Source organism: Campylobacter sp. JMF_14 EL1 (assembly GCF_027737585.1).
GTDB lineage: Bacteria > Campylobacterota > Campylobacteria > Campylobacterales > Campylobacteraceae > Campylobacter_B.
In genome coordinates, this window is record NZ_JAOVTW010000002.1 from 1 (window position 1) to 55,964 (window position 55,964).

Sequence of the window (55,964 nt, forward strand, 5' to 3'; positions counted from 1 at the left end):
CCTTGCTCCATACCGAACCAAGAAGCTAAGCTCATCATGGCTGATGATACTCTCCGTTACTCGGATGTCGGGAAAGTAGGTCGTTGCGGACTTTGTTTTATTCTTTATGCTTTTTTAAATCAATTAAAATTTTATGTCAATCAAATTTTAAATCAATTACAATGAAATTTTTAAAATTTTACTTGTAGTTTTTAAATTTTAAAATTCCAAATTCTATAAATTTTATCTTTAAATTTAAAATTTCACTTTGCAAATTTAACTTTATCGCTAAATTTTAAATTATTCTTATCGAAATTTAAAAAAATTATTAAATTTTAAGTGGCTTAAATTTAGAATTATTTCTCAAATCAATTAAAGGAGAAAAAATGAAAATCTTTAAAATCCTATCATCAACCGCAATCTTTGCAAGCCTAGCTTTCGCTGGGATTAACCTAAACACCGCCACAAAAGATGAGCTAATGGCGCTTCCTGGCATTGGCGAGGCTAAGGCTGAGGCTATCATAGAATATAGAAAAAACAACAAATTTAACTCAATCGACGAGATTAAAAACATCAAAGGCATCGGCGAAAAGCGCTTCGAGGCTATCAAAGACGACCTAACTCTTACTGGCAAGACAGATACTAGCGACCTAAAATCAACCGCGAAAAAAGAAAAAGAAAAAGCCACAAAAAAAGCCGATAAAAAGGTCAAAAAAGAGATTGTGGATTTAAAAGATAAAGCCAAAAATACAGATACAGCTAAAAAAGCCAAAAAAGCAAAAGATACGGCAGATGAAGTCAAAAAAATCAAAAAAGCTGTGAGCGAGTAGGGAATTTAGAATTTATAAATTCTGCAAAATTATCAAATTTCCAAATTTAGACTATGGGTTAAATTTTAAATTTAGCCCGTAGCTTGAAATTCAAATTTAAGGCAAATTCATCGAAATAAAATCCTAGTAAATTTTTCCATTTAAAAACATATAGTTTTAAAAATTTAAAATTTTGCAATGTTATGGATATTGTGATTTTAATCTGTTTTATTTTTAGTATTGCATCTGTTTATATGAAATAAAAAATATAAAAATGTATAAAAAATTTAAAATTAAATTTTAGTTTCATATTAATAAAATTTTAATAATAAATAAATTTTTCAACCTAAATTTAGACGAATTTTGATAAATTTACATGTCAATTATCAGATTTCTTTGAAAAGGCTGTCGTGTGAGTAAAATTCATCAAATTGTAATCACGAATCCGGAGCTTTGCATAGGTTGTAAGGCGTGCGAGAAGGCTTGTGTTAAAGAATCTATAAAACGCGGCAAACTAGGAATTACACGCATTAGAGTATTCAAAGTAGAAAAAACCTCTTCTACAAACCAATGTCGCCAATGCGACGATGCTCCATGTGCCGTAGTTTGCCCAAGCGGTGCTTTGCAAAATTTAACAGATTTTGTCCATCTCAATGAGCATTTATGCGTCGGCTGTGGGCTTTGCACCGTAGCCTGTCCGTATGGCGCCGTCTCATTAGATAGCACTGGTGTTTTTGGAGTCGAAAAAGACGCGAACTATCTTAGCCAACCGGGATTTCCAAGTCTCGCTGTCAAATGCGATATTTGTGATGGTAGAGAAGAGGGCTCGGCCTGTGTCGAAGCCTGTCCAAAAGGTGCGATTATAATGCTAGATTCAAATTTAGAGCATAAAATCGGAAAAAAACTCAAAAATACGGAAAATATGCAAAATTTCATCAAGGTTATCAGCGATAGAGATGTTGATCTAAGCGAGTTCGTGGCTCCACCTGCGCCAAAACCTGCGCCAGAAGCGAGCGCGGCTGAAAAACCAGTTGAAAAAGTGGCTGAAAAAGCGGCTTTTGACACGGCTTTTGCACCACAGAGTGCACCAGTCCAAAAACCAGCTGAAAAACTAGCCCCACAAACAGCTCCTACCCTAACTCCTGCGCCAGCTGAGAAAGTAGCCCAAAAACCGGCTCCTCAAAAGGTCGAAGCAAAAACTGAGCCAAAAGCGGAAGCCAAAGCTGAGCCAAAAGTAGAACCTAAGCCTAGTGATGAGATAAAACCGCAAAAAGTAGCCTCTAAACCGAAAAAAGAGAGCAAAGGGGCAAAAAATCCGAATTTGAAATCTAACGATAATAAGGATGACAATGCTTGAATTTATTTTTATTTCATACTTATTAATAGGCGTTATCAGCTTAGCTCTTTATAATTCGCAAAAGACTGCTTTGTATTTTGGATTTATTTCAAATGCCGCTATTTCAGTAGTGGGCGCGCTGTATTTCCTGTCGCAACTGCATGGAAGTAGCGAATTTGTGCTTAGGGGATTTTTGTTTGAACCAAGCTTTTTGCTAACGCCTTTGGGTGCGTTTTTTAGTTTTATAGTATGTTTTATAGGCGCGATGAGTGCGATTTATTCGCTTGGATATTTGCAAAATTTCAAGCTGAATTTCGCTGTAAAATCTGCGCTTTTTAGCTTTTTTATGCTAAGCATGCTAATGGTTATTAGTAGTAACGATGTCTTTGGATTCGTGGTTTTATGGGAGTTAATGACGCTAGTTTCTGCGCTAATGCTCAAATTCAACGACACTCCAAGTTCGAATTTCACAGTTATGCTATATCTTGGCGTGGCGCAAGTGGGCGCGTTTTGTATCGTTATAGCGTTTTTGATTATGGCGCATAGTGCTGGAAGTTTGCATTTTAGCGACTGGAATTTCAATGCTTCATCTTTATTTATTTGCATTTTGCTTTTTATCGGATTTGGCACGAAGGCTGGTCTTGCGCCGTTTCATGTGTGGAGCCCACTAGCATATCCTCTTGCAAATTCAAATGTCTCAGCATTATTTAGTTCCGCGATGAGTAAGGTCGCGATTTTTGGTTTGATTAAATTTATGTTGATTGCCAAAATTCCTGCCTCTTTTGCCTTAGCTATGATGATTTTGGGCGCATTTGGTGCTGTTTGGGGTATCATTTTTGCTGCGCTTCAAAACGAGTATAAAAAACTAATCGCATATAGTTCTGTCGAAAATATGGGAATTATTTTGCTAGCACTCGGTGCTGGACTTTACGGGCTTGCTACCGGAAATAATATTTTGGCAGCCTTTGGTTTGGCTGGTGCGATTTTACATAGCTTAAATCACAGCGTGTTTAAGGCTGTTTTGTTCTTTGCTGCTGGAAATATCTACAATGCAAGCAAAAAGCTAAAAATCAACTCTTTGGGCGGTTTGGCAAAATTTATGCCAATCACTGCGTTTTGTTCGCTAATAGCTGTGTTAAGCATAGTCGCAATTCCGCTATTTAACGGCTTTGCGAGCGAGTGGCTGATATATAAAGCGCTTTTGTCAAAAACAGATCCTGGAATTTCAAGATTAGTTTTTGCGCTTTCAACTATCGGTTTGACGCTAGCTGGCGTGCTTTGTGCGTTTGCCTTTGTTAAATTTTACGGATTAATATTTAGTGGCAAAGCCAAAGGCGAGTATAGGGAGGCTTCGATTTTCTCACTCGTGCCTATGGTGATTTTGGCGCTTTTCTGTGTGATTTTGGCTCTTTCATCACCTATGTTTGTAAGCAAAATTTGGTCATTTATGCCAGTATCAGATAGTGGAGCGACACTATCGTTTTCATTGCTTTGGCTATGTTTGATTGCTATGTTAATTTTGCCATTTGTGATTTTGCTAGTTTTCAAATCGCCTTTTGATAAACCAAAATTAAGCGATCCGTGGGCGAACGGATTTAAATTCAGCAATGATTTCTTGCCAAATTCAAACACAGCTGTGGGTGATTTAAGGCGAGTTTTGGCTAAATTTATGTGCATAAAAATGCGCAAAAAAGGCAGTTCTTACAGCGTTTGCGTAAAAGACGCCTTTATGGAGTATATCTATAAGCCAATAATTGATATAAATATGAAAATAGCCGATAAAATCGCCATTATGCAAAACGGCAAGAGTGCGACTTACGCATTTTATATGGTGCTTTATCTTGGCGTTATGGGCGTGGGAATATTTTACTTTTTTGGAGGCAAACTATGATATTACAACTACTTTTAGCTCTTGCCTTGATGCCACTATTTGACGGTATTTGTCGAAGTTTGCGTGCAAAAATCCAGTCTCGCCAAGGACCGCCGATTTGGCAAACTTATTATGATTTGTTAAAACTTTTGCGCAGAAAGCGAACAGCTCCAAATTCAGCCCATTTTGTCTTTAAATGGACGCCGTATTTGCTCGTGGCAATCGGAGCGTTTTTGGTAATGCTAACGGCTGCTAGGTGCGAGGCAGTTTCGGATTTGATCGTCATCGTGTATCTGCTGGTCGCATTTAGAGTTATTCTAAATTTAGCAGCATTTGATAGCCTAAACCCATTTGCGGCAATCGGCGCAAACAGAGAAAATATGTTGGCTTTGTATGCTGAGCCTATTATGATTTGCGGTGTAATCGTGGTTTGTGCGATGTTTGGCGATACAAATTTGGTCAAAATTCACCAAGCTGTGATAAATGGCGAAATCGGCGCAAAAGCATCGTTTATAGTCGCTGGGATTGTGTTTTTGTGGGCTGTTTATATCGAAATGTCAAGAAAGCCTTTTGATATAGCAGAAGCAGAACAAGAGGTTCAAGAAGGCGTCGTGGCTGAATTTAGCGGTAGAGATTTAGCTCTTATCGACATTGGCGCTATGCTAAAACAATTTGCCGTAATTTGCCTATTTGTTAAAATTTTTATCCCATTTGGGTTTAACAATTTGCTTTTAGATTGCATTTTTACGATAATCTTGGTCGAATTAGCCACAACGCTTGCCGTGCTAATTGATAACTTCGGTCCTAGGTATGCAATGCTTTCGACTTTGAAATTAAACGCTTCGTGGATGCTAGGACTTGGCATTTTAAGCGTGATTTTGTTTGCTGCGGGGGTTTGATATGGAAGTGTTTGCAATACTTTTGATGATGATTTCTTTGGCGGTATTTTCGTTTAGGGATTATAGAGTTTCTATCGGTCTTTATGCGCTAAATACCCTTTGTTTGGTGACGCTATTTTTTATCATGGCGGCCAAATTTGGAGCTGGCGAGCTGTATTCGTGGGCGATAATCGCGGTCATTACTAAGGTGATTTTGGTGCCTGCGATACTTTTCTTTACCCTTATTAGAATCGATGAAAAGCACGAAAACGACCCATACACTGGCTTTTTCTTATCGCCTGTGATAGCTTTTGCTTTTTCGATTGGGCTAGCTTATCTTTTGACGCCAATCTTTATGAAATTTGCAATTATCCAAAATGAATTTGTCATTTGCGCTGCGATTTTTACATTTTGGATTGGGGTTTGCGGATTTATTTTAAGAAGGTCGTTTTTAAAACAAATTTTGGCTTATTGTTTGATAGAAAACGCGGTTCATCTAAATTTAGCCACAAACGCTTGTAATGCTAGTTCGCTAGTCGAACTTGGAATTTTAAGCGACGCTGTGTTTGGAATCGCGATTATGGCTATTTTGGCGGTTAGATATAAAGAGGTCTTTGGTAGCCAAAATACGAATTTAGCCAGCGAGTTAAAGGGTTGAGTATGATAATATGTTTATTGCTTATTTTGCCGTTAATATTTGCGGCGTTGATTTATTTCGTGCCTGATAACAAGATAAAAGTCGCGAATTTGGTCTTTGCGCTAATTATTTGTGCGGTTATTTTTAAAGCTATTTCGCTTATAGGATATTCGCCGCTTTTCGCACTAAATAAAATGCTATTTTTAGATAGCTTGGGTGGAATTTATCTGACAATCATCGGCATTACAGGGACTTTGGTAACGCTATATTTTCCTACTTATCTTGGTTGGAGAGATGAAAGTCCTAAAAAAATCAAAAAAATGCTAGTTTTAGCCTATATCACGACATTTGCTATGATACTTTCTGCCGTGGCAAATGATATTGCTATTATGTGGGCGGCTGTCGAAGCGACAACGCTAAGTAGCGTTTTTATGGTTGTTTATAACAAGAAAAAACAAATCGTAGAAGCCGGTTATAAATATGTAATGGTCTGCTCTCTTGGTCTAGCGTTTGCTATGTTGGCTACTATTTTGCTTTATTCAAGCGGCGGGATTTTATTTACGGATTTGATTGATAAAAAAATCGATCCGCTTACGATGAAGGTTATTTTTATCTTAGCTCTTGTGGGATTTGGCACAAAAGCAGGTCTTGTTCCAACTCATACTTGGCTTCCTGATGCTCACGCACAAGGTCCATCTCCGACTTCTGCCGTGCTTAGCGGTATCGTGCTAAAAGTCGCAATGCTAGCTCTCATTAGATACTATTTTATCGCTGCAAATTCAGTCGGCATGGAATTTGTAATGGATACTATGCTTGTAAGTGGCGTGATTACGCTTTATGTGGCTGGGTATTTCTTGGTAACTCAACACGATGTAAAACGCATGCTTGCTTATCACAGCGTAGTTCATATGGGCGTTATCGCATTTGCTTTGGGAGTTGGCGGAAAAATCGGCGTAGCGGCAGCACTTTTCCATTGCCTAGCTCACAGCCTTACAAAAGCCCTAGCTTTCCTTACCACGGGAAATACTTGGAGAATTTACCAAACAAACAATATGCACAAAATGGGCGGTCTAGCCTACACTGCACCGCTTACTTGCGTGTTTTTTGGAATTTCGATTTGCTCACTTGTTGGAGTTCCAGCTTTTGCGATTTTCGTAAGCGAATTTATGACTTTTACACAAGCAATTTTGACAGAGCGATATGTCGTAGCGATTATTTTTGCGATTGCATTAGCAGTTATTTTCATAGCAGACTTTTCACACTTTTTCTTAGCTTCATTTGGCAAAAACCAAAGCGAGCTAAAATACGATAAAGAAATGAGTTTATTTGAAAATTTACCGCTTATATTTTTGGGCTTTTTTGTTATTGCTTTCGGACTTTGGAAATTTGAGTTTTTCTGGAATTTGCTTGATTTGAGCGTGAATTTAATAAAGGATTTAAGATGATAGGTGATTTATACATTAGTCAAATCGAAAGCGAATTTAACATACTTGAAACCACTAGACAAACCGATAAACAAATAACGATTTTGGTCGATAGAAACGACCTGCCTGCTGTGGTAAATAAGCTATATTATGGTATCGGCGGTTGGTTAGTGACGATGGTAGCAAACGATGAAAGGTCTATAAATAAACATTTTGCGCTTTATTATGTGCTTTCTATGGAGGGTTCTAAATTTAGCCAAGATGATGAATTAGAAGAGAAATGCTTTATAACCGTTAAAACTCTAATTCCGGCTGATGATCCTGTTTATCCCTCAGTTACACCGCTCGTTAAGGCTGCTGTTTGGTATGAAAGAGAAGCTTTTGATCTCTTTGGGCTTAGAGCAGAAGGGCTAATAGATCCAAGAAGACTTGCTATGAGTGATGATTGGCCGCTAGATTTATATCCGCTTAGAAAAGATGAGATGAATTATAAATTTCGTCCAGATCCGCTAAGCATAGAGCCTGATTATGAATTTAAAAAGCCAAAGGGAGTAAATACCCAAGCTATCCCGCTTGGACCGCTTCATATCACGGCTGATGAACCGGGACATTTTAGGCTTTATTGTGACGGCGATACGATTGTAGATGCGGATTATAGGCTGTATTATGAGCATAGAGGCATGGAAAAACTAGCTGAAAATCGCATGAACTACACTCAAATGGCATTTTTAGCCGAGAGAGTTTGCGGAATTTGCGGTTTTGCGCACTCTATCGCTATGGCAAGAGCCACAGAAAACGCTATGGGGCTAGAAATCCCTGAACGCGCGCAAGCGCTTCGTATAATGAGCGCAGAGGTCGAAAGACTTCACTCAAATTTGCTAAATATCGGTTTAGCGTGCGAGGTTACAGGAAACTATACTGCATTTATGCATGTATTTAGAGTGCGTGAATACACACTCGATTTGGCCCAAATTTTAACAGGTGGCAGGAAAACTTACGGCACGGTAACCGTAGGCGGTATGAGACGAGATATCAGAGCCAAAGAGATAAAAGAGATTTTAAATTTGCTCTCTAAAATCGAGCAAGAATTTGAAGATGTCTGGGAAGTCATCATAAATGATGAAAGGCAAATGTCTCGTTGGAAGGGAATCGGCGTTTTAGATCCGCAGGTCGGTAGGGATTATGGCTCAGTAGGACCTACAATCAGGGCTAGTGGATTTAAGCGAGATGTTCGCTACGATTACCCTGATGAATTTACGAAAAAACTCAAATTTAACATAAATACCGAAACTAGTTGCGATGTCTATGGCAGGGTCAAGGTGCGCTACCACGATACAAAAGACGCGATTAGTGTGATTAGGCAGTGTATTGATATAATGCCAGGTGGTGATATTATCGTAAATAGCGATTATAGGGTTAAACCAAACAGCTACGCAATCGGTTATATCGAAGCACCGCGCGGTGAGGATATTCACTGGATAATGCAAAGCGGAAGCCAAAAAGTATATAGATGGCGTGTCAAGGCTCCTACATTTAGCAACTGGCCAGCCCTAGCTCATCAGCTTCGTGGCTACACTGTCGCTGACGCTGCGCTTATCGTATGTAGCCTAGATCCGTGCTATTCATGCACCGAAAGGCTAACCGTGGTTGATATAAAAAGCGGAAAAAGCAAAATTTTAGCCGGAAAAGAGCTTAAAGCGATTTGCCAAAAAGGAAATTAGATGAAAATTTTTGATTTAGTGAAAAAAAAGGGAGTTGTTACAAAGCCTTATCCGTTAGCGCCGTATGAAATGAGCGAAAATTTCAGAGGTCGCCCAGAATATACCTATGCTTTGTGCATTGGCTGCGCGTCTTGTGGCGTGGCTTGCCCGCCAAACGCAATCAGCGTCAAAATCGAAGATGAAAAGTCAGTAGTGTGGCGATACGATACTGGCAGGTGCATTTTTTGTGGTCGTTGCGAGGAGGTCTGCCCTACAAAGGCTATTAAACTTAGCTCTAAATTTGAACTAGGCGTGAATTTCAATCGAGCTGATTTGCATGTGTGTGGCACTATGGAGGCGCATAACTGCTCACAGTGTGGCAAGGCTTTTACTTCGAAGCGTTTTGTCCAAACCGCGCTTAGTAGAATCGCATCTTCGAATATGAGCGATGATCGCAAAAAGCTAGCCAGAGAATATACGCAAATTTGCCCTGCTTGCAAACGCGAAAACACAGCAGCGAAAATGCGAAAAAATGATTATCAAAGGATTGTGTGATGAGCGGCGATGATAAATTAAAATTTTTAAAACAAATTAGGCGAAGTTTCAGCGTTTTTCGTGTCGATTGCGGTAGCTGTAATGGTTGCGAAATCGAGATTTTCGCCACTCTTGCTCCACAATGGGATCCAGAGAGATTTGGCTTCAAACTCGTCGCAAACCCGCGCCACGCCGATATTTTGCTCGTAACTGGACCTGTTACTAGGCAGATGTATTATCCGCTTTTGCGCGCGTATGAGGCGATCCCTGAGCCAAAAATCGTCGTAGCCTTGGGCGCGTGCGGTTCAAGTGGCGGAATCTTCCACGATAGTTACGCCGTGTGGGGCGGTGCGCAAAGCGTAATTCCGGTCGATGTCTTTATCCCTGGCTGTCCTCCGCACCCAGCTGGCATTTTATACGGGCTAGCTAGCGCGCTTGGGCTAGTAGATCAAAAGCTAAAAGAGCAGAAATTTGAAAAAAGTGAGAATTTTATTTTCACAGATAAACCTTCGTTAGTAGGCGATATGGCTTTCGAAAAATCAGCTTACCAAAAAGCAAAATTTTTGATGAGTTATGTCCATGCTGACGAGCTTTATGACAAATTTATGGACGCGCTTCGCACAAGCGGTGAGCCTAAAAACCCTGCTAGCGTCAAAACAGCTGTTTTAAACGCGATTAGCGCAGAAGAGGATCCGAGATTTAAAGAGTGCTTGGGAATTATCTACAACGATGTGTATGGCAAGTATTTTGGCGCAGAAAAAATCGATCCAAAATCTCTTGCTTGGGCGTAAATTTTCAATTTACGCCCCTTTTTAAATTTTACAAATTTTATCCAAATTTATCAAAAATATCCCAATCTGATAATTTATACAAAAATATTAAATTTTTATTCAAATTTTACTCAAATTTAAGCAAAATTAAGGGGGGGGTATAATGAAGAGTATTTTTCGGTGCCGTATTTTTCTATCAATCTCTCGACCGTTTCGAAAAGATCAGCTGGCATCAAATCAATCGAGGATTTAGAGGACAAAAGAATAGCTGTCATCGGCGAGAGCAACTCAGATGTCTGGGTGCGCAAAAACCCTAATATCACCCCAGTGCCATGCCAAAACAACAAAGACTGCTACGACAAGGTCAATCGTGGCGAGGCTGATGCGTATATGCACAATATCGTCTCAGTCGCCTCTGTGCCGGTGCTAGATCTAAATTTTGAAGTATCAATCCCAAAAATCGGCGAGACATTTTTCGACTGCGTCGTCACCCAAAAGGGCAACAGAGATATGCTACAATTGGTCGATCAAAAGATTTTCGAGCTCTCACAAGCAGGCTATTTCGATAAAAAATACGATGAGACAATCGGGCCATTTTATAACGGCAATGTCCCTAAACACTACTTTTTGTTGGACGATTTATACAACCAATTTTTAACTATGTAATCACCGCGAAATTCGCATTGATTAAAATTTTAACTTCTTAAAAATTTGGCGCGAGTGTTAGATCGCGCCAAATTTCAAATTTAGGCTTTTTGCCTACTAAAAATCCCAAAATACGCACAAAACGCAAAGCCAAGCGCCACCGCATACGGCGCGAATTCGCTAATCCCCTTAGCCGAGCTAGCTAGCGAGAAATTATGCGCGATAGCCCCGCCACACGCCATGCCAGCGATGAAAATCGCAGAGTTTAGGTTTCCGCTTCCAGCCTGGACTAGGTGTTTGCCAGGACAGCCCTCGCACAGCGAAAAGCACAGTCCCGCCAATGCCATGCCAGCGAAATTCCAGATAAATTCGTTATGCGCGATTGGCTGAGCTTCGAAGCCGAATTTATACTGCCCAAACGCCAAATTTGCGATTGAGGCACTCGCGATCACCGCCACTATGCCCCAAAACATAGAAAAATCGCCGTTAAAAGTGCGCGAAAGTGCGCCAACGGAGCAAAATTTGCTTCTTTGCATAGCCGCGCCGATGATAACGGCTACGATTAGGGAGATAAAAATCGGCGCATGTTGTGAGCCGGGACCCGAAGTCGAGCTAAAAATCGCGCCGTTTTCGCCGAATTTCACCCCGCTAATGAGTGCTAGCAAAAGTAAAATTCCGATGATAAGTGGCATTGCGCCAAGCGGTTTTGAAAGCTCGTTTTCGCGCTCTGTCTCGTATCCGCTAGCCTTAAAAAACCTGCCACAAGCCACCCCGGCAAATAGCCCCACCACGCCAGCGATTGCGCTCATATCGCCTCCGCCTAGGCGCAAAAACGCTCTCCACGGACAGCCCAAAAACACCAAGCAGCCAATCATCGCAAAAATCCCTAAGATAAATCTCGTAAATGGCGATGAGGCCGAGAGTGTGCGATACTCGCCACTAATTAGCGAGGCGATAAAACCGCCGATGATAAGGCCGATGATTTCTGGGCGTATGTATTGCACCACGGCCGCTCTGTGAAAGCCGAGCGCACCAGCTGTATCGCGCAAGAAACACGCGGCACAAACGCCCATATTCGCGGGGTTGCCATAATGCACGAGCGCGGCTCCGCCAAGGCCTAGAAGGGCACCTGAAATGATAAAAAGTATGGTTGATTTTGGCATTAAATTGCCTTTTGGATAAGTTAAGCAGACCTGCTTTTTTCGGGGCGAATTGTAGCGAAATTTGATTAGAGTTGATTGAAAAAATTTGATTAGTTTGGGATAGAAATTTGGTTTTAAATTTAGGGGTTTTGCGGGGTTTGAGTTATTGCATTAAATTTTGGGTTTGGGCTTTGCTTTCGCGTAAAAGTAGCTTTATGTGTTTTAGCAAAATCGGCGAAGCATAAGGCAAAAGCTCGCTAAATTCGGGGTCAAGCGTGGCGTAGGTTTTGGCTAAATGGTTGTAAAATCTCGCCCTGTCGTTTTCGTTGCAGATGAAAAGCTCCTGCTCGAAGACGCCTAACGCCTGAGCGATGAACGGGATTAGCTCGACTTTTAGCTCACGATTGCCGTTGAGGTAGTTGTAAAGCGTGGGTTCGCTAGGGATTTCGCCTGTGGAGTTTAGGTGCGGTTCGAGCGATAAAATCCGCCTGACAAGCTCTTTTTTGCTGATATTTTTTTCTTTTGCAATCTCGGCGATTTTTTCGTAAATTTCCATTTTCGTCCTAAATATTCAAAATGAATAACTTCTTTGAATTTTAAATATTTTTTTATTCGTATTGAATATTTATAGACTTCGAATTGAATAAATTTAGGGAAAATTGGGTAGAATAGCAGTTAAATTTTAATAAAAGGATAAAAATGGGTTGGGGTTTTGATGATAAACTAATACAAGATTTTGGAAAATTTACAAGAATTAAAAATTTTCACTCGCCAAATATTCCACAAAGAAGTGAAATTGAAAAATTAGCCAAAGATTTTAAACCAGAGCCCAAACTTAATCTTTCTGTATTAGAAAATTTTGATGAAGCCGATAAATTCTGCAAAGATTTATTTTTAAATAAATCAAAATATTATGATTTTATTCATTTAACAAAATTGACAAATTTGCCATCAATCATAAAAATGGGTGGAATTTATAGTAAAAATTATCTAAAAGATAAAAATGTAGAAATGGATTTTATAACAGAGGATTTATCGCACAGTTTAGATAAGAGACGAAATTTGGATGATTATGTCCATTTATCTATTATAGGCGATTCACCGATGTTGAGACGATTTTTAAATAGAACTTACGGATTAAGCGAACCTGACGAGCATGGATTACAAGTTGAAAAACAATCAAATTTTGCTTTGATTTTAATAAGTCCATTGATTTTATATTATCGTGCGTTTTTAATGAGTGATAAAAATGCTACTGACAATAACGCAAACATAAATAAATATAGTGTGATTAAAAATACATTAAATTTTGAAAAATTATATGCGATAGACGGATTTCCTGATTATAGCAACCAATCGGAATTTAAAATGGCTCAATCAGAAGTTATGATTTATGAAAATATTCCGTTAAAATTTGTTAGCGAAATTATTCCTTTGATTTGGTGTTAAAATGGCAAAAGCAATCAGACCATGTTTTTATGCGGTAGAAAAAGCCCCGTATGTAAAATTTGAAAATGTAGAATTTGAATATTTTTCAGGTTTTGCAAAATCTCAAAAAGAAAAATCAATTAAAAGCTTTTTAAATTCTGCAAAAGCTAAATTTAAAAGCGATAAAATTTTAGAAATTTCAAAGGCTTCACCATTAGATTTAGGGCGAAATTTAAGTGCTTTTAATTTGCAACTTACATTAAAAAACGAAAATGGCGAAAGCGTAAAAGCAAGTGTGGAGCGGTTTTTTCAAGGTTCAAAAGTTTTTGAGCGTGGTGGAGCATACCACGAAATAATTTATGATGAAAAAATTCATCCAAAAAAATATGAAAAATTAAAAAATAGTGGAAATTTTGTAGGGTTTAAGCTTTTTGGCGTAGAGTATTCGACCGAGCCGAAAACATATTTTTACGATTGGCTTTATATAAACGCACTTTTGCAAAATTCGCATTTAAGCGATAAAATTTGCGAATTTGAGTATTTTAGCGATATAGAATTTAATCCAAAAAAATCATTTTCATCGCAATCAAAAAGCGCTTCGTTATTTTATGCGATGAAAAAGTATGATTTGCTAAAAGAAAATTTCGCCAACGCCGAAGTGTTTTTGAAATTTATGAGCAAAATTTATAAATCTGATAGTTTATTTTAAAGGAAAATAGATGAAAAAAATTACAATATTTTGTATGCTTATTTCGAGCATATTTGCAAATCAGTTTGATTGTTATAATGAAATATCAAGGGCGCAAACAGCAGAGCAAATGAATATAATATCGCAAGTTCTAAATTTAGAACAAAGGCAAATTAATCAAAATTTTCAAATGTTAGAAATAAAAAGACAAGAAATCAATTCTATGCACACACCAATACATATAGATACGCCAAATTCTATTGCGCAAGATATTCTTAATCCTAATAGGCGGTTTGATAGATTAAATCAAACTGTAAATAGATTAAAGCATCTTGAAAGTTTAAATATGTCTTTAAATTTAGAAGAAACAAAACTGCAACAAAAACAAATTTGGCTTAATGGTTGCATAAATTTGTATAATCAAAAAGTTAATCAAATGAATAAGTAGGGTAATATGGGAAAATTTACAATATGGTTTTTTGTTGTAGTTTATATTGGTGGTTGTGTTGGATATAAAATTTACAATTGGAATACTCCTTATGAAATTCGTGTAGGACCGAGAGATACGCCTACTGGTAGATATTCTACACCAGCGGAAGATTTTGAGAGTTATTTGTGGATTAGTGCTATTTTAATTGTAGTTATGCTGATATTATTTCTATATCAATATGCTAAAAATAAGGATTAAAATGAAAAAATTAATATTCTCAATTTTATTTACAAATTTATTTTTTAGCTTTGCTTTCGGACAAGATATTTGCGATGAGCAGTATATGAGAGAATGGATTGACAGGCTAGATAGTATGGCGTTAAATGCAGGTAAGAAAGATTTTTGGTTTAGTAAAAGCGAGTGTCAAAATAATACAATTATATTAAATACTCATATAAATACAAACCAAACTCCATCGCAAAGAGAAAAAGATGAATTGGATAAATTTATGAAAAATGAAGTAATGTGTTCTGACTATAATATTGAGCTAGCCGCTGATATAGGACTTAATATCAAAATGAACTTCTTTAATAAAAGTGGAAATTTAGTCCATACTATCAACACAAATCCGAGAAATTGTCCAAATTTTTTAAATTCTACAAATATTTGTGATAGAAAATATATCATAAACAGTATAAATAAATTCAACGCCAGAATGCCTATGGTTTTAGATGAATACAGTGCAACATATAATCTATATTGTGCTAGTAATACTTATATTTATAGCACTATGTTTTTTGTAAATCATTTAAGTGATAATACTGTGTTGGAATTAAAAAATGAATATCAGCAAATAATGCTAAATTCTTACTGCACCAATCCAAGTGACAGATTATTGCGAAAGCTTGGCGTATCGGTTAAACATGACTACTATTTGCAAAATGGCACATTTTTATTTAGCACACACGCAAGTCCGAGTAACTGCCCGAATTTTTAAATCTCGGCGCAGTATCGCAAACAACCCGCCAAATTTATGCGAATTTTAAAATTTTGGTGCGCCAGCACCAAACCAGCGCGCCATAAATCAATTTTAAGCGTCATAAAACGCCTAAATTCGCCTATTTCATCGTATTAAACACCCTATCGCCAGCGTCTCCTAGACCTGGGACGATGTAGCCGTTTTCGTTTAGCTTCTCGTCGATCGCGGCAGTATATACAGGCACATCTGGGTAGATTTCGCTGAATTTTTTCAGTCCCTCGGGCGCAGCGATGATAGAGATAAATTTAATCTTTTTCACGCCCTTTTCTTTGAGGAATTTCACCGCGTCAATCGCCGTGCCACCGGTGGCAAACATCGGATCTATGATGATTGCGGTGCGCTCTTTGTAGTCAGTCGGGAGTTTTGCGTAGAAAAACTCAGCCTGCAAACTCTCTTCATTGCGCTGAAAGCCCAAAAACCCGACGCTCGCATCTGGAATTAGCTTAAAGACAGCGTCCAGCATACCAAGCGCAGCGCGCAAAATAGGGCATATCATAATCTTTTCGTCTAATCTTTTTGCTGTCATTTTTGCCACAGGCGTCGTAATCGGCGCGTCTTTTAGGCGCAAATCGTTGCTTGCCTCAAAAAGCATTAGGTAGCTAATCTCGTCGATTAGCATTCTAAACTGAAACGGATCTGTCTTTTTGTCTCGCAGGATTGAGAGTTTGTGCTCGATTAGGGGGTGTGAGATTTGTTTGATATTTTTCATGATTTCACCTTTCATAAAATTTGCCTATTATACAGAAAATTGGTAATGAAAGGGTAGATTTTGGGATTTTGATTGGTGGCGGACAGGGAGGGATTCGAACCCTCGAGCCCCGGTTAGAAGCTGCACCCTTAGCAGGGGTGTGGTTTCGGCCAGCTCACCCACCTGTCCAAGTAATAAGAAATCGCATTATATCGAATAAAACTAATATAACGCTTAAAATTTCGCTAAATTTTGAAATTTTGGTTGTTTTGTGGCAGGGTTGGGGAATACTGCGCCGAGAATTTTGCTTACTCAAAATTCTTACAATGACAAATCGGAAGTAAAATTTAAGTTGAAGTGTGCTGAAAATTTTACTGGATTGCTTCGCTCGTTACACTCACTCGCAATGACAGCAAATTCAGCGCAAGGAATTTTAAAGTCGTAGATTGCCACGACGGCGACAAGTCGCCTCGCAATGACAAATTTTGACAAATTTGATAAATTTTAGAGATTAAATTTTAAAAAAGCAAAAATCAGGGGGCGCGAAGCCCCCGAGCGGAAATTATTTTTTTACGATTACGGAAATTCCGTTTGGAATCACAGTTAGGCTCTTTTTGCCTAGCGCATGCGCCATTTCTAGGGCTTCTTCAAGGCTAGCAGCATATTTCATTTTCATATCTTCGACCATGGTTTTGATCTCAGGGCGTGTTACCATGATGACTGTGTGTTTGATCAAAACGCGCGCGAGAATTTGGCTCTCCCATTGATCTGGGATTGTTTTTTCTTGCGGGGTTGCCATACATTGATCGTAAAAGGCTTGCGCGCTTTCGCAATCTTTCAGCGAGCGATAAAATCCCTCGCCACCGTGTCCGTCGGCGCAGTATGAGCACTCGATGATGACGCCACCAGGGTTGCAGGTAGCCTCAGCTGCGGTCATTGATTTGACGCATTGGTATAAATTTTGATCAAGTGGCGCGCCGCCGTTTGATGTGATGACGATGTCTGCCATTTTTGGCTCGACTTTGGCGTAACTTAGCAAAAAGTCGCAACCCGCTCTGTGCGCTGTGACATAATTTCCCGCAAACGCTGCGACCGTTTTTTTATCCTCGTCGATTACGACATTTACGATGTAGGCGAGTTTGGCAAATTTCGCCGCTGCTAGCATATCTGTGTGCAATGGGTTGCCATCTAGCACGCCAGTGCGGGCAAATTCGCTATCTATGAATTTTGAGCAGTGATTTCCTAACACGGTTACTTTGTCGCAAACACCGGGCAAAACGCTCTTTCTGCCGCCGCTAAATCCAGCGAAAAAGTGCGGTTCGATGAAGCCCTCTGATACCAAAAGCTCGGTCTCTACGGCGACTTTATCGATTACACACGGTGCGCCTGATGGCAAAATGCCGATTTGTGTGTTTGAATCTGGATCAAAGCAATCATGCACCACGATTTTTGAGCTTTCGTAAATTTCATCGCCTAGTTTGGCGCGAAGCTCAGCCTCTGTGGTAGGGCGGTGAAATCCAGTGGAAACTAAAAGCGTGATTTCGATATCAGGATTTCCCTCTTTTAGCTCGGCAAACATATTTGGCAAAATATCCTTGCTTGGCACTGGGCGAGTGTGGTCTGAGATGATGATGACGCAGTTTTTCTTGCCTTTGGCAAGCTCGCACAATCGCGGGCTATCGATTGGGTTTGCCATAGCTTTTTTTACGATTTCTAGACCGCTGCCCTCGGCTTTAAGCTCGTCGATTTTAGAGCGCAAAACATTTGCGTCCCCCTCGTCAAAGTCGATAAAGGTGTTGCCATAAGGAATCTTTAACATAATTTACCCCTTAAAATGAAATGAAAATTTAACTTTTTATTATACAGCGATGGGGTGTATATTTTGCTTAAATTTCAAAATAAATTTTAAAATTTAAGTTATGAAAAATATCGGCAAAATTCCTAAAATAGGGCATATCAAGGCGCAGGTTTTAGAGCGAATAGCGCCAAGAGCGCATAAATTTGCAAGCACAAAAAGCCATAGTGGAATTTGCGCTTCAAAGCTTGGAAGCGTGAAATTTAAAAAACTAATCAAAGCCTCATCAAAAACCCCGCCTAATCCGCACAGGTGCAAAACCACGCTAAGAGGGTAAAAAATCACAAAAATATATCCGATGATAATCACGCTAAGTTGCTGAAATGAAGCCAGCGGAAAGAAAAAATACACCGCGATATTCATCGCAAACCAGACATAAAGATTAAAAAGCGCCAAATTTGCGAAAGTGCTAAATTTGCCCCAAAAATGGTGCGAATACAAAAAAATATAAAGCACGCCAAGGGAGGAAAAATAAAACCCTACGCTAAAAGCTAAATGCGGAAAAACGGCTAGCAAAAGCGCAATGCTAAGGAAGAGATTGGCGAAATTTAAAAGCTCGAAATTGCGCCACAAAAGGAAAAATCCCACCACGCACATTGCCAGCGAACGCAAAAAACTAGGCGTGAAATCCAGCACAAAAAGATAGCCAATCATCAGCAAAATCGCCGTGACGCTGAGGTCAAATTTGAGATTTCGCCACGGGAAAAATCGCCTCTGCAAAATGCGATAAATCGGCGCAAAAATCAGAAAAAACGACGAAAAAATAATGCCTAAATGAAACCCGCTAATCGAAACAATATGCGCGATCCCCCAGTGCGTGATGTTTTGGCGCAAATCATAAGGCATGGGCGTAGCGAAATACAGCGCGCTGTAAAGATCGGCTATGAGGGGGTTTGCGTGCTGGGCGCGGACGAAATTTATGGCTTTTGTTTTTGGCGAATTTTCGTAAAATGGGGCGGAAATTTTAAAATTTGGCGCATAAAATCTAGCCTTCACAAAATCCAAAAAACTCAAATTTTGCGTGATGATACCCACACTCACGCGCGCGAATCGTGGGAATTCGCGCCCAGTTTTGGTCGTGGTATAAATCGTAAAATTCCCTGATTTTAGTTTTAGCACGGTGTATGTGCGGCCTTTGGCGTTTGTTTTGTCGTAGGAATTTAAAATTTGGCTTTGTAAAAATATGCGAGAATTTGCCTTAAATTCGCAAAATTCGTGGTATTTAAACGCCAAATTTAGCGCAAAAATCAAAACGATAAAAAGCAAAAATAGGCAAAATTCTTTTTTGTTATAAAAGAGTTTGAGTTTCAAAATTTTGAAATTTGGGCGAAATCACTTTCGCCCACGCGCCCTTAGCACGAAAAATTCATCTTAAACTCATACGGAGTAGGGCGTGCTTCGTATGGCCAAACTTGGGTTTTAAATTTCATGTGTTGATAGGCTTGGATAAAATCGTCGCTCATAATGTCTTTGAGATATGCTCTATCGCGGATCAGCGCTTCTAGCGAGCCACGAAGCGTGTGCGGGAACTGCTCGATACCGCGCTCGCGAATCTCATCAAGGGTGAGTTTGAATAAGTTTTCGTCCATTGGCCCTGCTGGCTCGATTTTGTTTTTCACGCCATCAAGTCCTGCCATTAGCATTGCAGCGAAGGCTAAATATGGATTTGAAGTGCTATCTGGGAAGCGAAATTCAGCCCTAACGCTTTTTTCGCCTGCGCCATAAGGAATTCGCACGGAGGCTGAGCGGTTTTGGCTAGAATATGTCAAAATCGACGGAGCCTCAAAGCCCGGAATTAGGCGTTTGTAGCTGTTTGTGCTGGCGTTTGTAAAAGCTGCGACACTTCTTGCGTGAGAGAGCACGCCACCGATATACCAGCGTGCGAAATCGCTTAAATTCGCGTAATTTCCCTCGCCATAAAATAGGTTTTTGCCGTCTTTCCAGACTGATTGATGCACATGCATGCCGTTGCCATTGTCGCCATAAAGCGGTTTTGGCATGAAAGTCGCGGTTTTGCCGTTTAGTTGGGCTACCATTTTGATGACATATTTTAGTTTTTGCACATTGTCAGCCATTTCGACTAGATTGCCAAATTTCACGCCGATTTCGTTTTGGCCTTGGGCTACTTCGTGGTGTCCTAGCATGACATCTAAGCCCACTTGCTCCAAAACCTGCATCATCTCAGCCCTTAAATCAGTGGCTGTATCGATTGGTTGAGTCATCAAATATCCGCCTTTTTTGCGTGGGCGGTGGCCGCTATTGTATCCTGATGAGAAGTTCGTATCGTCGTTCCACTCGCCCTCTTCGGTGTCTATCTCATACATAGCGCAGTTTGTGCTATCGACGATTTTGACATTATCGAAGATAAAAAATTCATTTTCAGCCCCGAAATACGCCTCATCGCCAAGCCCGCTATCTTTTAGGTATTTCATAGCTTTTTTGGCGATTGAGCGAGGGCATTTTTCGTAAAGTTCGCCCTTGTAAATATCGAAAATATCGCTAAAAACCACAGCCGTAGGGTCTGCGGTAAATGGATCTAAAAATGCAGTTTCGACATCTGGCATCATTAGCATATCGCTTCGATCGATTGGTTGCCAGCCGTCCATCGAGCTAGCGTCCATTGGGATACCGTTTTTGAACTGATCTGGTTCGACGATTTTGATATTGTAGCTGATAGAGTGCCAAAATCCCTTCATATCCGTAAAGCGGAAATCGACAAATTTAACTTCGTTTTCTTCGCAAAATTTGAAAAATTCATCGACATTATTCACAAATTTTCCCATTTCTTCTCCTTAAAAATTCTAAATTTTGTAATTCTACCCTTTTGTTACTTAAAATACGAAGCGAAATATTTTTGTGCGAGTTAAATTTTGAAATTTGCGCAGTTTTGAAAATTTGGTGCTAAATTTAGTGATAAATTTAAAAAACCCCGCGAAATTCGCAGGGTTAGGGGAGTATGAAATTATTTTAGGAAGGCTTATTTTTTATCTTTTTTAAGCTCTTTTTGCGCCTCTCTTTTTTCCTTGCGCTCTTTTAAATTTTTAGCCAAATTTGACTTTTGCTCGCTGCTAAGCACACCAAGCAAAGCCTCGATGACACCAGCCTCGGCGGTGATTTGCTCGGTAAATTTTTTGCTATTATTTTCGATAAATTTTGCCTTGTCAAAATTAGCGATATCTTCTAGCAAATTCTCGCGTGGCTCTGATTTTTTGGCGATTCGCGCTTCGTTTGCTTCAAACATTATTCTGCGCACCTTCGCCCATTGCTCGTCGCTTAGATCAAGGCGTGGAAGCTCGCGCATAATCGCACCTGTGTAGCGGTCATTGTGCCCCATTTTGTGGAATTTTTTCATATCGTGGCCAAATTTCGCCCCTTTTGCCTGGCAGTTTTTCATATCGCCAGCGCACGGCATTGCGCCGCCTTTGAAATCCTCGTGGAAACCGCCCTTAAATCCGCCCATTTTTGGCATTAAATTTGGAGCGCATTTATGCTCTGCGTTACCGCATGGAAGCGGAGTTTGTCCGCCTTGGGGATCTTGTGCGAAAGCCCCAGTTGCCAAAACCGCGCACGCTAATGATAGAACTAACTTTTTCATTTTTTCTCCTTTGCTTTAAAGTTGGCGTGATTATACGCGCGCAAACTAACCCCAAAACCCACGCGTTGCTAACCAAAGCTAACTTTGACAAAAATTTACGCTAAATTTGATACCAAACCGCTAACATCTAACCACCACCGGTTATTTTTAAACGATTTAATTATCTCATCACTCAATCCAAGAGAGTTTAATAATCTCTCCTCTGCCTTGTTTAGCTCACTAGTAGCCTTGTTAATTCTGCTAGAATTACTCATTTTTATCTCCTTGTTAGAAAATTTTTATAGCTTCAATACCTTTTATATCTGTATCCAAATTTATATGAAAAAGTGAAAGAAAATATTCTTTTAACAAATCATGGTCTTTTTGATTAAAAAAGCAAATTGTTGCACCAGCAGTTACAATTCTCCCGCCATCAATCCAACCTATATCAATTACAAATTTCTGTGAATATTCCCAAAAATTTGTAAGATTTTTATTTGATTTTTTATAAACCAACATACGAAATGCAATGTCATACATAATCGATAAAAATAAAATAAAGGCATAAACAAACAAACCTATTATAAATTCGCTATTGAAAGTAAATAAAAAACTGATTATACAAATAGCTAAAAATGGATAACCAAATATATTTTTAAGCCTATTTATTTGATATAAAAACGATGAAAATTCTTTATTTCCAACTAAGCTGTAAATTTTGCGTATTTGTAAATCATTATCATAATATATTGCTTTCATGTCAGATGTTAGCGCAACATAGCGTTCTTTTGAATTTATAGTTATCATATAGGAGATAGTTAAAAATCCTACAAAAATAAAACATAAAATAAAAATTTTTTTTACCAATTCGTCAAATTCGTCAAATTCAATATGACTCTGCATAGCCAAAATAAAAATCAAAGAAATAAAGAAAAATATTAAATTTAAAACACCGTGTAATTTTATTTCTTTGCTATAATCACGCAAAACCAACGGCTCTTTATCGTAATCCCTCAAATTCTTATTTTTATTAAAAATATCGTTTTTAAAATTTCTGTTTTCCAAAATTTAATCCTTTTATAAAATCTCTGTCAGTATCTGCGATACTAAAATTTTTAAATTCACAAATTTAAACTTACTTCTGAATTTTGAAATTCAAGCAACTAGTAAATTTAAATTTATCAAAATTTATAATCTCTCTTCTGCCTTGTCTAGCTCACTAGTAGCCTTGTTAATTCTGTTAGAATTACTCATTTTTTCATCTCCTTATTGGAAAATTTTTTGAAATTGTTGGTTGCTTAAATTTTTATTTATATCCACACGAAATACCGCCATAATATAGTCTCGCACTTCTTTATAATCTTGCTCATTAAAGCAAAATAAGTGTATAGAATAAAGTCCTACAGTATAAAATTTTCTTGAATCATACCAGTTTATTTCTTGCGCATATTCGTTGATTAACTGAAATTTTGGGAATATTTGCCAAAAATTTTTAAGGCTTTTGTTAAAATTTTTATAAACTCTCGCAAAAACTAGAATTTCTAAGAATTCTGCTATAAGCAATATTAAAATACAAAACAATACGCCTAAAAAAGCCGTTTCAAAAGTCCCTTTGAGAAAATTTGCTATTAAAATTATCGTTAGAAAAAATTTGCAAAAACTCGTTGAAAATATTGTGCCTAAAAACCAAACTCCCCTTACGATTGTCCCATTATGGCGTAAATTTTCGCTATCTATTTCTTTAAAATTCTCATCGCAATACGCAACCTTTGAAGCATAGTAAGCAATATATTTTTTCTTTGAATTAATGATATTAAAATAATCAACTATCAAAAATCCTATCACGAAAAAAACAAATTTTATCAATGTCTGCTTCACTGAATTCATATTTAAAATTCCACTCTCAAAATCATCCAAGTAGCTAATAGAAAATACAGAAGCACTAATCCAAAATATCAAAATTCCTAAATGATGAAATCCAATCGGAAAACCAGAATAATCCCTCAAAATCAACGGCTCTTTATCATAATCTCTTTGGTTTCTATTTGAATTAGTATTTAAATTTTTATCAAATTTCTTTTTATTCCAATTTTTCAAATTCAGTCCTTTTTATAAAATTCCTTGCGCTAAATTTGCTGTCATTGCGAGCCGACACCTAACTACCAAAAGATAAATGTTAATTTTTAAATTCGCAGTTTCCAATTCGTTTCCTTCATTTGATTTTAAAGTAAATTTCTTGTTTTTTATCATAAACAAATATTTTTGACTTGATATCATTTGTCTCAAAATAATCAGGTATTTGAACGGATTTTGAAAGCATATTTTTATCAACTTTCATATATGATATTTCTTCGTCAGGATTTAAATGTTTTTGTTGCACTTCATAAGAATACATTGCAGGCATACTAAAAAACATTATATGAGCCTTTTTTTTAGTAATTAAACGATATTCATCATTGATTTTTATAGCTTTTTGCAAATCCGAATATAACTTTTTAGTCTCATCATCAAATTTACAAGTAACATAAAAATATACAGAATCAAAATGCGAAAGCGTATAGCTAACATACTTTTTACAAGTTTTATAAAATTTATCTCTTTGTTTCTCTAAAATCTTATCATACTCCTTTGTTAGCTTTTCTATCTCATCATCGCTTTTATCTAATGCTTTAAGTTTAGCATTATAATGGCTTTTTAGATAATACAACTCATAATTTATCAAATCATCTTTCATTGCTTTTATGATAAACGGCTCTCTAAAAATTAACAAAATTATCGGTAAAAAATATATCACCATCAATATAGTGATAAATTTAAAAAATTTTTTAACAAATTTACGCAAATTCTGCTTCGCTTTTTTTTATAAATTTTATAAAATTCACGCCATTTTCGTGCGAATAGGCGATTTCGTAGCCGTTTAAAATCGCTGTTTTTTGTATGATAAATAGCCCAAATCCATACCCGCTCGAACTTTTATGGCGCACGCTTTTATCCAATTTCCAGTTTAGTTCCAGCTCGCCGTTTGCGCTAGAAATGTCCTTGGCTAGGGGTTCGCCGCTGTTTTCGAAAACTATCGCGCCATGCGTGGCGTAAATTTTGATCTCGTGATTTGGCGAGTAATTCAGCGCGTTTTCGATTAAATTTTTAAGACATATCTCCCACAGCTCGGCGCTTCCGTAAATTTTAAAATCGCGTTCTAAATCAACGCAAATTTTATCATTTTCGCGTAAATTTAGCTTTTCGCGCGTGCGCTCAAAAACCTCGCCAAAGCCCATTTGCTCGCACTCTACCGCCTCGGAGCTAACCAGACTTTCAAGAAGCCTGAAATTTTCTAACTGCTCGTTTATCTGCGCAAAAAGCCTAGCCAAATTGCTCTGATTTTGCGGGCTGGGAGCGTTTTTTAGGTAAAATGCGCCCTTGGCAAGGGGTGTTTTCATCTCGTGCATAAAGATTTTGTTAAACATTTCTCTGGTGCCAAGAAGCTGTTTTATGCGCAAAATCGCGCTATTATAGGCGTTTTGGATACGAGAAATTTCTTTATAATCGCTTTTGATTTCCAAAATTTTAAACTCGCCGTTTTTTAAATTTAGCAAATTTGAATAAAGCAAATTTAATGGCGCCAAAGCCTTGTTTAAAAAGAAAAAAAGTAGTGCCAAAATGCCTAGCAAAACGCAGAAAAAAATGTCGAAAACCGCGAAATCTCGGTCATTATCCAAGGCGCGCAAAACCATATAATTAATCGGCGTGTATATGAAAAACAGCTCCTCGCGCCCTGATTTTACGATCTGATACCCGCTGTTTTTATCGCCGAAGCTCTCGATGATTTTGGCGTTTTTGGTGCCGAAATTTTCGGCTAAAACAAAGCCGTTTTGCGCCAAAATTTCATCGCTTGGTAAGCTAGCGTTTAAAAGCTCTTCTTGGAAACTTTGCAAATTTAGCCGTAAATTTAGGCGCAAAGTCTCTTTGTAGCGATAATCCTTCCAGCTATGCACGCCAAACCACAAAAAAACTATCCCCAAAAACGCTACCAAAAAAAGTATCAAAATGCGCCTGAAAATGGACTTTTGCGCGCTGTTTTGCAGACTAGGTTGCGCTGAAATTTTTGCGCCCTTTTGCGTATCTGTCTGCGCCGAATTTTGAGAATTCACCTGCGCCAAATTTTGCGCCAAATTTTGCTTGCTATTTGGCAAGGCGATACCCTCTGCCACGAAGCGAGATTATGTGATTTGCCTCGCTGTGAGGTTTGATTTTGGCTCGAATTTTGCTGATTATCATCTCCAAATTTTTCTCATTTGCCGATACAATCGAGGGCGAGGCGCGCAAAATTTGCTCCTTGCTGACAGCGGCTGGGAAGTTACGAACTAGCTCGCCAAGCACTTCAAACTCAGCCAGCGTAAGCCCCAAATTTACGCCATTAAACAACACATCGCCTAGATTTTTATCCACGCTAAACGCTAAATTTTCGCTCTCTTCTTTAAAGTCATTTGCCCTGCGCAAAAGCGAGATTATGCGCGCGTATAGCTCGTCTGGGTCGTATGGTTTGGGCAGGTAGTCATCAGCCCCGATTTGCAGGGCGCTTACCTTATCGACGGTCGAGGCGCGCGCACTCGAAACGATAACCGGGATTTTGCTTTTTTTGCGGATTTCTTTGCAAACTTCCAGTCCGTCCATGCCAGGAAGCCCCAGGTCCAATAAAACCAAATCAAACTGCGCCAAATCCGTGCTAATCGCCAAAAACGGATCCTCGCACGCCTCCACGCTAATGCCCCGCGAACCTAAAAATTCGGCTATCAATCCAGCAAACTCTGCGTCATCTTCGATCAAAAAAACTTTTACCATTTTTGCTCTTTAAATTTTGATATAAAACCTTAATTATATGTAAATTTTGTAAATTTGAGAGTTCTAAATAATAAAATTTATTAATTAGATACTTTTTATTTAAATTTATCGTTTATAATACCGCCGAATTTAAATTAAGAAAGGAGACATGAAAATGTCAAAAGTAACAAAACAACTAAACCAAATCCAAGCAGATGCACACGCGCTATTTGTCGCATTTCACGCATATCATTGGAATATCAAAGGCCTACAATTTGCGCCAATCCACTCTTACACAGAGGAAGCTTACGATGAGTTTGGCGTGCTTTTCGATGACGCAGCTGAAAGAGCATTGCAAATCGGTGGCAAACCAGTAATCAAAGCCGAAGAGCTAATCAAACTAGCCTCTGCTCCAATCGATCTAAAAGACGATTATAGCGCAGAAGAGGTGCTAAAAAATGTGAAAAAAGCCTATGAATATTTGCTAAAAGAGTTCAAAAAACTAGCCGAAATCGCAGACGAAGCAGGCGATATCGTAACATCAAATTTCGCACAAGACAAACTTGGCGGATACGAAAAACGCCTTTGGATGCTTGATGCAATGCTTGCAAAATAATCCTTGCAAACCTCAATAAAAGTCGCCAAATTCGGCGACTTTTTTAAATTTTACACTTTAAAATTCACTATTAAAATTTAACCCAAATTACCAAAAAGCAAAATTTAAAAAAATTAAAAAAGCAGAAAAGTCGCCAAATTTGGCGACTTGTGAAATTTGTGAGTTTTAGAATTTATCGTGCGTATTCGCGCCGTTTGTGTTATCCCATGGAAGTTTCGTTCCACCAAGGATATGAAAGTGCAGGTGCATGACCTCTTGGCCGCTGTTTTCGCCGCAGTTGCACACTAGGCGGTAACCTGTCTTATCTAGCCCCATTTTCACAGCGACTTCTTTAATAAAACTGCTAAGACCTACCATGACCTCTGGCGGGGTTACTTGGAAGTTTTCATAGCATTTTTTCGGAATTGCCAAAATGTGTATTGGAGCTTTTGGGCTAATATCGTGAAATGCCAGAAAATCGTCGTTTTCTAGGACTTTGTTACATGGAATTTCGCCTGCTACAATTCTTTCGAAAATATTCATAATGTATCCTTTTTTGATTAAAAATTCAGCCTAGATTATAGCTAAAAATTTCAAATTTATGAATTTTTACCTTGTTTTTATCAATTTTTAACTACAATCGCAAAATTCATTTTTTTACAAAAAGGATAAATTTTGCAAGAAATCAAAGCCAAAATCGAAGCAGCCACTAGCTTAGATGAAATTGAAAAAATCCGCCTTGAATTATTTGGCAAAAAGGGCGTTATCACCGAGCTTTTCGCTCAGTTAAAGTCCGTCCCTGCCGAGCAAAAAAAGGAATTTGCAAAAGAGGCAAACCAAAAGCGAGATATTTTTTCCGAGCTAATTGGCGCGAAAAAATCAGCCTTGGAGGCAATCGCGCAAAAAGAGGCGATGAAAAAAGAGGCGATCGATGTTACGCTATTTAACGAAAATGTAGCTAGCGGGGCGCTTCACCCTGTAATGGAGACTATGGATAAGATAATCGATTATTTTGTATCGCAAAATTTCAGCGTAGAATCTGGTCCGCTAATCGAAGATGATTTTCACAATTTCGAAGCGCTAAATTTACCGAAATACCACCCAGCGCGCGATATGCAAGATACATTTTATCTAAATTCAGGCGAGCTTTTGCGCACACACACTAGCGGCGTGCAAATCCGCACAATGGAGAAATTCAAAACACCGCCAGTGCGTATGATAGCCCCAGGTGCGGTATTTAGACGCGATATGGATTTGACACATACGCCGATGTTTCACCAAGTAGAGGGTTTGGTCGTCGAAAAGGGCGCAAATGTGAGCTTCGCAAATTTAAAATACATTTTAGAGGATTTTTTGCATTATATGTTTGGCGATGTCAAAGTCAGGTTTCGCCCTAGCTTTTTCCCATTTACTGAGCCTAGCACAGAGGTTGATATTAGCTGTATTTTTTGCGGTGGAGCGGGCTGTCGTGTTTGCAAACAAACTGGCTGGCTAGAAGTGCTAGGAAGTGGCGTGGTAGATCCAAATGTGTTTAAAGCGGTAAAATGGAGCGATGTGAGCGGATATGCCTTTGGGCTTGGGGTCGAGAGATTTGCTATGCTACTTCATAGAATTCCTGATTTGCGCTCACTTTTTGAAGGCGATATTAGATTATTGGAGCAATTTAAATGATAATAACGAAAAATTGGTTACAAGATTGGATTGATTTAAGCGAAGTTTCATCAGAAAATTTAGCCCTTACGCTAAATTCGATTGGTTTAGAGGTCGATGCGCACACTCGCATGAATATCCCAAATTTGGTCGTCGTGGGGCTTGTTAAAAGCAAAAGACGCCACGAAAATTCAGACCATTTAAATGTCTGCGAAGTCGATGTCGGCGAAAAAACGCTCCAAATCGTGTGTGGAGCCAAAAATGTCGATGCAGGGCAGTTCGTAGCAGTAGCACTCGTGGGAGCGAAGCTTCCTGGCGGATTGGAGATCAAACCAGCCAAACTTCGTGGCGAAGAGAGCTTTGGTATGATTTGCTCATCGACCGAGCTTGGGCTTCCTAAGACCTTTGACGGGATTATGATTTTAGACGAAAGTATCGGCGAGCTAATCCCTGGTAAGGCGCTAAATGAGTATGAAATTTTTAACGACGACATAATCGAGATCGAGCTTACTGCAAACAGGGGCGATTGCCTTAGTATTTTAGGTATCGCGCGAGATCTTAGCGCTGGGTTAAATTTAGCGTTGAAAGAAAAAGTCGAGTTCAAAGACCCTGAAAATGCCCCAGGAATCGGCAGAATTTTAAATGTCCATACAAACGCCGAAAGCAACGCGAGATTTTCGTTTCGCGCCTTTGAAGCAAAGAAAAATTTCGGACTTTCTTTTAAACACATTTTGCGCCTTGCGATTGCCGATTTGCTAGGCTCTTGTGCTGTGCAAAACTACTTAGCCTATGTTACGCACGCGACGGGAGTTTTGCTAAGGGCGTATGATTTCGAAAAAATCGCTAATGGGAGCGAAAAAATTTCACTTGACATTAAACAGCTACAAAACGGCGAATTTGGCGTGTATTGCGGTGAAAAACTGCTAAGTATCGCTGGAATTTGCCAAGATGAAAATTTCAAAGCCTGCGATGAGGCAAAAATTGTAATCATCGAGGCAAACTACACCAAACCCCTTGTCATCGCAAAAGCCATAAACGAAAACAAAAGCCTAAAAGGCGACGAGCAGGTTTATCGCTCATCTCGTGGTAGCGAGCCAAGCCTAGGCGTGGGCACGGAACTTTTATTTCGCATTTTGGGCGAAAATCCTTCGATTTTGCCGTATGCTGGCGCGCAGAGAATTTCGAGCGCGTATGAGCCTGTAACGATTAGATTTAGCGACAAAGAGATTAATAAAATGATTGGCGCAGATATTTCGCGCGATCAAATCGTAAAAATTCTAAAAAAACTAGGATTTGATATCAGCATAGAGGCTGATTTCATCAACGCCAAAGTTCCGCATTTTAGGCACGATGTGCTAAATGCACATGATATTTGCGAGGAAATCGTGCGAATCGTAGGCATCGATAATATCGCCTCAGCACCGATGAAATTCGAGGAAAAAACACGCATAAACGAAACTTATATAAATTTGCAAAATTCACGCAAAGTGCGCAAAAAAGCGGCTGCTTTGGGATTTTTCGAGTGCGTGCATTATGTCTTTGACGATAGCAAAATTTTAGCCTCTCTTGGATTTGTGCCGTGCAAAAAAGAGATTTTAAACCCAATCAATAGCGAGTTAGACGCGCTTCGCCCAACGCTGATAAATCATCTTTTGGCCTCTGCTGAGCGAAATTTGAAAAATTCGAAAAAAAGCGTCAAACTTTTCGAGCTTGGCACGGTTTTTGACGCTGGGGGCGTGCAATCGCAAAAACTAGGATTTGTCGCAAGCGGACTAAAAAACGAAAGCTCTATCGCAAACGGCGCGAAACCTGCGGCTGTGGATTTTCTATACTTTGCGGGATTAATTCAAAGCGTGATTGGTAAATTTAGCGTGAAAATTCCAGAGCAAAAAATCGGCTTTTTAAGCGAATTTGAACAAGCCCTAATCGAGCAAAATGGCGAAATTGTTGGCTTTATAGGGCGCGTAGATGGCGATGTGGAAAAAAGTCGTGATTTAGAAAAAACATATTTGTGCGAGATTGATTTTGAAAAACTAAAATTTGAAAGAATTATGGCAAATGCTTATTCGAAATTCCCTAGTATTTTGCGCGATTTAAGTATTTTGGTGCCAAATGACCTTAGATTTGAGAAGATTAAAGAGGTTATAAGCTCCCTTAAAATCGACGCTTTGAAGGAATTTTTGCCGACTGATTTATACAGAGACGAAAGCCTAAAAGATAGCGCGAGTTTGACAATTAAATTTAGTTTCCAAGACGATAACAAAACCCTCGAAGATGACGAAGTAGCAGGCTTTATGGATAAAATTTTACAAGCATTAAATCAAAATTTAGGATTAGAATTACGATGAGAATTTTCGCTCAAAAATCGCCATTAAATGCCGAAATTTCAAATATCGGCTCAGACAAATCGATCTCTCATAGAAGCGCAATTTTCGCGCTTTTATCGGATAGGACAAGCAAAATTTCAAATTTTTTGCTAGCCGAGGATACGCTAAATACGCTAAAAATCGTAGAGGCTCTGGGTGCAGAGGTTAAGCGAGTGGGTGCCGAAGTCGAAATCACGCCAAAAGGCGCGATAAAAGAGCCAAATATGCCATTAGAGTGCGGGAACTCAGGCACTACGATTCGCCTTTTTATGGGGCTTTTAAGCTCGGTTAAGGGATTTTTCGTCCTAAGTGGTGATAAATACCTAAACGAGCGCCCAATGCGTAGAATAGGGGGTCCCCTAAGCAAAGTAGGGGCGAAAATTTACGGTCGTGATAATGCGAACAAAGCTCCGATTGCAATCGAGGGAAACAAGCTTGAATATTTTGAATTTGATAGCAAAATTTCATCTGCTCAGGTCAAAACCGCTATGATTTTAGCCGCCCTTAATAGCAATGGTTGCAAATTTAGCGAACCTGAGCTAAGCCGTGATCACAGCGAAAAAATGCTAAAAGCTATGGGAGCGGACATTAGCACAAACGGCCTTGAACTGCGTGTAGAGCCATTACGCGCGCCACTTAAACCACTTGAAATTTTCGTGCCAAACGACCCAAGCTCGGCGTTTTATTACGCTGTGGCAGCCTCGATAATCCCGGGCTCGCATATCGTGCTAAAAAATATGCTTTTAAATAAAACTCGCATAGAAGCTTACGAAATTTTAAAGAAAATGGGTGCGAAAATCAGCTACAAAAAAACCGATGAAATTTACGAAGAAATCGGCGATATCGAAATTTCTTACGCCCCGCTTCGCGCCGTAGATGTTAGCGAAAATATCCCGTGGATGATAGATGAAGCCCCAGCCCTAGCCGTGGCGTTTGCCTGCGCGCAGGGCAAAAGCACTCTAAAAAATGCAAAAGAACTTCGCGTCAAAGAGTGCGACCGCATAGCTGTCATGGTCGAGGGATTAAAGGCGTGTGGCGTGAAAGCTAGCGAGTTAGAAGATGGCTTTGAAATCATTGGCGGTGGAGAAATGAGCCCAGCAATCATCACGCCTCATGGCGACCACAGAATTGCGATGAGCTTCGCTATTTTGGGGCTTAAATGCGGTATGATGATAGAAGATGCCAAATGTATCGCGACATCTTTTCCAAATTTCAGCGAAATTTTAAAACAAATCGGAGCTAGCGTTGAGGATTGAAATGGCCAAAAGCTATGGCTTTTGCTTCGGGGTCAAAAGAGCGATTAAAATCGCAGAAAACGCGGGCGAGGCCTCGACGATAGGCGAGCTAATCCACAACGCAGAAGAGATCAACCGCCTAAGGCAAAATTTCGGTGTAAAAACTCTAAAAGATGCTAGCGAAGTAAGCGATGAAAAAAAGCTCATAATCCGCACGCACGGTATCCAAAAAGAGGATTTGACGCGCCTAAGAGCGCAAAATAAAGAGCTCATCGACGCGACCTGCCCCTTTGTGACCAAACCGCAGCAAATCGTCGAAAAAATGAGCGATGAGGGGTATGATATCGTGATTTTTGGCGATAGCAACCACCCAGAGGTAAAAGGGGTGAAATCTTATGCTAAGGGCAGGGTTTTTGTGGTTTTAGAGCCAAGCGAATTGGACGAGATTAAGCTAAATTCAAAGGTTGCAGTAGTTTCGCAGACTACGAAAAAAATCGAAAATTTTGTCAAAATCGTGGATTATTTAATGCAAAAATCGCGCGAGGTGCGTATTTTTAATACTATCTGCAACGCGACACTAGAAAACCAAGAAGCAGCCGCCGAACTTGCCAAAAAAGCCGATATTATGATAATTGTGGGTGGCAAAAATTCATCAAATACAAAGCAACTTTTTTTGATTTCGCAAAGCTTTTGCAAGGATAGTTATTTGATCGAAAACGAAGACGAAATCGAGCAAATTTGGTTTAAAAATAAAAATTTATGCGGGATTTCAGCAGGGGCTAGCACGCCTGATTGGATTATCAAAAAAGTCGTTGAAAAAATCGAAAAAATATCAAAATTTTAAAATTTCATCTCAAATTTAACATATTAAAATTTAAAAAAATTTAGTTGATTAAAAGCAAAATTTAGGTAAGATTTAGCTTTTAGCATTTTTGTTAAAAATGTAAATAAATTTAAAGGAAGCTTTATGGCCGAGGTGAACGAGAAAGTTCAAAATCACGCAGATGAAGATTTTGCGAAATTGTTAGAAGAGTATGACAACCAAAAATCACACGATGAGGTAGTCACAGGTAAGGTTATCGCTGTTAAAGACAACGAGATTTTCGTAGATGTGGGTAGAAAGCTAGAAGGAGTTTTGGATGTATCCGAAGTGAGCGACGCCCAAGGAAACTTGTGTGTAAAAGTAGGTGATGACATTAAAGTCGCGATAATCGGAAGTAGAGGTGGTCGCCCGGTCGTATCATATAGAAAAGCTATAAAAAAAGAAAAAGTCAAAGCATTTATCGATTCTTACGATGAAAATGCAGAAAATGTATATGATGTCAAAATCGTCTCTTTTAACAAAGGCGGTTATGTTTGCGTTAGTGAAGATGATGTTGAGTTTTTTATGCCACGCTCTCAAAGTGCGCTTAAAAACCCAAATGGCGCTATCGGCAAGACTTTTAAAGTAAAAGTTCTAAAAGTAAATGAAGATGAGTTAAGTATCGTGGTTTCACGCAAAAAATTGCTTGATGAGGACCGCAAAGCTAGCAAAGAAATCATCGAAAAAATCGTAGCTACTGAGGGTGTCATTGAAGGCACTGTTAAAAAAATCACAACTTATGGTATGTTTGTCGATGTAGGTGGCGTAGATGGACTAGTTCATTACAGCGAAATTTCATATAAAGGCCCTGTAAATCCTAGCTCACTTTACAAAGACGGCGACAAAGTCCCAGTCAAAGTCGTCAAATACGATAGCGACAAAAAACACCTATCTCTTTCAATCAAAGCTGCAATGCCAGATCCTTGGAACGAGATCAAAGACAGCCTAGAAGTCGGCGACACAATCCGCGTAAAAATCAGCAATATCGAGCCTTATGGCGCATTTGTTGATTTAGGTAACGATATCGAGGGATTTTTGCACATTAGCGAAATTTCATGGGATAAAAATATCAAAAATCCAAAAGACTTCATCAGCGAGGGCGAAGAAATCGATGTAGAAGTCGTAGAAATCAACCCAGATGAAAGAAGACTAAGAGTGAGTCTTAAAAACTTGCTTCCAAAACCATTTGATGAATTTTTGGCAAAATACAAAGTCGGCGATGTGGTAAAAGGTGCAATCACAACAATCACAAATTTCGGCGCGTTCGTTAGAATCGACGGCGTAGAGGGTCTTTTGCATAATGAAGACGCTTCTTGGGATAGAAACGAAAGATGCAAAAATTTATTTAAAATCGGCGATAAACTAGAAGTCAAAATTATCAAAATCGACAACGACACACAAAAAATTTCACTAAATCGCAAAGAGCTAGGCGATAGCCCGATTAGCGATTATGCGAAATCTCACAAACAAGGTGATGTCGTAAAAGGTAAAATTCGCGATATCAAAGATTTTGGAATCTTCGTAGAGTTAGAAGGTGGCGTAGATGCGCTACTTCGCAAAGAGGATTTGGGCGATAAGAGCGCAGATGAGATCAAAATCGGCGATGAAATCGAAGCTGCGATCGCATTTATCGACGAAAAGAAAAATCGTATTCGCCTAAGTGTTCGCAGACTAGCTCACCAAAAAGAGCGCGAGCTTTTAAACGAAGTAAATAGCGATGACGAAAAAATGACTTTGGGAGATCTTATTAAAGATCAACTAAAATAACCCCGCTTGCAAGGCAGTTTTGCCTTGCAACTCCACATACAAAATAGGAGAAATTTATGAAAACTGTAATAGTTTGCGACGCAATCCACAATATAGGTTTTGAACTTCTCTCAAAAGAATCAGATATCCATGTAATCGACGCTACCGATGTCCCAAAAGACGAGCTTTACGGCATGCTTGGCGATGCAGATGTAGCAATCACTAGAAGCTCGACTGCGGTAGATGAGAAATTCTTAAATTCAGGAACTAATCTCAAAGCTATCGTGCGCGCAGGTGTGGGCGTGGATAACTGCGATATCGACGGCTGCTCTAAGCGCGGAATTATCCTTATGAATGTCCCTACGGCAAACACAATCGCCGCTGTGGAGATGACTATGTGCCACCTGCTAAATGCCGCCCGCAAATATGTAAATTCGTGTAATGATTTGAAAATCAATCGCATTTGGAAACGCGAAAAATGGTATGGTACCGAGCTATACAAAAAAAGCTTAGGTATTATCGGTTTCGGAAATATCGGCTCTCGCGTGGGTGTGCGCGCACTTGGCTTTGGTATGAGCGTCATCGCGTATGATCCATACATCGATTCAGAAAAGGCCACAAAACTAGGCGTGAAATACACTACGAATTTCGATGATATCCTAGCGTGCGATTTCATCACAATCCACACGCCAAAAAACCGCGAAACTATCAATATGATCGACGAGCCACAAATTGCGAAGATGAAAAATGGTGTGCGCCTCATAAACTGCGCGCGCGGTGGATTATACAATGAAGCAGCCTTAGTAAAAAATCTAAAATCAGGCAAAATCGCATATCTAGGCATAGATGTTTTCGACAAAGAACCAGCCACTTCGCATGATTTCTTAGATATCGAAAATTTAACCGCCACTCCGCACCTTGGCGCAAATACTTTGGAATCGCAAAGAAATATCGCAGTCGAGGCCGCTGAGCAAGCTATCAGCGCAGCACGCGGTATCAGCTACCCAAATGCGCTAAATTTGCCTATCAAATCCGAGGATTTACCAGCCTCAATCGAAGCGTATGTGGATTTGATATCAAAAATGGCTTATCTAGCCGCCCAAATCAACAAAGGTCCGATAAAATCTATCAAAATCGAGGGTAGCGGCGAGATTTCACAATACCTAAATTCAATGCTAGTTTTCGCTATCGTAGGCGCACTACACGATAGTTTGGGCGATTCGCTAAATTATGTCAATGCAAAATTCCTAGCCGATGAGAAGGGTATCGAGACCGAGTATAAAGAGTGCGTGGGCAGTATCTACAAAAATGAGATTGGCGTTACGATTATCACAGATAAGGATACTTCGAGCGTTGTGGGCACGGTCTTTGACGGCAAAGAGGGTCGCATAGTCAATGTCAATGGATTTAAAACTGACTTCAAGCCAAAAGGCAAGATGATAATCTTCAAAAACACCGATGTCCCAGGCGTCATCAAAAACATAAGCACGATTTTAGCCGATGAGAATATCAATATCGCTGACTTCCGCCTAGGCAGAGGCGAAGACGGCAACGCACTAGCCGTGATCTTAGTCGATTCTCAGGTGCAAAAATCAGTCCTCGAAAAGCTCGCTAAACTAGATACTTGCCTCATGGTGCGCTACGCATCGCTATAAATTTAGCCAAATTTAATGGGGGTTATAATAACGATTTTATTATAACCCCAAAAGAAAGAAATATGATAAAAAATTTAGAAATTTACGCAAAAAATTCAGGCAAAACCCGTGATAATATCGCTTATCGCATGGCGAAATTTTGCACCTTGGCACTTAGCGCGCAAAGCTTCACTCTTGGCGAGCTTAGCAAAGAGCTAGGCGTGGGCGCAGATACGCTCAAACGCGATATGAAAGCGCTGGAAAATCACGGATTTGAGTTCGCAAAGAGTGGTGGCGAAATCCGCGTAAACTGCGTTGGGGGGGGGGTTTCTAGATACCTGCTCGCTTAGTCTAGCGAGAAATTTAGGCGTTAGCGAGATTTTCCCTAGCTTCGGAAGCGAGGAAATCACAGACCTGCTAAACGGCGTTTATAAAATCGACGCCAAATTTGACAAATTTACCCCAAATTCCACGCTCAAAAGGGATTTTGAGGAGATTTGCTACGCTATCAAAAATCACAATATTTTAAATTTCACTTACTCTGGCAAGGAGCGCACCGCAAAGCCTTATGCCTTTATTTTTCGCCTTGGGGTGTGGTATGTGCTATGCGATGAAATGGGCGTTTTAAAGACCTTTACATTTGAGAAAATTTCAAATTTAGATGTTTTGGAGCAAACCTTTTCGCCGGAAATCAAAAAACTAGCCCAAATCAAAGAAAATAAAAATCATTGGTTCTCGCAAAGTCCCGTGAGTGCGAGACTGCGCGTGGATAATACTGCGCTTGCATACCTTGGGCGCAAAAAATTTTTCATCACGCAAAATTTTATTGATAAAAACGATAAATTCGCCACACTTGCCGTGACTGCGGCATTTGAAGATGAAATTTTAAATTTCGCAAAACTCTACCTGCCATATATCAAAATCATCGAACCAGCGAATTTGCAAAGTAAATTTGAAAAAATTTTGCAAGATTATCTAAAAAATGGCGGAAATTTATGAGAGACGACAAACCTTGTCGCAAGAATTTCGTAAAATACTATAAATTTTTTACGAAAGGATGAAAAATGTGGAAGTTTTTCTTAGGTTTAGGTGCAGGTGCGATAGCAGGTGTAGGAGGAAAAATATGTTAAATGAAAAGTATATGCATATGATGATGCGTTTATTAATAACACCAGATGATAAATTGGATGAAAATTTGAAAAAGCAAAAGAGACAATTAGTAGAAAAATTATCTAAACAACAGGAAAGTTTAGAAAAATTGCAACAAAATGAAGAAAGCAATTGTAAGAATTTAAAAAAGTAAATTTTATAAAGAAGAAAAAATGACAAATTTATTTCCTTATGAGCATTCATTTGCTAGTGCAAAACAAATTACAAGGTTGCAAAATTTAGCATTATTAGAACAACAAATAAGCGATTTAGAATTTGAAGCAGATAGCATAATCAGGCGTTATGGCAAATTAAAAAACAATGCTGATAGCTTAGATTATATGGTTGCTTTTGCTAGTGGTGCTATTGCGGGGGCTATTGATATAATTTGGGTCGGAGCGTTTGATTTTAATAGGGGTAAGCAGTGGGGTAGCGAAAAAGTCAATTACTTTGTGCAAAAAGTAGCCAAATGGCAAGGATACAAAGGCGATAAGTTAGACGGTGCTATAAAATTTTTAGAAGATAAATTTCCTATCGCCGTCGATAAAGCTACGGCTGAATTTGGTGGCGGGTTACAGCACCATTTGCGTGATTTTTCACACCACCCTACGCCTATTGGGCTAATGTTTTCTTTGCTTACGCAATTTACTGGCAATGTGTATGGCACAGGCACAACGGGAGCTTTTATGATAGTTCCGTTAAAAGATACTACGCTTATCAGAAAAGATATATATGAAAAAATTCTTTTTGGAGTAGTTTATTGGTTTTTTCACATGGTTAGCGATATGGCTGGTTCTAGTGGCACAGCAGGTGGGGGAACTGGACTTCCTGGACCTATTGTGTCGTTGTTAAAAGAAATTTCGTCTTTGCCTATTTTTCAAAATTTTAAAAATGAAAGTGGAAATTCTGAATTTTCTGTGTTTATTTCAAAATTATTTAACGGCACATTATTTTCCAAGCATGATGAAGATGGAAAAATTATAAAAGAGAGCATAAAACCTTTTGATTTAAGGGGCGAAATTGGCGTAGCTTATGAACTTTCTAGGCAAGCATTGCCCGTAATCATAAACGAGTGTGTTGTTAGGGCGTTTTATTTTATTCGCCGTTTTGCTATGGAGATAAGCGAGAAAGAAATTAAAAATTTACAAGACTTAAAACAAATAGATTGGCAAGTTGTTTTGCCGTTTAATAACGGCACGATTAAACGAATGCTGACTATTTCATCTGTAACTTTTACTGCCATAGATTTAGCTGACGCATACAAACAAGCAAATATTTTGCGTGTGAATTTTATAGGTGTTGCAAGACTTTGTTTGGCTGTGTTGGATGATTTGAAATTTCATGCCAAGTTAGCTAAACAATATAGAGCTGATATGGAGCGAATTTGTGGAAAAATCATAGAACTATTGCAAATTTATGAAAGCGAACTTAGGAGTTATATCAATGAGTATTTAAGCGACCATATAGCCGAATTTGACAAAGCATTTTCTCGTATGAGCGATATGTATAAATTAGGCGATATTGACGGCTTTATCAAAAATGCAAATTTACTTACAGAAAATTTAGGGGGTGAAACACAATTTAAAGATTTTGATGAATTTAATGCTTTGATTGAAAAAGGCGAAACTATTACAATTTAATTAAGAAAGGAAAAACATGCAAACAAAGGATAAACTTATTTTGTTATTACTAGCGATAAATATCGACGGTATCACAGATGAGGAAAAAGGGCTTTTAAGGGAAATTGCTAAACAATATGCCGTAAGCGAGAAAGATATGTTAAAAGTAAAAAGCGAAGTAAATTCGTTACTTGGAAGCGGGGAGCCGGTTGGAGAGATATTTAAAATTTGTATTCAAGAAGCTATGGAGCGTAGTTATGACAAGATGGATAATATGCAGTTTCTTTGGACGCTTGTAAATATGGGCTTTATAGACGGTGATTATTCTGATAATGAGCGAAGCTTGGTTAATCTTTACTGCGAATTTGCAAGGCTAGATAAAACATTTGCAAGAGAATTTGAAGATATAGCTAAGGCTATGGTTGCAGTAGTAGAGCAAAAGAAATTCTTACAAAACTCAAAAATAAATTCGCAAAAGTCTGAAATTTTGAGTAAAGAGTTAGACAAAAATCAAGCTGTGCTAGAAAATAACATTTCAGAGCTAATCTCGCTCTCATCAACACTAGAATAAAGGAGAAAATATGCCATTACCAATAATAATATTAGCACCAATTCCAATTTTGTTATACGGAGTAAAAAAGTGCTGTGATGCTTATCGGGATAATAAAACTGCAAACTCAGTAAATAATCGAGCAAACGAAATTATCGAAGATGCAAAAGAACTTATCGACACCCACCGAAAAGCTAGTGGAAAAGCACTTGAAAATTTAGGCGAGAAAAAATTATTCATTTTAGATAATGTTGTAAAAAGTCTAATTGATACGATAGAAAAAATTGAGTTTAAAGATAGCATAGGTTTGCAAGAGTTGAGCAAATTTAAGATAGATAAAAGCGAATTTGTCGAACTTAAAGAGATGAGTGGTTTTGCTTCATCTATACTAGGTGGAACAGTCGCTGGGACTGCGGGCGGAGCTTTAACGGCTTTTGGTGCATATAGTGCAGCTGGTTGGTTAGCTACTGCTAGCACGGGCACGGCGATTAGCACTCTTAGTGGTGTGGCTGCTACAAACGCTACTTTGGCATTTTTTGGTGGCGGAAGTTTGGCAGCTGGTGGTTTAGGAGTAGCTGGTGGAACTGCCGTGTTAGGCGGTTTGGTAGCTGCTCCTGCATTGGCAGTGATTGGGCTAATAGCTAGTTCAAAAGCCAGTGCTCTAAAAGATGAAGCTTATGCAAATTTAGACAAAGCTAGAAAATACGAACGAGAGCTAAAAACTGCAAGTGTAGCGTGTGACGGCATAAGAAGAAGAGCGGATATGTTTTATAGATTTTTTCTTCGCCTTGAATCGTTAGCTATGCCGATAAATTATGAATTATCAAAAATAGTAGAAAAATATAAAAATCCAGACACTGGCAAAGCAGACCCGACTAAATTTGATGAAAAAGAAAGAAAAATCTTTGGTGCTAGTATTTCTGTGATAAAAACTATAAAAACTTTGTTGGATACGCCATTGCTAACAGAAAGTGGAGAGCTAACAGAGCAATCAGAGCTTGTCGCAACGCAAATTGACGAGCAAGTAAATTTAGCAGAGAAACAAGTGGCTAATGAGCTTTAATTGTTCTAAATGCGGGGAGTGTTGCAGGCATATCGCAAATATTCCCCAGCTTAGCGAATTTGACAGAGGCGATGGCGTTTGTAAATATCTGCGTGGCCACGAGTGCGATATTTACGACACTCGCCCTGAAATTTGCAATGTAGAAAAAATGTATGAAAAACATTTTTCTAATTTATATTCTCGCGATGAATTTTATAAATTAAACGAAGAAGCGTGTGAAATGCTACAAAATAAAAACCTTAAAAATTTACAAATTTAGCGTTTGGCAATTTAAATTTGCAAAAATGCGCCAAACGCTAAATTTCACCTAAATTTATCTTCCAAAAATTTTGCCAAATTTGGCTTGGAGTTTGTCTAAAAATCCTTTTTTGGTGACGATTCCGTCGATAAATTCGTCATAAGTCGTATTGTTGGCGTGCAAAAACCCCTCCAAATACTCATAGCTAGCCTTTATGCCAGAGCTATTTTCGATCTCGACTAGTTTTTTGTAAATCGGCTCGATTTGCTGGATTATCTCGGCTGGTGCTGGCGTGCGAAATGCCGTATGCTCCGATATAGCCGTGTGTCCGACGACCTTTTTGGTATGCGGGTCGATGACTTGATCGAGCTTGGCGATGACCCAGTAATACCTGCCGTCTTTGGCTAGATTTTTCACCGCAGCCGTAAATGGTCTGCCCTTAGAAATGCTATCCCACATTAGCTTAAATGCGATTTTTGGCATATCTGGGTGTCTGACGATAGAGTGTGGTTTGCCGATGAGCTCGCCCTCGCTATATCCGCTAACCTCCAAAAAATAATCATTGACATAGGTAATGATACCGCGAGGATCCGTCTTTGAGATGATGATTTTGCTGAAATCCAGCTCGATTTGTTCATCTATGGGAACAGGTCTTTCCATACTTACCTCCTATTTTTGTATATATTTTCCTTTTTGTTCTGGTATTTTAACATAAATTTTATAAATTTGTGTTATAATAGCGATTTATATTAATTCAACCAAAGGAAATTTCCAGTGAATAAAGCGGATACTATAAAAGCCGTTGAGAGATTTGTAAATTCGCAAGAAATGATGATGTTTCGCGTCAAAAAGGGGATTTATCAGGACTCAGCGCAAAATTTAGAGCAGGTATTTGCTCCGTTTAAGGATTTTTACTCGTTTTTGAAAAATCCTGCTAATAAATTGCAAGAGTTACTTGGAAATGTCGCGTATGATTCGATCGTGAGCTTTACAGAATCTAGCATTGAGCATTGTGATAAGATCTGGGGCACATATTTTGTCGAAACAAAGGGTTTGTTTAAATCAGGCATAAAATATGTCGAACCTGACTTCGTAGCGAAGGAAAAAGCCAAAGCTTACTACGACGATTTGGTCAAAAACAACGAAAAATTAATGGAATACATCGATATCGGATTACAACGCTTACACAGCCTGGAAGATAAATTATTTTTGTAATTTTATAAATTTGATATTAAATTTATGGTTGCGCGGAGTGCGCAACCTTTTTATTTGCCCTCTTTTTCAGCTTTAATCTTAGCCAAAAACATACCGATTTCATCTTTTACGCGAAGTTTCTCTCTTTTTAGTGAATCGACTTCTAAATCGCTCATATGCACTCTGCCCTCGACTGCGGCTGCGATTTGATGATCTAAATCATCGTGTTTTTCAAACAACGCATCAAAGCGTGCATTTTTGCCTTTAAGTTCAGTGATTAAATCTCTGTATTCGTGAAACATAACATATCCTTTTCTTTGAAATAGCCCATTAGTTTAGCACAAAGGGGCTTAAAATTCGTATATATTGCAATAAAAGCAAAAATTTATATTAGTAACACCAAAATTCAATTAATATTAAAATTTAGTCGCTATAATACTAATCCATTTTTAATAATATTCAAGGAGAATTTTATGTTTAAAAAAGCACTTCTTTTCGTTGCATTTTGTATGTGCGCAAATGCCCACCAAATCGTTATCCAAAACATCGACACGAACAAATACGAGGTCAAATTTTGGGCTCATGGCGAGTTTGAAAAATATGCCAGCGAGCAGTTAATCGCAGCTAACGGCTACGATGAAAATTTAAAACCTATCAAAACAGGAATTGATTATAAATTTGACGACGCAAACGCCACGCCTGTCGTGCTAACAGCAAGCAAACCAGCTGTAATGAGCGGAATTTACGACGCTGGGTATTGGATAGAAACCGATGAGGGCGGAAGCTTCGTCAAAGGCGGATTAAAGAGCGTTAAAGGCGCAGTTTTTGCAAATTCAAGAAGCCTAAAAATCGGCAAAACTTATTTTTCGTGGAACGAAGCAATGCTAAGCCCGATAGGCCTTGATTTCGAAATCATCGCCCTTGCAGATCCATTTTCACTAAAAGACGGCGACAAACTCCCTGTTTTGGTGCTCAAAAACGGCAAACCATCACCAAAAACAAAATTTGAAGTCGGCGTGCATGAGGACTGGGAATTTAGCACAAACGAGTTTGGTATCGCGCTAATCCCAGTTGAAAAAGGGCTAAATGTAATCGCTGCCAAGAGCGCTAGAAGCGAATATTCAGACCCAAATGCCAACAAACTCTTGATCCAAACTTCAATCACATTTGAGCTTAAATGAGAGTTTTAATTAGCGTTTTGTTTTGCGCTATTTTGGCGTTTGCGCATGGGATTAGCTACAATATCACGCATGATAAAGCCGTGATAATCAATGCGAATTTTGCCACTTCTATCCCAGCCAAACACGCCAAAGTTCGCATTTACCAAGGAGAAAGTGCGCTCGCTATGCAAATCGCACAGACGGATGAAAACGGCAAACTAGCCTTTTTGCCACCTGCGCCCGGGAAATACCGCGTCGAAATAAGTGCGCAGAGTGATCACGGCGAGCACAGAAGCGAATTTAGCGTGGATATTGATGAGAATTTCGGCGTTAGCAAATACGATGAGCTAGCCTTTGCGAAATACCAAGGCCTACTTAGCGTGATTGGCATTATTTTTGGACTTTTTGGCATTATTGCATTATTAAAAAGTAAAAAACGCGCGATTTAGCGCGAATTTAAGGGTTAAATTTAGATAAATTTTATGTTCTCTTTCAAATTTGCGCTTAAATTTAGCCCTTTTTAATCTCCCAGCGCATTTGATACCAGCTTTTATCGCCGAATTTTGACTTACAAATTCCCTCATTTACAAAGCCAAATTTTTCGTAAAATTTCACCAAACGCTCTTCGCAGGTTAGCACGATTCCGCTTTTTGCGCGCGCTATGGCGTGTGTTTGCAGGGTGCCTATCAGCGCAGAGCCGATCTCACGACCCCTAAATTCTGGCATCACGCCAAGGCTTAGCCCCATTAACCACGCGCCGTCTTTGTCGTAAAATTTAGTGCCAAAAAACATACCATCATCGAAATCTCGCTCATTTGTGCATAGCGACACAATCTCGCCTATGATTTGATTATTTTCGTAGGCTACGAAAATATCATCAGCGAATTTCGCCAAAAACTCGCCAAAAGCCTCTTTGCTGACCCTTTGATTTGGCGGAAATGAAATGTCCTCTATGGCTTTGATAGCGTCCAAATCTGCGGTTTTCGCGCTTCGTATTTGCATAAATACTCCGAATTTTAAAATTTGAAGGAATTTAGGATTGCTAAATTTAGCCAAAAGCCAAATTTAGCAAAATTTTTGAGTTAAATTAGTTTTTAAACGATTCGATATACGCGTTTAAAACGCCGATTTGATCGTCGCTTATGCGAAGTTGGCCTCTCATCACTGCGCCCATACCATAATATCCCTTGCCGTCGTTTGCAGTGCCGTCTTTTAGGGCGTGGAGCTTCTCTAATCTCTCTTCGCTAGATAAATTTACGATAGGTGGGACTTTTGTGTAGGTTTTTTCGCCTTTTGCGCCGTGGCAAGCTACGCAGGTTTTATACAGCAATGCGCCTTGTTCTGCCACTTCTGGGCTTATGCTAGGCGCAGGAGTGGCTGCGGTTGCGTTCGTATCAGCTGCGGTTTCAGCCGCATCGGTAGCATTTGCCTCAGTAGCATTCGCCTCTGCACTTGGCTGGGCGGCAGTCGCGTTTGCCTCGGCCGCGACCTCGCCATTAGCGTTTGTTTCGCTTGCATTAGCAGGAGTCATATATGCGCCTAAATCCAAATTCGCCGCGTCTGGCATGGTTTCTACCGTGAGCTCTGGTGCCCCGTAAGACAAAGAGCCCAAACAAAATACCGCGCAAGATATTAAAAACAATTTTCTTTTCATTTTTACCCCTTTCATAAAAACACAGGATTATAGCGTAAAATTTTAATAAATTTTAAATTATTTCAAAAATTTTGGGTTAAATTTTGCATTTAAATTTAACCCAAATTTTGCCCTAAATTTGGGCTATTCGTTTATGCGCTCTGGGCCAATGTAGAGTTGGCGAGGGCGGACGATTTTTATAGTTTCTTGCTCTTTGAGCTCTATCCATTGTGCCATCCAGCCTGGACTTCGTCCCATTACGAAGATTACGGCAAACATTTCTGTCGGAATTCCGAGCGCTTTTAGGATTAGACCTGAGTTGAAATCGACATTTGGATAGAGGTTGCGAGATACGAAATATTCGTCATTTAGCACGATTTCTTCTAATCTATTTGCCACGCGGATTAAATTCGTATCGATTCCGATCTCTTCGATTAGCTGATTTCGCAGACCTTTTAGCACCTTGGCGCGCGGATCGTAATTTTTATAGACGCGGTGTCCAAAGCCCATTAGGCGGAACGGATCGGATTTGTCCTTGGCTTTGGCGATGTATTTATCGACATTTTCTGGTGTGCCTATCATTTCTAGCTGGCGAATTACGCTTTCGTTCGCCCCACCGTGCGCATGTCCCCACAGCGCGCCGATACCTGCGCTTATGCACGCATAAGGGTGAGCGTGAGTAGAACCCACCGTGCGCACCGTCGTCGTTGAGGCGTTTTGCTCGTGGTCAGCGTGGAGCATAAGCACGCTATCTAGGGCTTTGACCTCGATTGGTTTGAGATCGACATGCGAGTGCGGGAAGCTTCGCATCATATACAAGAAATTTTCCGTAAATCCGCGCGCCAAATCAGGATAAATGATAGGATAGCCTTTGGAGTGGCGATAATAAAATGCCGCAAGAGTTGGCATTTTGGCTACTAATCGTTTTGCCATTTCCATGTATTCGTTAGGATCGTCAAAGCTCATATCCTTAGAGTAATACGCGCTAAGCGTAGCGATACATGCCTGTAAAACCGCCATAGGGTGGGCGCGATCTGGAAATGCGTCGAAAAGTTTTAGGATTTTTTCGTTGATAAATGAGCGGGTTTTGAGCTCGTATAAAAACGCGTTGTATTCGTCCTTGCTAGGCAGTTTTTTATTTAGCAGTAGATACACGACATCGAGGTAGCGTTTGTTTTGCGCTAGCCACGCGATATCGTATCCGCGGTGCATGAGCTCGCCCTTTTCGCCGTCAATGTATGTAATCGAGCTTTTGCACATGGCTGTGGAGGTATATCCCCTATCTAGGGTAAACATTCCAGTGTCTTTGTAAAAATTCGAAATGTCAATTACACTAGGACCCATTGTGCCATCAAGGATTGGGAAGTCGTATGTCGCGCCATTGCGGTTGTCGCGCAAGGTAACGGAGTTGGAAAATTGAGTTTCGCTCATCATCGCCCCTTTTAAAAAATCTAATCCGTGGATTATAGCTAAAATTTAGACATTTTATTAAACGAGATAGGATTAAAATTGTTAAATTTATTATTTTACCCCCACATATCCGCTTTGCTCGATGATTTTTTGACCTTGTGCGCTCAAAATCCACTCTAAAATTTTGGCGATATTTTCGTTTTTGTTATTTTTGTCATACACGGCGTAAATTTCGCCTATTATCGAATACGAGCGGTTTTTAATATTTTCTTTGTTTGGATACACGCCGTTTAAACTTAGCATTTTAACCTTGCCGTTTGCGACGAGAGTTTCGACATAGTAGCGAAACGAAAAGCCAATGGCTGAGCCGAAAAATCCAAGCGTGTTTCGCTTCATTTTTTCATCTTTCATAAACGCGCTCATCGTGCTTGGGCTGTGCGGCGTGATATTTTATCTAGCGCACCCTGATTTTTTGGCATTATCAAAACACGGCGGATTTGAGGCGGAGATTTTATACCTTTATATCGGAATTTCACTTTGCTTGCTAGCCTGCGGTGGTGGTAAATTTAGCGTGGCGAGGGATTGAAATTTAGCAAATTTCAAATACCAAGTGAAGTCATATTTGAAAATAAAATTAATAAAATAGCTAAACACAAAATCCAAAATATAAAAGTGGCGAAATCTGCCATAGTCCGAGTTTTGCATAAATTTACAAAAGATGCAATAAATCCAAAAAGTAGCGTTATTATTAGTAAAATTACAAAAATAAAAAACACTATTTTATCCCCACATATCCGCTTTGCTCGATGATTTCTTGCCCTTGTGCGCTTAAAATCCACTCTAAAATTTTGGCGATATTTTCGTTTTTGTTATTTTTATCATACACGGCGTAAATTTCGCCTATTATCGGATATGAGCGGTTTTTGATATTTTCTTTATTTGGGTAAATTCCATTTAAGCTTAGCATTTTAACCTTACCGTTTGCGACGAGAGTTTCGACATAGTAACGAAACGAAAAGCCAATAGCTGAGCCAAAAAATCCAAGCGTGTTTCGCTTCATTTTTTCATCTTTCATAAACGCGCTCATCGCACTTTGCGAACCGCTGCCTTCATTTCGTTGCACAGCATCGATATATAAATTTGCCCCGCCTACTTGCGACCATTTTGTGATTTTTCCGCTATAAATTTCCTTGATTTGAGCGGTGCTTAAATTTGATACGGGATTATCTTTATGGACGATAAAAACAAAGGCTTCAAGCCCAATTGGCACGAATTCTAAATCCACGCCATTTTCTTTGGCATATTGTAGTTGAGCCTTTGACGGCTTTGCGACAAAAATCAAATCTGCTTTCTTATCAACCACAGCCTTGTAGGCACCACGAGTGTTTGTGTATTTTAGTCTGCTTTTTTCGCTGAAATTTTCGCCGTCAAATTCCACACTATCTTTTGGATAAATCGCATTTACAAAAGCCGAAAACACAGGGAAAAGTGCCGCCGCTCCGTCGATGACGGGCAAGTCGTCTTGTAAATTTAAGTCCGCTTTTGTTTTGTAAATGTGTGAATTCTCATCAAAGGGCAAAAATTTGCTAATTTCGATTGATTTTGCCTGCATTTCGGGGTTTGTGGAGTTTTTGTAGCGTTTGGTAATGCCGTGATAAAATGCCAAATCAAACGCCAAAAACGCTAAAATAAGCGAAATGATTATTAAAATTTGAGATTTTTTCACGGCTTATTTCCCATTTGCGATATACGAAATAATCGAGCATTTGCTTTGCAAATCAAAAGTATAAGCAATCAGTCCAGCCACGCTAAATGCCCAAATAATGCAAATCGCAAGGATTATTTTATAAAATTTTTCATCACTCATAATTTTTCCTTACATACTCGCACCAGGCAAAGAAAATAAAATTATAAGTGCTAAACTGCCAAGCAAAATAACCAAAACTATAAACAAAAGCACAAACACAAGCCCTTTTAATGCCAAATAATTGTCAGTTTTTTGGATGTTTTTATGAAGTTTTAGCACAAGCGTAAAAACAATGACAATCAAAACACCAAGAACTATAAAATCTTGCATCTCAAAACCCCATTTTGTGAATTTTCGTCGCCCTTACATACTCGCACCAGGCAGAGACATTAAAATCATAAGCACCACCAAAGAAGAAATAAAGACAATCGCCACAATTACAAGAGATAAAATTATATAAATCAATGTGTTAGTAAGTTTTGAGCCACCTCTTGTATTAAGATAGGTTCTAATTTTTTTATCGACAATTCCAACTCCGACAAGCAATAAAATCGGAATTCCCCATAAAAGTATTGTAAAAAACAAATCACTCATTTTAAAATTTTCCTAAATTTACATATGAAAAATTGGCTCTTGGAATATTAAATTTGTGATATATAAATCAATTGTAATAACTGCACAAATGCAGGTTATAATGGCAAATTTTAAGACTACTTTTTTCAAATTTTTATAATCCGAATTTTCTTTATCGCTTCTTTTTAGCTCAATAAAACCATATAATGAAATGATTAACAAAACTATTGTTATACTAATTGGGATAAATAAAGAATACGAAAGTATCCAAAAAAATTCAAAAAGCCAAAGTAATGTATCCATTGCTACAAAACACCTTTTGTGCTTGGAGTTCCTGTGCGTGAATTTTTGGCGACGGCTCGTCTAAATGCGACTGCAAATGCTTTAAACGACGCTTCTGCTATGTGATGAGCGTTATCGCCACGCAAATTTATTAGATGAAGCGTGATACTAGCGTTAAACGCAAGGGCTCTAAAAAACTCAGCGATTAACTCAGCGTCAAATTCGCCGATTTTGCCGGTTTTTAGACCTTCATAAACCAAAAATGCTCTGTTTGATAAATCCAACGCACAGCTACTCGCTGCTTCGTCCATGACAACCACGCTATCGCCGTATCTCTCGACATTTTGAATCGGATAAATCGCTTCTTTTATCGCCTCTCCTAGCACGATTCCACAGTCTTCGACGCTGTGGTGAAAATCCACTTCCAAATCGCCCTTGCAAACGAGTTTTATATCCATTAATGAGTGCTTACACAAAGCTGTTAGCATGTGGTCAAAAAAGCCAATGCCTGTGCTAATCTCAGCCTTGCCGGAGCCGTAAATTTCAAGCTCCAAGCTTATGTCGGTTTCTTTCGTTTTTCTAGTTTTGCTTATCATTTTATCTCCTTTAAAAGGCTAAATTTAGACCAATGCGATTTTTAGCACATCTTCTATGTGATCGACTGGCGTGATTTGCATGGCGTTTTTGACTTCATCTGGAATCTCGTCCAAATCGCGCTCGAAATTTTTGCGCGGGATTAGGGCGTGGGTGATTTTGGCCTTGTGCGCGGCGATTAATTTTTCCTTTAATCCGCCGATTGCAAGCACAGCCCCACTTAGCGTAATCTCGCCTGTCATCGCCACATCGAAGCGCACCTTTTTCTCGCTTAAAATCGATGCAATCGCCGTTGCTAGCGTGATTCCAGCACTTGGGCCGTCTTTTGGCGTAGCGCCCTCTGGGACATGGATATGCAGGTCAAATTTGTTATAAATTTGCTCGTCTTTTGCCAAATTTGCGCTTTTTTCAAATTTTAATTTTCCATTATCGATTAGGACTTTTACCACGCTAAATGCGATTTGAGCGGATTCCTTCATCACATCGCCAAGCTGACCGGTAATCGTCATCGCACCCTTACCCTTGATTTTAATCGCTTCGATTTTTAGGACATCGCCGCCCACGCTCGTCCAAGCTAGGCCATTTACAATGCCGATTTGGTTCGTTTTTTTCACGGCGTCGATTTCAAAAACCTTTTTATCCAAAAATTCTTCTAAATTTTTGGTTGTTATGGCAAGTTTTTTAAATTCGCTATCTTTTAGAATTCTAACGGCGATTTTACGGCAAATCGCTGCGATTTGGCGGCGCAGGTTACGCACGCCTGATTCTCTGGTGTATTCGGCGATGATTTTTTCAAGCGCAGCAGAGTGAAAGCTGATATCGGCTGGTTTGAGCCCGTGTCGCTCTAATTCCTGCGGGATTAGATAGTTTTTTGCGATTTGAAATTTCTCTTGCGGGGTGTATGAGCTAAGCCCGATAAACTCCATTCTGTCGCGAAGTGGGGCAGGTATTTGGGAAATATCGTTCGCTGTGGCGATAAAAATAATCTTGCTTAAATCGATATCGAAATTTAGGTAATAATCTCTAAATGCTGAATTTTGCTCTGGATCTAAAATTTCGAGCAAAACAGCGGTCGGATCGCCTTTATACGAGGTGGATACCTTGTCGATTTCATCTAGCACGACGACAGGATTCATCTGTTTTGCGCTGATTAAACCCTGCACCAAACGCCCTGGCATGGCACCTACATAGGTGCGGCGGTGGCCACGAAGTTCATTGACATCTTCTAATCCGCCAAGTGCGATACGGATTAATTTGCGTTTTAGCGCAGTTGCGATTGAGTTTGCTAGGCTGGTTTTACCCACGCCAGGAGGTCCGTAAAAGCACAAAATCGCGCCATTATTCACGCGTTTGCCATCTTTATCTACGCTTCCGCGAAGCTCTAAAAGCTCTTTTAGCGCGAAATACTCTTCGATACGCTCTTTTGGCTTTTCTAGGGAATAATGGTCTTTGTTTAGCTGTTTGCTTACGCTTTGGATTGAGAGTTTTTCCTTTGCCATTTGTTCAAATGGGATTTCCAAAACCCAGTCGAGATAGCTTTGCGAAAGCCCTGCGTCTGCGCTGTCTGGGTGAAGGCGCGCAAATTTGTCGATTTGCTTTTTTATCTCTTTGTAGGCTTCATCGCTGATAAATGGCTTTTTTAGATCCAGCTTTTTTCTGTATTCTTCGATTTCGACCTCTCTGTCGCTATCTGAGCCAAGTTCTTTTTGGATTTGTTTTAACTGCTCTTTTAAAAAATACTCTTTGTTGGTTTGATCGATTTTGCTATGAACTTTGCTTTTGATCTCTTTTTCGAGGCGATAAGATTCGATTTCATCGGCAATGTAGGCGATGAGATCGAAAATTCTTTTTTCTAAATTTAACTGCGAAAAAAACGAATACGCTATCTCTTTTTTGACCCTGAGCGCGCTTAGTGTTAAATCGCAAATTCGCGATGCGTCTGTGTTTTCCTCGATAGTTTTAAGCAGATCGTTTGGGAAAAAGTGCGTTAGGCTACTTAGGGCTTTGACTCTCTCTTTTAAAACATTGATTGATGCGTCGATTTTTGCTTCGTCGCCTCGCTCATCATGGACGATACCGATAGTGGCAAATAGCGGGTTTTGCGAAATTTCGTGCAGAATTTTGCCCTTTGCAGAGCCTTGGAATAAAATTTTAACCCTGCCATCAGGAAGTGGCACTGTGCGCATGATAGTGCCGATTACGCCGATATGATAAATCCCGCCGAAGCTCCTGTCGCCGTTAAATTCGGGCGTCGAGCTTACTACCATTATCATAGATTCGTTTTTTATGGCAAGATCGATGGCTCTTTTGTTTTTTTCGTCGCTTATGAAAAGCGGAGTTATCATAAACGGGTATAAAAACAGCTCGTCCTCGACCAAAATCGGCAAATCTGTGGGAAATTTTTTATTTTGTGATAACTGCATTAGAAATTTCCTACTCAAATATCGCGCGATACCATGGGGATTGTGGTTTGATAATCTCGGTGCTGTTCATCGGCGAATTTTCGATTCTGCTTTCGTAAATTTTGGCTGATTCGTCCTTGCCAGTGCGCTCGTAAAGGTCTTTTATGTCTTTATTGAGCTGGTGTTCAGCTAAGCGAAGCTTGGTCATCATAGTTTCTAATAGCGGTCTATACTGGCTTTGAGGGTATTCGATGATAAATTTGCGAATTTCATCTATGCTATTTAGCATTAATCGCTGATTGCGACCTGGGCGTGAAAATGAGTCGAAATTTGCTCTGATTTTTAGGTATCTTGCATACTCGATTTTTCTCGCGGTGCCGTATCTGCGGATATATTCGTCTAGATATTTGTTTGCTTTTTCGTAATTTTCGTCATCGACGAAGGCTTGTGCCATAATCAGCGTCATTTCTTCCAAAAGCGGTGAAGCGATGTGCTCGCTAGCAAAGCTCGTGTAGTGCGTCTCGGCATCATCGTATGAAAGCGAGTTTAAATCGTCTAGGATTTGCGCATACCATGCTTCTTGGCTGAGGTTAAAAAGTGTGCCATCGCCCTTCGAGCTACAACCGCCGATAAATGCGACAAACAAGGCACAAAGTAGAAATTTGATTAAATTTTGCATATTTTTTCCTTGTGAAATTTTAACCCGCAATTCTATAATATTTAGGTAAATATACACCAAAATTTCACTTAAATTTTAAAAATTTCATTTTGTATGCGTAAAAATAGCAAATTTAAGGTTTTGCATTGTATAATTATGCGTCTAGCAGTGGATATTGAGTATCCATGAGTAAAATTTAAGGAAGGCGAGATGAAAAAGGGTTTCACTCTGATCGAGTTGGTCTTTACCATCGTAATCTTGGCTATTACTACAATGGCCATACCGCGTATAGTCGCTCAGACGGTAAATTTGAATATGTTTGCCGTGCAACAGGAGCTTGTTTATAATGCTAAATCTATGATGAGCCGTATTCAGCCGGCGAAGTGGGATAGCAATTATATTGTAGTGGATTGTGGTAGCGATTCTGCATGTAAGTTACCTCCGATGATACATACCGTAGCAGCTGATGAAGCGGCAGCTAGGCCAGGAATTAATAAGGGGTATAATACGGTCACTGGTGGTGGTATTGATCCTGGTATGAGAAAAATCAGCTTAGCTACTCCTACGCCATACGCTAATTTCGGTACAGGAGCAAATGCGATATCTTTCGGAGATGCTACTAACTACAACGATGTAGATGATTACAATGGTTTTGCTCATGTTTTAAATGTGGATGATTTGGTAACTGGCGATTTTGTATTGACTACAAATACAGCTGTTAGAGTGGATTATGTAGCAGATCCGATAGCTGCTGGATCTAATTATGCTAATAGCCAAAATTTAGTGGCAAATTTTAGTGATACCTTTGCAAATGGAAATCCTACTGATGTCAAATTGGTTTCAGTAACATCGACAAATGCAGCAGATGGAACTAGCGTAGTTCTTAGATACTATACTTTTAACATTGGCGTAGAAAACCAAACCGTTGCTTATAGATAGGATTGAACATGAAAAAGGGTTTTACTTTAATAGAATTAGTAATGGTCATAGTGATTTTGGGTATAATCTCTATGTTTGGTGCAGACTTGTATTCTCAGATATATAGATCATATTTGCATACCCGTGCTTTAAATCAGTTAGAATCAAGAACGCAAAATGCAATAACTTTGATAACAAATAGATTGGAATATCGTGTGCCTGGCACTACAATAGGCAGGATAGATGGACAACCTATCAATCAATTTTTAGAGCTTCCTAGCACTACATCAGCACACAATATTTTAGAGTGGATTGGTCAAAGTATAGAGACTAAGGATATAAATAATCAAAGACCTGGTTGGAGTGGATTTGTAGATGTACAATCAATCCCAACACCTTGGGCTGCTGGCAACAACAATATAAATTCCCAAGGAAGTAATTTAACCAGCGTAGGCGGTATAATTAGTAATCTAACATGCGCCGCAAGAGGGTGTGCTGCTGGCAGATATAATAATTTCGCGGTTATATTTAAAAGTGTGGCTAGTGATTTTTATGGTGGCCAGATTAATACTGCTTTTGGTTATAGTGGGACAAATTTGGCGGCTGATAGGATATTTGTGGCAGATGCTACTGTAAATGCAGGTGCAAATGAAACTTTAACTATCACTAATTATCCTGCAAATGCAAGTGGAGATAGAGAATTTTCGGAACAGTATTATTTGGTTCATTCTGCTTACACGATTTATCCGACTGGGACCGCAAATGTAAATTATGGTGGCCAAGCAAGTCAAAATTTCAATCTTATGTTGGCTTATAATTACAGACCATGGCTTGGTGAAACATACAATGGTGCCACTACAAGTAATGCACTTTTGGCCGAGGATGTGTTTATGTTTAGGCTTAGAGATGAGGCGGGATCGATTGCTATGAAACTATGTATGAGAGATAATGGTAGAAATTTTGACCCTAATCAATTAGATATGGTTATGTGTAAATCTCAGGTGGTGTACTAATGAAAAAGATGAGAAGAGCCTTTGGCTTGATAGCCGCAATATTTTTTATCGTTTTAGTTGCCACTACGGCTATTACTGCGCTTTCTATCGCTACGATGACAGCCCGCGATACAAATAATGCTCACAACCGCGAGCAGGCTGTGCTTTTAGCGCAAAGTGCGACAGAGTATGCTGTTTTGGCTATGCAAAAGCATCAGTATCCAGCGTGTAATACTGGCATTGCTCCTTGTGCTGCAACAGAAAATTGCTTAGAAACTATAAACATTACCTATCCAAATGCACAAAATCCATTGTTTAATATAAATGTGAGAATAGATTATTTGGATATGAATTTTCGAAGCGCATGTAATCTTAATACCATAGGACAAATACCATTACAAAACACTATGATTGATGATCCTGCTAATCCTGGAAATCAAATAAATAGTGGAGTTGTGCAAAGCCATCAAGCATTAATCGATGTTACTGTTACATCTACTAACGCTCTTGGCGAACCAAGAATCAGATACCATAGAAGAACAATACAAAAACCTTAATTTCAATGGAGGAAAGAATGAATTTAAGTATAGTAGGAAAACAGTTTGAACTAACAGACGCTATTAAGGATTATATCACACAAGCGTTTGATAGTCTAAAAAAATACAACCTTGACATTATATCAGGTCGTGCTGTCGTATCAGCAGATGAAAAACAAGGTCGCAAGGGCTTCGTCGTGGATTTTTCGCTAAATTTGGCTCACCAAGACACAATTGTCGTGCGCGAAAAAGACAAAGACCTATACGCAGCGGTAGATAACGCAACAAATCGCCTTGCAAAAGTGCTTCGTCGCTACCACGACAAGGTAAATTCGCACAAAAACCGCGATGATATGAAACAAAACGCAGTAGATGAAATCATCAAGGCTAGCGAGCCGAATTTAGACGATAATGTCGATGAAATCGTCCCAACAGAGCTAGATCTTTACAAACCGCTAGAAATCGACGAGGCGCTAAATAAGTTAAAAGAAAGCACCGATCAATTCCTAGTTTTCAACGATATGGACGCCAAAATGCGCGTTTTATACAAACGCAAAGATGGCAAATTTGGGCTATTCTAGGATTTGATTGTCTAAATTTTGCCAAATTTCACGGACAGGTTCGCCTGTCCGTTTTTTTATGTCTAAAATTTCTATAAGTTATAAATATATCGTTATAAAATCAAATTTAAATTTTTGTTTATGAATTACAATTTTTGCTCGTTGTATTTTTCAGCCCTGCTGTGCGGGAAAATAGTATTAAATCCTCCGTGCTTTGCACGCTCCATGGAAGTGCGCTTATGGCGTGAGCGAAGATTTCCTTGCACGAAATAGCGTCGCTGTAAGCCCTGTGGTGGGTGTTTTCGATACCCAAAAGCTCTTTTAGCGCGCCGAGATTGTATTTAGGCGACTCTA

Annotated in this window: 66 protein-coding genes and 1 tRNA gene (1 of these 67 running past the window's edge); 37 read left to right on the forward strand and 30 right to left on the reverse strand. The window is 39.2% G+C overall.

Translation table 11 applies throughout. The features are described 5' to 3' along the window. Positions 1–365: 365 nt before the first annotated feature. The 10 genes from OFN73_RS08150 (at position 366) to OFN73_RS03435 (ending at position 10,603) form a co-directional block, all read left to right on the forward strand. Positions 366–809: a ComEA family DNA-binding protein gene (locus tag OFN73_RS08150; protein ID WP_442868100.1), complete on the forward strand. Its 444-nt coding sequence runs from the start codon at positions 366–368 to the stop codon at positions 807–809. A gap of 391 nt (positions 810–1,200) precedes the next feature. Beyond that, a complete protein-coding gene (locus OFN73_RS03395; protein ID WP_270862239.1) occupies positions 1,201–2,145 on the forward strand; it encodes a 4Fe-4S dicluster domain-containing protein in 945 nt (314 codons plus the stop codon). Continuing rightward, complete coding sequence (locus OFN73_RS03400) at positions 2,138–4,015, forward strand: proton-conducting transporter transmembrane domain-containing protein (RefSeq protein ID WP_270862240.1); 1,878 nt, start codon at positions 2,138–2,140, stop codon at positions 4,013–4,015. The genes OFN73_RS03395 and OFN73_RS03400 overlap by 8 nt, the downstream gene beginning before the upstream one ends. Beyond that, complete coding sequence (locus tag OFN73_RS03405) at positions 4,012–4,893, forward strand: respiratory chain complex I subunit 1 family protein (RefSeq protein WP_270862241.1); 882 nt, start codon at positions 4,012–4,014, stop codon at positions 4,891–4,893. The genes OFN73_RS03400 and OFN73_RS03405 overlap by 4 nt, the downstream gene beginning before the upstream one ends. 1 nt (position 4,894) lies before the next feature. Then, positions 4,895–5,530 carry a hydrogenase 4 membrane subunit gene (gene hyfE, locus OFN73_RS03410; protein ID WP_270862242.1) on the forward strand — a complete coding sequence of 212 codons (636 nt, stop codon included), beginning with the start codon at positions 4,895–4,897 and terminating at the stop codon, positions 5,528–5,530. 2 nt (positions 5,531–5,532) lie between these two features. Further along, entirely contained in the window at positions 5,533–6,954 is a 1,422-nt protein-coding gene (locus OFN73_RS03415) for a proton-conducting transporter transmembrane domain-containing protein (protein ID WP_270862243.1), read from the forward strand. Further along, positions 6,951–8,654, forward strand: coding sequence for an NADH-quinone oxidoreductase subunit C (locus tag OFN73_RS03420; RefSeq protein WP_270862244.1), 1,704 nt, complete (start codon positions 6,951–6,953; stop codon positions 8,652–8,654). The genes OFN73_RS03415 and OFN73_RS03420 overlap by 4 nt, the downstream gene beginning before the upstream one ends. Then, positions 8,655–9,188: a 4Fe-4S dicluster domain-containing protein gene (locus OFN73_RS03425; RefSeq protein WP_270862245.1), complete on the forward strand. Its 534-nt coding sequence runs from the start codon at positions 8,655–8,657 to the stop codon at positions 9,186–9,188. It abuts the gene before it with no gap. Beyond that, positions 9,188–9,958, forward strand: a complete 771-nt coding sequence (locus tag OFN73_RS03430) for an NADH-quinone oxidoreductase subunit B family protein (RefSeq protein ID WP_270862246.1) — start codon at positions 9,188–9,190, stop codon at positions 9,956–9,958. The genes OFN73_RS03425 and OFN73_RS03430 overlap by 1 nt, the downstream gene beginning before the upstream one ends. 159 nt (positions 9,959–10,117) lie before the next feature. Next, complete coding sequence (locus tag OFN73_RS03435; RefSeq protein WP_270862247.1) at positions 10,118–10,603, forward strand: transporter substrate-binding domain-containing protein; 486 nt, start codon at positions 10,118–10,120, stop codon at positions 10,601–10,603. Positions 10,604–10,683: 80 nt separating this feature from the next. Here OFN73_RS03435 and yedE read toward each other — a convergent pair whose 3' ends face one another. After that, the gene (gene yedE / locus OFN73_RS03440) at positions 10,684–11,745 is read right to left on the reverse strand and encodes a YedE family putative selenium transporter (protein WP_270862248.1); all 1,062 of its coding nucleotides are present in this window, start codon (positions 11,743–11,745) and stop codon (positions 10,684–10,686) included. A gap of 142 nt (positions 11,746–11,887) precedes the next feature. Then, complete coding sequence (locus OFN73_RS03445; RefSeq protein ID WP_270862249.1) at positions 11,888–12,280, reverse strand: helix-turn-helix domain-containing protein; 393 nt, start codon at positions 12,278–12,280, stop codon at positions 11,888–11,890. A gap of 143 nt (positions 12,281–12,423) precedes the next feature. Between OFN73_RS03445 and OFN73_RS03450 the strand changes: the two genes are divergently transcribed. From OFN73_RS03450 to OFN73_RS03470, 5 genes are read left to right on the forward strand one after another with little or no spacing between them, the layout of a single operon-like run. Further along, positions 12,424–13,173, forward strand: coding sequence for a DarT ssDNA thymidine ADP-ribosyltransferase family protein (locus OFN73_RS03450; protein WP_270862250.1), 750 nt, complete (start codon positions 12,424–12,426; stop codon positions 13,171–13,173). Position 13,174: 1 nt separating this feature from the next. Beyond that, positions 13,175–13,861, forward strand: a complete 687-nt coding sequence (locus OFN73_RS03455; protein WP_270862251.1) for a DarT1-associated NADAR antitoxin family protein — start codon at positions 13,175–13,177, stop codon at positions 13,859–13,861. 10 nt (positions 13,862–13,871) lie between these two features. Continuing rightward, the gene (locus tag OFN73_RS03460) at positions 13,872–14,288 is read left to right on the forward strand and encodes a hypothetical protein (RefSeq protein WP_270862252.1); all 417 of its coding nucleotides are present in this window, start codon (positions 13,872–13,874) and stop codon (positions 14,286–14,288) included. 6 nt (positions 14,289–14,294) lie between these two features. After that, a complete protein-coding gene (locus OFN73_RS03465; protein ID WP_270862253.1) occupies positions 14,295–14,528 on the forward strand; it encodes a hypothetical protein in 234 nt (77 codons plus the stop codon). Position 14,529: 1 nt separating this feature from the next. Then, entirely contained in the window at positions 14,530–15,267 is a 738-nt protein-coding gene (locus OFN73_RS03470) for a hypothetical protein (RefSeq protein WP_270862254.1), read from the forward strand. Between the two features lie 121 nt (positions 15,268–15,388). Here the strand turns inward: OFN73_RS03470 and upp are convergent, their stop codons facing one another. The 12 genes from upp to OFN73_RS03530 form a co-directional block, all read right to left on the reverse strand. After that, positions 15,389–16,018, reverse strand: a complete 630-nt coding sequence (gene upp, locus OFN73_RS03475) for a uracil phosphoribosyltransferase (protein ID WP_270858742.1) — start codon at positions 16,016–16,018, stop codon at positions 15,389–15,391. Between the two features lie 76 nt (positions 16,019–16,094). Beyond that, a tRNA-Ser gene (locus tag OFN73_RS03480) sits at positions 16,095–16,186 on the reverse strand. Between the two features lie 373 nt (positions 16,187–16,559). Next, a complete protein-coding gene (larA, locus tag OFN73_RS03485) occupies positions 16,560–17,816 on the reverse strand; it encodes a nickel-dependent lactate racemase (RefSeq protein ID WP_270858344.1) in 1,257 nt (418 codons plus the stop codon). Positions 17,817–17,909: 93 nt separating this feature from the next. Beyond that, positions 17,910–19,118, reverse strand: a complete 1,209-nt coding sequence (locus OFN73_RS03490; protein WP_270862255.1) for a ComEC/Rec2 family competence protein — start codon at positions 19,116–19,118, stop codon at positions 17,910–17,912. A gap of 86 nt (positions 19,119–19,204) precedes the next feature. Then, positions 19,205–20,635: a type I glutamate--ammonia ligase gene (glnA, locus tag OFN73_RS03495; protein WP_270862256.1), complete on the reverse strand. Its 1,431-nt coding sequence runs from the start codon at positions 20,633–20,635 to the stop codon at positions 19,205–19,207. A gap of 194 nt (positions 20,636–20,829) precedes the next feature. Continuing rightward, entirely contained in the window at positions 20,830–21,447 is a 618-nt protein-coding gene (locus OFN73_RS03500; RefSeq protein WP_270862257.1) for a hypothetical protein, read from the reverse strand. A 95-nt stretch (positions 21,448–21,542) separates the two neighbouring features. Further along, entirely contained in the window at positions 21,543–21,701 is a 159-nt protein-coding gene (locus tag OFN73_RS03505; protein ID WP_270862258.1) for a hypothetical protein, read from the reverse strand. Positions 21,702–21,714: 13 nt separating this feature from the next. After that, entirely contained in the window at positions 21,715–22,491 is a 777-nt protein-coding gene (locus OFN73_RS03510) for a hypothetical protein (RefSeq protein ID WP_270862259.1), read from the reverse strand. Between the two features lie 201 nt (positions 22,492–22,692). Then, positions 22,693–23,523 carry a hypothetical protein gene (locus OFN73_RS03515; protein ID WP_270862260.1) on the reverse strand — a complete coding sequence of 277 codons (831 nt, stop codon included), beginning with the start codon at positions 23,521–23,523 and terminating at the stop codon, positions 22,693–22,695. A 115-nt stretch (positions 23,524–23,638) separates the two neighbouring features. Beyond that, complete coding sequence (locus OFN73_RS03520) at positions 23,639–24,160, reverse strand: hypothetical protein (RefSeq protein WP_270862261.1); 522 nt, start codon at positions 24,158–24,160, stop codon at positions 23,639–23,641. Positions 24,161–24,260: 100 nt separating this feature from the next. Beyond that, positions 24,261–25,616: a hypothetical protein gene (locus OFN73_RS03525; protein WP_270862262.1), complete on the reverse strand. Its 1,356-nt coding sequence runs from the start codon at positions 25,614–25,616 to the stop codon at positions 24,261–24,263. Next, on the reverse strand, positions 25,606–26,265 hold the full coding sequence (locus OFN73_RS03530) for a response regulator transcription factor (protein ID WP_270862263.1): 660 nt from the start codon (positions 26,263–26,265) through the stop codon (positions 25,606–25,608). The genes OFN73_RS03525 and OFN73_RS03530 overlap by 11 nt, the downstream gene beginning before the upstream one ends. Before the next feature lie 154 nt (positions 26,266–26,419). On the opposite strand from OFN73_RS03530, the gene OFN73_RS03535 reads away from it, so the two are divergent. After that, entirely contained in the window at positions 26,420–26,860 is a 441-nt protein-coding gene (locus tag OFN73_RS03535; protein WP_270858336.1) for a Dps family protein, read from the forward strand. A 165-nt stretch (positions 26,861–27,025) separates the two neighbouring features. Here OFN73_RS03535 and OFN73_RS03540 read toward each other — a convergent pair whose 3' ends face one another. Beyond that, a complete protein-coding gene (locus OFN73_RS03540; protein ID WP_270862264.1) occupies positions 27,026–27,382 on the reverse strand; it encodes a histidine triad nucleotide-binding protein in 357 nt (118 codons plus the stop codon). 132 nt (positions 27,383–27,514) lie between these two features. Here OFN73_RS03540 and pheS point away from each other — a divergent pair, with 132 nt between their 5' ends. The 13 genes from pheS (at position 27,515) to OFN73_RS03605 (ending at position 40,972) form a co-directional block, all read left to right on the forward strand. Next, positions 27,515–28,510, forward strand: a complete 996-nt coding sequence (gene pheS / locus OFN73_RS03545) for a phenylalanine--tRNA ligase subunit alpha (protein ID WP_270862265.1) — start codon at positions 27,515–27,517, stop codon at positions 28,508–28,510. After that, positions 28,507–30,837: a phenylalanine--tRNA ligase subunit beta gene (gene pheT / locus OFN73_RS03550; protein ID WP_270862266.1), complete on the forward strand. Its 2,331-nt coding sequence runs from the start codon at positions 28,507–28,509 to the stop codon at positions 30,835–30,837. Before pheS ends, pheT begins: the two co-directional genes overlap by 4 nt. Then, positions 30,834–32,111, forward strand: a complete 1,278-nt coding sequence (gene aroA, locus OFN73_RS03555) for a 3-phosphoshikimate 1-carboxyvinyltransferase (protein WP_270862267.1) — start codon at positions 30,834–30,836, stop codon at positions 32,109–32,111. The genes pheT and aroA overlap by 4 nt, the downstream gene beginning before the upstream one ends. Then, positions 32,101–32,934, forward strand: coding sequence for a 4-hydroxy-3-methylbut-2-enyl diphosphate reductase (locus tag OFN73_RS03560; RefSeq protein WP_270858330.1), 834 nt, complete (start codon positions 32,101–32,103; stop codon positions 32,932–32,934). The genes aroA and OFN73_RS03560 overlap by 11 nt, the downstream gene beginning before the upstream one ends. A gap of 123 nt (positions 32,935–33,057) precedes the next feature. Continuing rightward, positions 33,058–34,719, forward strand: coding sequence for a 30S ribosomal protein S1 (locus tag OFN73_RS03565; RefSeq protein WP_270862268.1), 1,662 nt, complete (start codon positions 33,058–33,060; stop codon positions 34,717–34,719). A gap of 56 nt (positions 34,720–34,775) precedes the next feature. After that, on the forward strand, positions 34,776–36,353 hold the full coding sequence (gene serA, locus OFN73_RS03570) for a phosphoglycerate dehydrogenase (protein WP_270862269.1): 1,578 nt from the start codon (positions 34,776–34,778) through the stop codon (positions 36,351–36,353). 62 nt (positions 36,354–36,415) lie between these two features. Then, complete coding sequence (locus tag OFN73_RS03575; RefSeq protein WP_270862270.1) at positions 36,416–36,682, forward strand: hypothetical protein; 267 nt, start codon at positions 36,416–36,418, stop codon at positions 36,680–36,682. Beyond that, the gene (locus tag OFN73_RS03580; protein WP_270862271.1) at positions 36,648–37,331 is read left to right on the forward strand and encodes a WYL domain-containing protein; all 684 of its coding nucleotides are present in this window, start codon (positions 36,648–36,650) and stop codon (positions 37,329–37,331) included. Before OFN73_RS03575 ends, OFN73_RS03580 begins: the two co-directional genes overlap by 35 nt. A gap of 124 nt (positions 37,332–37,455) precedes the next feature. Then, positions 37,456–37,635 (forward strand): hypothetical protein, encoded by a 180-nt coding sequence (locus OFN73_RS03585; protein ID WP_270862272.1) that lies wholly within the window; start codon positions 37,456–37,458, stop codon positions 37,633–37,635. A 19-nt stretch (positions 37,636–37,654) separates the two neighbouring features. Beyond that, positions 37,655–39,121 carry a hypothetical protein gene (locus tag OFN73_RS03590; protein ID WP_270862273.1) on the forward strand — a complete coding sequence of 489 codons (1,467 nt, stop codon included), beginning with the start codon at positions 37,655–37,657 and terminating at the stop codon, positions 39,119–39,121. 16 nt (positions 39,122–39,137) lie between these two features. After that, a complete protein-coding gene (locus tag OFN73_RS03595) occupies positions 39,138–39,671 on the forward strand; it encodes a hypothetical protein (RefSeq protein WP_270862274.1) in 534 nt (177 codons plus the stop codon). 10 nt (positions 39,672–39,681) lie between these two features. Further along, complete coding sequence (locus OFN73_RS03600) at positions 39,682–40,713, forward strand: hypothetical protein (protein ID WP_270862275.1); 1,032 nt, start codon at positions 39,682–39,684, stop codon at positions 40,711–40,713. After that, complete coding sequence (locus OFN73_RS03605) at positions 40,703–40,972, forward strand: YkgJ family cysteine cluster protein (RefSeq protein ID WP_270862276.1); 270 nt, start codon at positions 40,703–40,705, stop codon at positions 40,970–40,972. Before OFN73_RS03600 ends, OFN73_RS03605 begins: the two co-directional genes overlap by 11 nt. 54 nt (positions 40,973–41,026) lie before the next feature. Here the strand turns inward: OFN73_RS03605 and OFN73_RS03610 are convergent, their stop codons facing one another. Beyond that, the gene (locus OFN73_RS03610; protein WP_270862277.1) at positions 41,027–41,611 is read right to left on the reverse strand and encodes a PAS domain-containing protein; all 585 of its coding nucleotides are present in this window, start codon (positions 41,609–41,611) and stop codon (positions 41,027–41,029) included. A 114-nt stretch (positions 41,612–41,725) separates the two neighbouring features. Here OFN73_RS03610 and OFN73_RS03615 point away from each other — a divergent pair, with 114 nt between their 5' ends. After that, positions 41,726–42,166 carry a hypothetical protein gene (locus tag OFN73_RS03615; RefSeq protein WP_270858311.1) on the forward strand — a complete coding sequence of 147 codons (441 nt, stop codon included), beginning with the start codon at positions 41,726–41,728 and terminating at the stop codon, positions 42,164–42,166. Between the two features lie 50 nt (positions 42,167–42,216). On the opposite strand, the gene OFN73_RS03620 is transcribed toward OFN73_RS03615, so the two are convergent. Then, positions 42,217–42,447, reverse strand: a complete 231-nt coding sequence (locus OFN73_RS03620) for a YdcH family protein (protein ID WP_270858312.1) — start codon at positions 42,445–42,447, stop codon at positions 42,217–42,219. A gap of 171 nt (positions 42,448–42,618) precedes the next feature. On the opposite strand from OFN73_RS03620, the gene OFN73_RS03625 reads away from it, so the two are divergent. Both OFN73_RS03625 and OFN73_RS03630 read left to right on the forward strand, forming a co-directional pair. After that, complete coding sequence (locus tag OFN73_RS03625) at positions 42,619–43,326, forward strand: DUF4198 domain-containing protein (RefSeq protein WP_270862278.1); 708 nt, start codon at positions 42,619–42,621, stop codon at positions 43,324–43,326. Then, positions 43,323–43,754 carry a hypothetical protein gene (locus OFN73_RS03630; protein ID WP_270862279.1) on the forward strand — a complete coding sequence of 144 codons (432 nt, stop codon included), beginning with the start codon at positions 43,323–43,325 and terminating at the stop codon, positions 43,752–43,754. Before OFN73_RS03625 ends, OFN73_RS03630 begins: the two co-directional genes overlap by 4 nt. Before the next feature lie 61 nt (positions 43,755–43,815). Here OFN73_RS03630 and OFN73_RS03635 read toward each other — a convergent pair whose 3' ends face one another. The 4 genes from OFN73_RS03635 to OFN73_RS03650 all read right to left on the reverse strand — a co-directional run bounded on the left by OFN73_RS03635 (position 43,816) and on the right by OFN73_RS03650 (position 46,744). Beyond that, positions 43,816–44,307, reverse strand: coding sequence for a GNAT family N-acetyltransferase (locus OFN73_RS03635; protein ID WP_270862280.1), 492 nt, complete (start codon positions 44,305–44,307; stop codon positions 43,816–43,818). A gap of 85 nt (positions 44,308–44,392) precedes the next feature. Continuing rightward, positions 44,393–44,959 (reverse strand): c-type cytochrome, encoded by a 567-nt coding sequence (locus tag OFN73_RS03640; RefSeq protein WP_270862281.1) that lies wholly within the window; start codon positions 44,957–44,959, stop codon positions 44,393–44,395. A 123-nt stretch (positions 44,960–45,082) separates the two neighbouring features. Beyond that, complete coding sequence (locus tag OFN73_RS03645; protein WP_270862282.1) at positions 45,083–46,369, reverse strand: citrate synthase; 1,287 nt, start codon at positions 46,367–46,369, stop codon at positions 45,083–45,085. A 90-nt stretch (positions 46,370–46,459) separates the two neighbouring features. Then, positions 46,460–46,744 (reverse strand): hypothetical protein, encoded by a 285-nt coding sequence (locus OFN73_RS03650; RefSeq protein WP_270862283.1) that lies wholly within the window; start codon positions 46,742–46,744, stop codon positions 46,460–46,462. Between OFN73_RS03650 and OFN73_RS03655 the strand changes: the two genes are divergently transcribed. Beyond that, complete coding sequence (locus OFN73_RS03655) at positions 46,707–46,934, forward strand: hypothetical protein (RefSeq protein WP_270862284.1); 228 nt, start codon at positions 46,707–46,709, stop codon at positions 46,932–46,934. The genes OFN73_RS03650 and OFN73_RS03655 overlap by 38 nt on opposite strands. A 189-nt stretch (positions 46,935–47,123) precedes the next feature. On the opposite strand, the gene OFN73_RS03660 is transcribed toward OFN73_RS03655, so the two are convergent. The 8 genes from OFN73_RS03660 to OFN73_RS03695 are packed head-to-tail and all read right to left on the reverse strand — an operon-like array spanning position 47,124 to position 52,625. Further along, a complete protein-coding gene (locus OFN73_RS03660; protein ID WP_270862285.1) occupies positions 47,124–48,074 on the reverse strand; it encodes a PstS family phosphate ABC transporter substrate-binding protein in 951 nt (316 codons plus the stop codon). A gap of 3 nt (positions 48,075–48,077) precedes the next feature. Continuing rightward, entirely contained in the window at positions 48,078–48,215 is a 138-nt protein-coding gene (locus OFN73_RS03665; RefSeq protein WP_270862286.1) for a hypothetical protein, read from the reverse strand. A 9-nt stretch (positions 48,216–48,224) separates the two neighbouring features. Further along, positions 48,225–48,425 (reverse strand): hypothetical protein, encoded by a 201-nt coding sequence (locus OFN73_RS03670; protein ID WP_270862287.1) that lies wholly within the window; start codon positions 48,423–48,425, stop codon positions 48,225–48,227. A 33-nt stretch (positions 48,426–48,458) separates the two neighbouring features. After that, on the reverse strand, positions 48,459–48,689 hold the full coding sequence (locus OFN73_RS03675; protein ID WP_270862288.1) for a hypothetical protein: 231 nt from the start codon (positions 48,687–48,689) through the stop codon (positions 48,459–48,461). An 18-nt stretch (positions 48,690–48,707) separates the two neighbouring features. After that, positions 48,708–48,971, reverse strand: a complete 264-nt coding sequence (locus OFN73_RS03680) for a hypothetical protein (protein WP_270862289.1) — start codon at positions 48,969–48,971, stop codon at positions 48,708–48,710. Between the two features lie 2 nt (positions 48,972–48,973). Then, positions 48,974–49,546, reverse strand: coding sequence for an imidazoleglycerol-phosphate dehydratase HisB (hisB, locus tag OFN73_RS03685; RefSeq protein ID WP_270862290.1), 573 nt, complete (start codon positions 49,544–49,546; stop codon positions 48,974–48,976). Between the two features lie 24 nt (positions 49,547–49,570). Continuing rightward, positions 49,571–51,967: an endopeptidase La gene (gene lon / locus OFN73_RS03690; protein WP_270862291.1), complete on the reverse strand. Its 2,397-nt coding sequence runs from the start codon at positions 51,965–51,967 to the stop codon at positions 49,571–49,573. Positions 51,968–51,977: 10 nt separating this feature from the next. After that, a complete protein-coding gene (locus OFN73_RS03695) occupies positions 51,978–52,625 on the reverse strand; it encodes an outer membrane protein assembly factor BamD (protein ID WP_270859336.1) in 648 nt (215 codons plus the stop codon). A 189-nt stretch (positions 52,626–52,814) separates the two neighbouring features. On the opposite strand from OFN73_RS03695, the gene OFN73_RS03700 reads away from it, so the two are divergent. From OFN73_RS03700 to hpf, 4 genes are read left to right on the forward strand one after another with little or no spacing between them, the layout of a single operon-like run. Then, complete coding sequence (locus tag OFN73_RS03700; protein WP_270862292.1) at positions 52,815–53,543, forward strand: type II secretion system protein; 729 nt, start codon at positions 52,815–52,817, stop codon at positions 53,541–53,543. Positions 53,544–53,551: 8 nt separating this feature from the next. After that, the gene (locus tag OFN73_RS03705) at positions 53,552–54,535 is read left to right on the forward strand and encodes a type II secretion system protein (protein ID WP_270862293.1); all 984 of its coding nucleotides are present in this window, start codon (positions 53,552–53,554) and stop codon (positions 54,533–54,535) included. Continuing rightward, positions 54,535–55,071 carry a type II secretion system protein gene (locus OFN73_RS03710; RefSeq protein WP_270862294.1) on the forward strand — a complete coding sequence of 179 codons (537 nt, stop codon included), beginning with the start codon at positions 54,535–54,537 and terminating at the stop codon, positions 55,069–55,071. The genes OFN73_RS03705 and OFN73_RS03710 overlap by 1 nt, the downstream gene beginning before the upstream one ends. Positions 55,072–55,088: 17 nt before the next feature. Further along, on the forward strand, positions 55,089–55,631 hold the full coding sequence (hpf, locus tag OFN73_RS03715; protein WP_270862295.1) for a ribosome hibernation-promoting factor, HPF/YfiA family: 543 nt from the start codon (positions 55,089–55,091) through the stop codon (positions 55,629–55,631). Between the two features lie 118 nt (positions 55,632–55,749). Here the strand turns inward: hpf and OFN73_RS03720 are convergent, their stop codons facing one another. After that, on the reverse strand, positions 55,750–55,964 hold the final stretch of the coding sequence (locus tag OFN73_RS03720) for a 3'-5' exonuclease (protein WP_270862296.1). 583 nt of this gene lie beyond the right edge of the window; only the last 215 of its 798 coding nucleotides appear in the window; its start codon lies beyond the right edge, outside the window; it ends in the stop codon at positions 55,750–55,752.

Excerpts from the sequence above, each read along its gene's own strand:
- pheT (WP_270862266.1), top strand. The coding sequence starts at position 28,507 with ATGATAATAACGAAAAATTGGTTACAAGATTGGATTGATTTAAGCGAA.
- yedE (WP_270862248.1), bottom strand. The coding sequence starts at position 11,745 with ATGCCAAAATCAACCATACTTTTTATCATTTCAGGTGCCCTTCTAGGC.
- OFN73_RS03630 (WP_270862279.1), top strand. The coding sequence starts at position 43,323 with ATGAGAGTTTTAATTAGCGTTTTGTTTTGCGCTATTTTGGCGTTTGCG.
- OFN73_RS03585 (WP_270862272.1), top strand. The coding sequence starts at position 37,456 with ATGTTAAATGAAAAGTATATGCATATGATGATGCGTTTATTAATAACA.
- OFN73_RS03680 (WP_270862289.1), bottom strand. The coding sequence starts at position 48,971 with ATGGATACATTACTTTGGCTTTTTGAATTTTTTTGGATACTTTCGTAT.
- glnA (WP_270862256.1), bottom strand. The coding sequence starts at position 20,635 with ATGGGAAAATTTGTGAATAATGTCGATGAATTTTTCAAATTTTGCGAA.
- OFN73_RS03610 (WP_270862277.1), bottom strand. The coding sequence starts at position 41,611 with ATGGAAAGACCTGTTCCCATAGATGAACAAATCGAGCTGGATTTCAGC.
- larA (WP_270858344.1), bottom strand. The coding sequence starts at position 17,816 with ATGTTAAAGATTCCTTATGGCAACACCTTTATCGACTTTGACGAGGGG.
- OFN73_RS03710 (WP_270862294.1), top strand. The coding sequence starts at position 54,535 with ATGAAAAAGATGAGAAGAGCCTTTGGCTTGATAGCCGCAATATTTTTT.
- OFN73_RS03650 (WP_270862283.1), bottom strand. The coding sequence starts at position 46,744 with ATGAAGCGAAACACGCTTGGATTTTTCGGCTCAGCCATTGGCTTTTCG.
- OFN73_RS03625 (WP_270862278.1), top strand. The coding sequence starts at position 42,619 with ATGTTTAAAAAAGCACTTCTTTTCGTTGCATTTTGTATGTGCGCAAAT.
- OFN73_RS03700 (WP_270862292.1), top strand. The coding sequence starts at position 52,815 with ATGAAAAAGGGTTTCACTCTGATCGAGTTGGTCTTTACCATCGTAATC.
- OFN73_RS03445 (WP_270862249.1), bottom strand. The coding sequence starts at position 12,280 with ATGGAAATTTACGAAAAAATCGCCGAGATTGCAAAAGAAAAAAATATC.
- OFN73_RS03675 (WP_270862288.1), bottom strand. The coding sequence starts at position 48,689 with ATGAGTGATTTGTTTTTTACAATACTTTTATGGGGAATTCCGATTTTA.
- OFN73_RS03450 (WP_270862250.1), top strand. The coding sequence starts at position 12,424 with ATGGGTTGGGGTTTTGATGATAAACTAATACAAGATTTTGGAAAATTT.
- OFN73_RS03695 (WP_270859336.1), bottom strand. The coding sequence starts at position 52,625 with ATGCAAAATTTAATCAAATTTCTACTTTGTGCCTTGTTTGTCGCATTT.
- OFN73_RS03665 (WP_270862286.1), bottom strand. The coding sequence starts at position 48,215 with ATGAGTGATGAAAAATTTTATAAAATAATCCTTGCGATTTGCATTATT.
- OFN73_RS03505 (WP_270862258.1), bottom strand. The coding sequence starts at position 21,701 with ATGAGTAATTCTAGCAGAATTAACAAGGCTACTAGTGAGCTAAACAAG.
- OFN73_RS03535 (WP_270858336.1), top strand. The coding sequence starts at position 26,420 with ATGTCAAAAGTAACAAAACAACTAAACCAAATCCAAGCAGATGCACAC.
- lon (WP_270862291.1), bottom strand. The coding sequence starts at position 51,967 with ATGCAGTTATCACAAAATAAAAAATTTCCCACAGATTTGCCGATTTTG.
- OFN73_RS03590 (WP_270862273.1), top strand. The coding sequence starts at position 37,655 with ATGACAAATTTATTTCCTTATGAGCATTCATTTGCTAGTGCAAAACAA.
- OFN73_RS03400 (WP_270862240.1), top strand. The coding sequence starts at position 2,138 with ATGCTTGAATTTATTTTTATTTCATACTTATTAATAGGCGTTATCAGC.
- OFN73_RS03465 (WP_270862253.1), top strand. The coding sequence starts at position 14,295 with ATGGGAAAATTTACAATATGGTTTTTTGTTGTAGTTTATATTGGTGGT.
- OFN73_RS03470 (WP_270862254.1), top strand. The coding sequence starts at position 14,530 with ATGAAAAAATTAATATTCTCAATTTTATTTACAAATTTATTTTTTAGC.
- aroA (WP_270862267.1), top strand. The coding sequence starts at position 30,834 with ATGAGAATTTTCGCTCAAAAATCGCCATTAAATGCCGAAATTTCAAAT.
- hisB (WP_270862290.1), bottom strand. The coding sequence starts at position 49,546 with ATGATAAGCAAAACTAGAAAAACGAAAGAAACCGACATAAGCTTGGAG.
- hyfE (WP_270862242.1), top strand. The coding sequence starts at position 4,895 with ATGGAAGTGTTTGCAATACTTTTGATGATGATTTCTTTGGCGGTATTT.
- OFN73_RS03420 (WP_270862244.1), top strand. The coding sequence starts at position 6,951 with ATGATAGGTGATTTATACATTAGTCAAATCGAAAGCGAATTTAACATA.
- OFN73_RS03530 (WP_270862263.1), bottom strand. The coding sequence starts at position 26,265 with ATGGTAAAAGTTTTTTTGATCGAAGATGACGCAGAGTTTGCTGGATTG.
- OFN73_RS03670 (WP_270862287.1), bottom strand. The coding sequence starts at position 48,425 with ATGCAAGATTTTATAGTTCTTGGTGTTTTGATTGTCATTGTTTTTACG.
- hpf (WP_270862295.1), top strand. The coding sequence starts at position 55,089 with ATGAATTTAAGTATAGTAGGAAAACAGTTTGAACTAACAGACGCTATT.
- OFN73_RS03645 (WP_270862282.1), bottom strand. The coding sequence starts at position 46,369 with ATGAGCGAAACTCAATTTTCCAACTCCGTTACCTTGCGCGACAACCGC.
- OFN73_RS03540 (WP_270862264.1), bottom strand. The coding sequence starts at position 27,382 with ATGAATATTTTCGAAAGAATTGTAGCAGGCGAAATTCCATGTAACAAA.
- OFN73_RS03655 (WP_270862284.1), top strand. The coding sequence starts at position 46,707 with ATGGCTGAGCCGAAAAATCCAAGCGTGTTTCGCTTCATTTTTTCATCT.
- serA (WP_270862269.1), top strand. The coding sequence starts at position 34,776 with ATGAAAACTGTAATAGTTTGCGACGCAATCCACAATATAGGTTTTGAA.
- OFN73_RS03705 (WP_270862293.1), top strand. The coding sequence starts at position 53,552 with ATGAAAAAGGGTTTTACTTTAATAGAATTAGTAATGGTCATAGTGATT.
- OFN73_RS03640 (WP_270862281.1), bottom strand. The coding sequence starts at position 44,959 with ATGAAAAGAAAATTGTTTTTAATATCTTGCGCGGTATTTTGTTTGGGC.
- OFN73_RS03635 (WP_270862280.1), bottom strand. The coding sequence starts at position 44,307 with ATGCAAATACGAAGCGCGAAAACCGCAGATTTGGACGCTATCAAAGCC.
- OFN73_RS03565 (WP_270862268.1), top strand. The coding sequence starts at position 33,058 with ATGGCCGAGGTGAACGAGAAAGTTCAAAATCACGCAGATGAAGATTTT.
- OFN73_RS08150 (WP_442868100.1), top strand. The coding sequence starts at position 366 with ATGAAAATCTTTAAAATCCTATCATCAACCGCAATCTTTGCAAGCCTA.
- OFN73_RS03520 (WP_270862261.1), bottom strand. The coding sequence starts at position 24,160 with ATGAAAGATGATTTGATAAATTATGAGTTGTATTATCTAAAAAGCCAT.
- OFN73_RS03415 (WP_270862243.1), top strand. The coding sequence starts at position 5,533 with ATGATAATATGTTTATTGCTTATTTTGCCGTTAATATTTGCGGCGTTG.
- OFN73_RS03430 (WP_270862246.1), top strand. The coding sequence starts at position 9,188 with ATGAGCGGCGATGATAAATTAAAATTTTTAAAACAAATTAGGCGAAGT.
- upp (WP_270858742.1), bottom strand. The coding sequence starts at position 16,018 with ATGAAAAATATCAAACAAATCTCACACCCCCTAATCGAGCACAAACTC.
- OFN73_RS03595 (WP_270862274.1), top strand. The coding sequence starts at position 39,138 with ATGCAAACAAAGGATAAACTTATTTTGTTATTACTAGCGATAAATATC.
- OFN73_RS03405 (WP_270862241.1), top strand. The coding sequence starts at position 4,012 with ATGATATTACAACTACTTTTAGCTCTTGCCTTGATGCCACTATTTGAC.
- OFN73_RS03575 (WP_270862270.1), top strand. The coding sequence starts at position 36,416 with ATGATAAAAAATTTAGAAATTTACGCAAAAAATTCAGGCAAAACCCGT.
- OFN73_RS03500 (WP_270862257.1), bottom strand. The coding sequence starts at position 21,447 with ATGAAAAAGTTAGTTCTATCATTAGCGTGCGCGGTTTTGGCAACTGGG.
- OFN73_RS03600 (WP_270862275.1), top strand. The coding sequence starts at position 39,682 with ATGCCATTACCAATAATAATATTAGCACCAATTCCAATTTTGTTATAC.
- OFN73_RS03425 (WP_270862245.1), top strand. The coding sequence starts at position 8,655 with ATGAAAATTTTTGATTTAGTGAAAAAAAAGGGAGTTGTTACAAAGCCT.
- OFN73_RS03620 (WP_270858312.1), bottom strand. The coding sequence starts at position 42,447 with ATGTTTCACGAATACAGAGATTTAATCACTGAACTTAAAGGCAAAAAT.
- OFN73_RS03455 (WP_270862251.1), top strand. The coding sequence starts at position 13,175 with ATGGCAAAAGCAATCAGACCATGTTTTTATGCGGTAGAAAAAGCCCCG.
- OFN73_RS03605 (WP_270862276.1), top strand. The coding sequence starts at position 40,703 with ATGAGCTTTAATTGTTCTAAATGCGGGGAGTGTTGCAGGCATATCGCA.
- OFN73_RS03460 (WP_270862252.1), top strand. The coding sequence starts at position 13,872 with ATGAAAAAAATTACAATATTTTGTATGCTTATTTCGAGCATATTTGCA.